This is a genomic window from Luteolibacter sp., from assembly GCF_039920825.1.
In the GTDB taxonomy this organism is placed as follows: Bacteria; Verrucomicrobiota; Verrucomicrobiia; order Verrucomicrobiales; family Akkermansiaceae; genus Luteolibacter.
This window is the reverse complement of record NZ_JBDSCX010000026.1, coordinates 1-49,771: the sequence shown is the minus strand read 5'-3', so window position 1 is coordinate 49,771 and position 49,771 is coordinate 1. Positions and strand designations below refer to the sequence as shown.

The window sequence follows — 49,771 nt, the reverse complement described above, 5'->3', positions numbered from 1 at the left end:
TCCCCCAGGGGAGGCGGGGGGAGATCCCTTGTCCCGCCTGTATCTCCAACCCAATGAACTCCAACGTCCCAAGAAACTCGTGTTGAAGTAAACTTCAATTTCTGTTTGACTGCCTTCTCATGGAAGTCTTCTCATGGAAGTCGTGACGCACCAACCGGCCATAAGCTTTTCAATTTCATGATCCTTCTCCTTCCATTTGCTGGCCGGTGGTAGCGCTTTTGACGTTCGCTCAAAAATGAAATCGCTCATCGCCGCTCTCTTCTTCGTCACTTGCGGTTCTGCTGCAGCTGACGAATATCGATACCATCTTAGTGTGACCACGGGATTGCAGGAATGTGTATTCGATCAGCGAGGCAAACAAACGACCATCGTTTTCTCCAAGGATTCGGACTCGGAAGCGAGGTTCATATTGGAGAAGATTCTCGAGCTGGGAGGAATCAACGGAACAAAGGGCATGGATGAGTGGCATGGGGCTCCCTTTGACCAAGCGCTTATACTGAAAGGGAGGCTTGAACCGAAGATTCGCAGAACGGCATCAGCTCCCAATTCGGCTCAGTCCGAGGACTACCAAGAGTTCAAACTTGAAGAAGTAATGGTCCGATTTCCACTCGTTCGGCATCGGCCCGGCAAGGTGTTCGACACTGCTTTTCTGGAGACACATTTTTCTTTCGACACGCTCTTTCCCGAAGGTCTCGTATTTAAGGGCACGAAAGTCAATTTCGACAAGCACACCGCTAGTGGTGCATGCGCTCATCGTTAGGCGTTGCTACGCGCACACAAATTCCACAGACATGATTAAGCCACTGACTATCTCACTCTGCCCCCTGTCTGCCCTCGTCATCGTCGCGGTGTCTCGTCTCGTGGCAACCCTGCGCCCGCTCCGGCGTCTGCTCGTGGTCATTGCGCTGGGGGCGTGGAGCCCGGTCGTGGCGCAGGAGCCCGCAGGACGATGCGAGCAGTGGGATGTGTTTGAACTGGTGCTGAAAGGGCCAACCGAAGGGAATCCCTTCACCACCGTAACGCTTTCCGCACGCTTCACCAGTGGCGGGCAGGCATTGACCGTGCCGGGTTTCTACGACGGCAGCGGCGTGTATCGCATTCGCTTTTCGCCTCCGGCGCAGGGAGAGTGGAAATACGTGACGAGGAGCAGCAGCGCGGCCTTGGAGGAAAAGGTTGGGACGGTGATCGCCGTCGCGCCGGGCGGAGCGAATCACGGCCCGATGCGGGTCCATGAGACCTTCCATTTCGCGTATGCGGATGGCACGCCGTGGTTTCAGGTCGGCACGACTTGTTACGCGTGGACGCACCAACCGGCGGCGCTGCAAGAGCAGACGCTCAAAACGCTCGCATCCGCGCCCTTCAATAAACTGCGAATGTGCATCTTCCCAAAGTCCTACACCTACAACGCGAACGAGCCGGCGAATTTCCCTTTCGTAAGAAACGCGGATAGCACCTTCGACCTAACGCGCTTCGACCCGGAGAACTGGCAAAATCTCGAGCGGCGGATCGGGGACTTGCGAAAGCTCGGGATCGAGGCGGACATTATTCTTTTCCATCCCTACGACCGTTGGGGTTTCAGCGAGATGGACGACGCGACGGACGACTTTTACTTGCGCTACGCCATCGCGCGGCTCGGCGCGTTTCGGAACGTCTGGTGGTCGCTGGCCAATGAATACGACTTCATGATCCCGCCGCTTCGCAAGGGGCAGAAGGGTAACAAGTCGGTCGAGGATTTCGACCGCTTCCTCGCGATCCTCGGGAAGGAGGACGTCTTTGGGCGGCTGCGCAGCATCCACCACGCGTCGAAGATGTATAACCACAGCAACCCGTTGATCACGCACGTGAGCATCCAGAATCGCGACCTGACACAGGTGCTTGCGTGGCGGGAGAAATATCTCAAGCCGATCGTGGTCGATGAATGCCGCTACGAGGGCAACATCTCGCCGAGCTGGGGAAAACTGACCGGGCTGGAAATGGTGCGTCAGTTTTGGGTCGGCACGGTGGCGGGCGGCTACGTGGGACACGGCGAGACGCTGAGGCATCCGGAGGACATTTTGTGGTGGTCGAAAGGCGGCGTGCTACACGGGGAAAGCCCGGCGCGGATCGCTTTTTTGCGGAAGATCATGGAGGCGTTGCCTTACACGGAAATGACCCCGTCGCGCCCCGAGGAGAATGTCCTGCTCCTGTCGAAACCGGGCACCGCGACCCTCGCTTACGCCCTTAAGGCAGGCCCAATGAAACTACAGCTTGCAGGGAAGAATGATTACATGGTCGAAGCCATCGACACTTGGAACATGACGGCCAAGCCGTTGCCGGTCGCGCCGCCCGGCGAGTTTACCTTCACCGCTCCGCAGGACGACTTTCTTCTGCGGATCACGGTGGCGAAGTAAGCTTCCGAGCGTGCCTAATTCCACATCGTCACCAAGCATGGGCGCAAAGGCGTTTTCACCGAGAGCCGCAACGCCTAACAAGACGCTCCATCCAACGGAGGGTAACGCTCCTCTCTGAATTCGGGCTTCCCTCCCCGCCGTGGATGCGCTAGACGTTCGGTCAAGAAATTGGACCATAAGCCAGCATCTATCCGGTTTCTTGACATCGATCCCTTTACACACATGAATAAATACCAGAAAGCGGCAGCTCTTACCATTCGATTGGCCTCGCTTGGTCTCATCCTATACACAGTCATCGGCTCCATATCTGCGGCCTTGATAATGCCACAAGCACTCTGGATTATGGTGCCGCCTTTGGTCGCGGGCGTAATTCTATTCATTCTTGCTATTCCCCTTGGTTGTCTCGCGGCGTCGGGAATCGAAGAATAAGCCAATCACGCCGATGACAATATGCCAAAGATGAGCAACCGGCCATAAGCATCTCAATCTCACGACTCAATCTCCTTTCCTTCGCTGGCCGGCGCCAGCGTTCTAACGTTCGGTAAAAAAATGTCAGGCATCCAAGATCTTCATTAAAGATTGCCAGCATTTCAGACATGATTTTTTTCTGGCTCGACTCGTGCCTTACGCGGTTATCGGAGAATATTGGGGAATGATTTGGTAATTCTTGGCAATGCCCTTTTCCGCTTGACTCAAAGTGGCTCTTTGGTCCAGTTCCGGCACCGGTCTTTATGTGCTGGTTTGCTCTGCCCTGTCGGCATTTTTGTGGGCAACAATCATTTACTTCTGCCTGAAGTGGTTTAGCGGAAGCAGAAAAAAGATGCCGAACAATACGAGGCTGGGCAACCCTCACAAGCCGCCCTGTTCTCAACCTCACCCGTAACATGAACCCCAACCCCGCGTTCAACGCTCGCCCCCGGTAGTGGTTGGCGGCTCTGGGACGGTCGCCAAAAAACAAAGAACTGATGAATACGACGTTTTTCGGCCTCTGCTCCGTTCTGCTGCTGGCATCAGCCATCGGCATCCCGATCTACTACGTGATTTTCCGGCGGCGATTCTGGTTCCCTGCCTTTGTCTCGTGGCTCTTGCTAGTCGGCTCTCAACAGTTCGCGGTTCTAAGCAGCACGCACGGTCTATCGCCTGACGGATCGATCTCAACCGACACCACCACGGTAGGACTAACCTTATTCACCGGATGGCTTCTTTCGATTCCGTTCTGTGGAATTCTATTGCTGATCAGAATCCTTTTGTGTCGATTTGGCCTGCTGCCAACCAAGGTTGACGAACGGGACGCCGTGGTGGTTAAGGGAAAAAGCCAACAATGCGACCAAGTCGAAATGTCTAACCGGCGATAAGGGCTTGTTGAAGTTCTGACTTCTCATTTAGCCGGCGAGGTGCTCTAAAACGGTGCTAAGAAATATGACACAGTTACCTACTTCCGCAGACTCCGTATTCTCTTTTATTAATGCAACAGCGGAGGCTGTCGATTGCGGGTTTCGCTGGAGGACATACGACTATGGAAATCGTCCTCAATACCACTACAGCATATTCAATGGAGTGGGTGGAATTCCGATATTTCTTTCGGCGTATTTCGAGGTCACGCGGAATCCCCGCGCTCTCGAACTTGCTCGTGGTGCCCTCACTTGGTCATTTCAGAATGAACCGGAAGAAGGTAGCTTCCAACGCGGCCTGCAAATGGGTAAGTTCGGGGTCGCCTATTCCGCGCTCTGCGTCTCGAGAGCCAGTGTTCGCGATGAATTTCCCGAATTCACCGAAGATCTAGCCAACCACGTCCTCAGCGAAGCTCCCGGACCTATCACGGACTTGATCAGTGGAGAGGCCTCCAACGGATGGCTGCTTTTGCAACTGTGGCAAAAGAAGCCCGAGGCAAAATATCTTGAAGGCGCGATCCGGTGCGGCCGCTGGCTGGAGAATCAACTTGTCACGGACGAGTTGGGAACCCACTGCCTGGTGGACCCGATCCAAAAAAGTTTTGGAACCAAACCCTACTCAGGCCTGTCTCACGGCATTTCCGGGGTGGCTCATTTTTTCGCCTGTCTCTACCGGGCCACTTCTGATGCTCACTGGAAAGGCCTGGCGATTGCGCTTCTGGAAACCCTAGTCCGTCACGCTCAGCCTGCCCGAGGTGGAATCAACTGGAGTCCCATTCTCGGGATGAACGAACTTACCCGTTGCCAATACAGTCATGGCGCGGCGGGTATAGGGCTTGTCTTTGCGAAAGCGGCGGGACTTCTCGATCAACCGGACTATCTGTCCATCGCGCTGCAGGCCGGTGAAGCCACGTATCAATACGGGGACTACCGGGAGAATCCAACTCTCTGCACGGGGCTGGCCGGGGGCGGCGAGCTTCTGGTGGAACTCTATCGAATCACCATGGAGGAGATTTGGCTGGAACGGGCCAGGGAGTTTGCTGAGAAGGCACTTGCTTACCGCTCTATCATCGACGGCCAGACTTTTTGGCCTACGGACGCTGTCGATTGCTTTTCAGCCGACTTCACTTACGGAGCGTCTGGGATTGGTTACTTTTTCCTGCGAGTGATGAATCCACTTCAATTCGAGCCCCCTCTGATGTGAGACGGGAATTGAATCCGCTATCCAAAGAGCCGAATCGGATCCTTGGGAGTGATTCGCTCCCATCGTGGCTCTCTTCCACCTCCCATCCATGAATTTCCTTGTTTTACTCCTCACAACCGCTACCAAGCAAAAGGCTTTTGTTGTTCCCTCGTGGAGGTTCCCGGAAGCTTCGGTTCTCAACGGTAACATGTCATGAAAGCCAACTATCGCGCGGCCGCTTCGGCCGGATTGCTATTATCCGCCTGCGCGAACGTGGGCCACGCTGCAACGACGGTGCAGACCGTGGTGGGGCCGCAGGCCGCGAGCAGCAATTTCGATGTTCTTTTTTCAACCCCGCTCACCAGTGTCACGCAGCTTGTTTCGATCAGTGACGGCTCGGTCAACACGGGTGAGGGTGCGGCCTTCAGCATCAGCGCGATTTTGACCAACAACCAGGTGGTGCAGATCTTTTCCGCATCCCCGCCACCCCCGTTTTTTCAGACCCCTTCACTCGCAGCTTTTACCGGAAACGTTTTCACTCCCTTCGGCACTCCGCAGGATGTCAAGGCGTTGCGCTTCACGTCCACCGGCTTTCCGGCCGGAACCTTCGCCTTGCCCGCCTTGACCGTCCTGACCTTTACGGTGGTTCCCGAACCGGCGGCCGCCCTGTTGATGGTGCTTGGATTTGTTTTTCTGGCGTTCCGCCACCGCCGGCAAATCGCCTGAATCCGCAGCTTCGGCGATCCGGCAGTGAAACTCAGAGGCTGTCTGAAAATTCCGATCCGGATGCGGTGGATGACATTCCTGCTACTTTTTTCCGCGTGAACCGCGGATAGGGGGCATGGACGTCTCGTCCATGCGTGGGGACAGACGTCCCCACTCCCTATTTTAAGACAGGCTCTCAATCATTGGAGGAATCAGAACGTCGCTCGAACTCGGCGAACTTTCCGTTAGGGCTGCGGAGGATTTCAACCACATACTCGATGCTGACGCCAAAAGCGCCGCCAAGCGCGTCAGTGGCGCTCTTGATGACATGGGCCTCTTCTTCAGAAGTGAGCGGCTGTGCTACGACCAGCCGGAAACATACATGGTCTCGCGATGTCTGGATGACCTGATGCTGGCGGATCGAGCGGACCTTCATGACGGCGCTGTGGCCATAGTAGGGCGGGCGCAGTTCGCCGGAAGGAAGCATGATCAGATCCCGCGCACGCCCTGGAATGGCGTCGAGAATGGGCAAGGTGCGGCCACAAGCGCAGGGACCTTCCCCCACCGTGGCGAGATCGCCGATTTCATAACGGATTAGGGGCATGGCGAAGTTATGGAGGGGTGTCACGATGACTCTACCCGTCTCGCCAGGAGCGCAGGGTTGCCCCTCCGCATCGAGCACCTCGATGATGGATTTTTCAGACTGGAGATGCCAGCGCCCACCTTCACGGCACTGATAGGCCATCGCTCCCGTTTCCGCAGCGGTATAGGTGCTGGCCAGCGGGGCGTCCCAGATTTCACGACAAAGTCCTGCCAGCTCCGGCGGACTCGCTTCGCCCACACCGATGGCTTCCATCAGGGGCGGCAGCTGGATCTCTTCGCCGCGTGCGTGGCGGAGAATCTCCAACAGCAGCGATGGAAACGTGCAGAGGTAGTCGGGCTTCAGCTCGCAGATCGTCTGAACCAGCGCGCGAATGGGCGTGCGGTAATCCAACAGAAAGCTCGGTCCGGTGGGCCAGACCACCGAGGCCGGAGGCCCCCAGTCGGCCGTCTGCCGCAGGTGGACGCTCTCATCCATCACTTCCCGGCGGTCATCCCGCAGGATGGAAAGAAATCTGCCCGATAGATCGCGGCCGCGCCAGACATGCTCGCGCAGTTGAAACGCCTGCCAATAGAAGTAATCGAGGGTGCTGCGGGCGATCCGCACCGGCCGTCCCGAAGAGCCGGAAGTGACACTTTCACCGATGTTGCCATGGCCGTCGGGGAGCTGGCTTACCCGCAGTTGATCGCCCAGCGATTGAACTTCGGCACGAGTTAGAATTGGCAGGGATGCCCAGCGCTCGTTCCATTCCCGCATGGTGAGCGCCGCTTGACTCCTGGTTTTCGGATCGAGCCCAGCGGCCCGCAGCCGGTCACGCCAGAAGGGCAGTTGCCCGGCTGCATGATCCATCAGCGCTTCAACCTGTGGACGTCGCGCCATGGCCAGTTGCTCGTGGGTCATGAACTGGCTTTCCGCAAGCTGCCCGAGGACGGCGAGCAGCGCGGCGGCGGGCGCCTGCGGGATCGCCGGCCAAACGGCACCGGGAAAAGCCGGGTGAGGCGTCGGCGAATTCATGCCTGATGCTATTTGCCACGCGCCGCACCCCAAGGATAAACCACACTTCTTGCGCGTGGATGGGATGGCATTTCAGTTTTCTCGATGGGACTGGTGAAGAAGCGGCTTTAAAATGAAATTCGACTAAGAATTTCAGCGCGAGGGTGTCTTACTGGAGGTATCCTTGCACCCTGCAAGCAATCACATCACCTCCGGGTAGCCTGAAACCGTATGAAAATCCCATCGTTCCTCTGCATTGCCGCATCGCTGTTTCTATCGATGCAAATACTAACGTCGCAAGAACTAACCTCGCAAGAAGCCCCCTCTGCGGCCGCCACGGACCAAGCGGTGGTGTTCCCCAATTTCCTCACCAAGAGCGGTATTCAAATCATCTCGTCCACCTATGGATCCGGCGTCAATTTTTCTGACGTGACGGATGAGACCGTCAAATTGCTCAACCAGCAGTCCAGATTTTACGCCTGTCCGGAATGGCTGCGAGCGGATCCAACCCCAGGTTGGAACAAGGCCCTGGTCATTATTTTCAAATACCAGGATCGCAGGTATCTCTTCTCATCCGGGGAGGGCGGCAAAGTGGACATCTCCCTCTTGAAACTGAAGGCGGCCGAGCAGGACGCTTCGGCGAATCCCTAGACTAAAACGTTACTTTCTCTGTTCCATCCTCGTTTTCGGATCGGCGGGGACGGGCTTGCCGGTTTCCCCGATGGGGCTGGTGAAGAGATAGCGCCAGACGTCTTCGTGGATGAATTTACCGGAGGCGTCCTTGACGGCGGCCCCGCCTGGCATGGCGGAGCTGTGGGCGCGGCCGTGATTGCCGCCGACATCGGCGTCCGAAATCAGGCGGCGGGTGTGGCCGTAGGGCGCGGGCGTCTTGTCGACGTTGACGACGGGACCGAACTGTTGGAGGCCCATCAGTTGCCAGGAGCGCGGGTAGTGGTCGCTGATCCAGCCGTCATCGAGGACATTGGAGAAGCCAAAGAAGCTGCTTTCCGGAGTGGCGGATGGGAGTTTCTGCCAGACCTCGTATTGGTCGCGGGGGCCGGAGAACATGACGACGCGATCCACCTTCACCGCCTTGGCCATGCGGGCGGCGGTGGTGGAGCCGTGGGAGATGCCGGAGAGGATGACCTTGTCCCACTGGAGTCCCTTGCCGTCGCGGGTGAGGAATTGTTTCCAATTTCCCTCAGGGTTCTTTTGATCGAGCCATTTCACGAACTGATAGGAGCGCTCCATGATGCTGTCCGGCTTGGGAATGTCCACGGCCTCGCTGGCATCCTCACCGGTGGCCGCCTCCAGCCGGATGTTTGATAGAAACAGATCATCCTTCGGCGGCGGGCCGGAGTAGAGTTTGTCGAACCACTCGCGGGCATAACAGACCTGGATGGAATTCATGCCGTAGCTGTCGAGGTGGTTGAACAGTTCCTTGTCATAGCCCATCAGCCAGATGACGAGCTTACCCTGCGACGGCACGCGGGTATCGACGCTGGCATGCTCGACATCCTGCGGCTTGCCGCCCTTTTCCAACAGGAAACCGATTTCCGGATGGGCCTTTGCCCGCGGGTCGATCTCGCTGGCGCGGGCGGTGAGGTCGTAGTGTTTTCCTTCCGTGGGAGCGGCGGATAGCTGGCTGACGAGGAGGGCGGTGAGGAGTAAGGCTTTCACGGTGATGATGAAATCGGGAAGGAAGAGTTTTTAACCGCGGATTTCGCGGATATATGGGATAGGGAAATAGGAAAACAAAAAGCTCTTCATGATCCGTCCCATCCGTGTAATCCGCGGTTAAAAAACTCTTCGATTAGTTCGCGTCCGCGGCGGGGATGAGCTTTTGTTTGGCGAGCCATTTGAGGCTGGCGGTTTTCCACTGTTCCCACATCGGGCCTTGGTAGCCGTTCAGACCGTGGCCGCCCGTGGGGAGCTTGAGGTATTCGGCGGGGACTTTGTTTTTTTCGAGCGCGTCGTAATACATCTGGCTGTTGGCCGGCACGACGAGAGTGTCATTTTCCGCATGGGCGATGAAGGTGGGCGGGGTGTCGCGAGTGACCTGCTTTTCATTGGAGAAAAGGTCGATGGCTTTGGCATCCGGCGACGGGCCTAACAGCGCCGCCTTGGAGCCGCCGTGGGTGAGCTCGCCCATGGTGATGACCGGATAGACGAGGATGGAGAAATCCGGACGGCAGCTTTGTTTGTCGATCGGGTTGTTGGCTTTCGGATCGCCCCTGTCGAAATGGGTGGCGGCGGTGGCGGCGAGGTGGCCGCCGGCGGAGAAGCCGATGTTGCCGACGTGCTTGAGTTTCCAATCGGTGGCATGCGAGCGGACGATGCGGGTGGCGCGTTCGGCATCGGCGAGCGGGAGGGATGAATCTCCGTTGGGCAGGCGGTATTCGACGACGATGCCGGTGACGCCGTGCTCGCCGAACCATTTCGCGATGCGCTGGCCTTCCGGTTCCACGACGAGCATCGTGTAACCGCCTCCCGGATAGATCATCACGGCGGTGCCGTTTGGTTTGGCCGGGTGATAGACGGTCATGACGGCTTCGCCGGGTGGCTTTTCGCCTTCGGCCAGAGGCTTGCCGGTGGTGACGGAGAAACGTTCCGGTGTTGGCTCCGCAGCGGGTGCGGCGGCGCCGGGCAGAATGGAGAGAAGTGAGGCGACGAGGAGTGCTGTGGTCCGGTAAGTCATGGTGTCCTTGGGTTTGAGCGGAAGATCGGTGGGTGATCTGTCCGGTGTAAGATTGCTCTACGGGGAAACTGGCGGGGTTTTTCCAGATCAAAATTTGAGAGAGGCGGAAATGTACCAGAGTGATCCGACCGCAGATGGACGAGTGAGATCATGATTCTGAAATCTTCCTGTTTCTCATCTCTTCTCAACAAACTCCAAGTCTCCTCTCTTATCCGCGTCCATCTGTGTTGATCCGCGGTTCAAAAATCTTCCTTTCGTTTCTCAATAGGGAATCACCACCGTACGCTTTCCAGCTTGTGGGGATTGCGGATCATGTAAATGGCCTTGAGCCTGCCGTCTTCGAAGGAGAAGGTGGTGACGTTGATCGAACCGTCCCGCCGCTTGGTGATGACGCCGGGTGAGCCGTTGATGGTAACGATGCGGTTCTGCCAACCGACGATGGAACGCTCGCGCAGACCGAGGAACATGCGACCTATCTTGTCGGGACCGTAGATGGGCCAGATGGCCGCGCGGACGACTCCGCCGCCGTCGGAGTAGAGGATGGCGTCATCGGTGAGCAGGGACATGAGGTCCTTGAGCTCGCCCGTCTCGCAGGCAGTTAGAAATTCCTTGACCAGCCGCTCGGCTTCTTCGGTGGAGGATGGACGCGGCTCATCCAACTTGCCGAGACGGGCTTTCGCGCGGCTGACCATCTGGCGGCAGTTCGCCTCGGACTTGCCGGTAATTTCCGCGATGGCGGCGTAGTCGTGACCGAATGCCTCGCGCAGAAGGAATGCCGCGCGTTCGACGGGTGTCAGTTCCTCCAGCATCATCATGAAGGCGGTGCTGAGAGAATCGGCGAGCTCCGCGGGAGCCGTTTCATTTTCGATGATCGGCTCCGGCAGCCAGACGCCGACGTATTCCTCGCGCTGGCGCCGGACCGACCGCATCTGGTCGATGCAGAGGCGGGTGATGGCGGTGGTCAGCCAGGCTTTGGGTTCGCGGATTTCAGAAACGTCCTGTTTGTGCCAGCGGAGGAATGTTTCCTGCACCATATCCTCGGCCTCCGTGACACGGCCTAACATGCGATAGGCGATGCTGAAAAGCAGCGAACGAAACTCGGAAACGTCACTCATGGGAAAGCGCGGGGCAGGGCATCATGCCTTGAAACCAACGGGCAGGCGGAAGCCTATGCCGAAACGATTCCAGCTGTTGATGGTGACGATGGCGAGGGTGATTTTCGCGATGTCCGCCTCGGAGAAATGCGCGCTAATGATGGCGAAGTCCTCGTCGGAAACATGGCCGCCGGGCAGGCGTGTTAATTTCTCCACCCAATGCAGCGCGGCTTTTTCCTGCGGAGTGAAAAGATCCACTTCCTGCCAGAAGGCGAGCAGGTTGAGCCGGTCGTCGGTCTCGCCGATTTTTTTCGCGTCCTTGAAATGCATGTCCGCGCAATAGGCGCAGCCGTTGATCTGGGAGACGCGGAGCTTGATGAGTTCCTGGAGGATGGGGGCGAGGCCGGAAGTCCGCACGGCGGTTTCCATGGCGAGCATCGCCTTGATGACTTCGGGGGCGGCTTTCCAGTATTCGAGGCGGGGCTTCTGCGGGTCGGTATTGGTTGGTGTGTTCATGTCACACTGGATGACGAAACGGGAGCGGGGTTTGTGACAGGGGCGTGAAATAATTTTTTCCGCGGTTCTCATCAGGGCGGCGGGAACCCGGATGGGGGGCTGGTTTTAGATTGCATCGGCGGAGGTTTCCGCTTGTTTGGAGGGCCATGAACCCATTCAGCCGCCGTCATTTCATCCAACTCGGGGCCGCCGCGACTCTCGCTCCTTTCATCAACGCCCGGGGGCAGGATGCTCCAGGGAAAAAGCTCGGTGTCGCGTTGCTGGGGCTGGGCGATTACGCGACCCATCAACTCGGGCCGGCCCTCAAGCAGACGACGAATGCGAAGCTGGTGGGCATCATCACCGGATCGCCGGCGAAGATCCCGGTCTGGCAGAAGGAGTATGAGATTCCCGACGGAAATATTTATAACTACGAGAACTTCGACACCATCGCGGACAACAAGGACATCGATGTTGTTTACGTTGTGACACCGACCGCGCTGCATCCGGAGTTTGCGATCCGCGCGGCGAAGGCGGGCAAGCATGTGATTTGCGAAAAGCCGATGGCTCCCACGGCAGCCGATTGCCAGCGGATGATCGATGCCTCGAAGGCGGTGGGCAAGACCTTGCAGATCGGCTATCGCCTGCATTGGGATCCCTATCACCTCCGGCTGATGGAGATCATGAAGAAGAAGGAGTTCGGCGATTGGAAATCGATTTCCACACGGAACGCCTCGGTGATGAAGACCTTCACCGACCTCAACGCCTGGCGGATCAGCAAGAAGCTCGGCGTCGCGGGATCGCTCTATGATCTCGGCGTCTATTGTGTGCAGGCATCGCTTTACACCGCCGGGATGAATCCGGTTAGCGTGACGGCGAAGCATTCCACCAAGCGCACGGAAGTTTTCACGGAAGTGCCTGAAACCTACGAGTGGGTGCTCGAATTTCCCGATGGCAGGAAGGCCGACGGCTTCTCCAGCTATGGCGACGAAGGGAACCATGTCCGCGCCGAAGTGGAGAAGGGCCGCGTCGAGCTAACACCCGCCTACTGGTATGCGGGCATCAAGGGCACGACGCCCGACGGACCGATGAATTTTCCCGCCGTCAACCAGCAGGCCAAGCAGATCGACGGCCAGTGCGCCGCAATCCTAGCAGGCACCCCGAGCATGGTTCCCGGAGAAATGGGCTGTCGCGATATCCAGGTCGTCAACGGCATCATCGAAGCTGCTGAGACCGGCAAGCCCTTCACCTTCGGAAAATTTCCCTACTAACCAAACCTAGGGAGTGTAAACCGTCAGGCCGCCCCATTCGGGCTGTTGACCCGTGTTGCCCCCGCCTTCAAAACACAGACCACTCATGAAAAAATCGTTGTTACTCCTCATCGCGGGCTCGCTCCTCGCGCAGGCGGCTCCGTCCAAGCAATGGACGCCGGAAGAAGCGAACGCCTGGTATGCCAAACAGCCGTGGCTGGTTGGCTCTAACTACGTGCCCGCCACCGCCATCAGCCAGTTGGAAATGTGGCAGGCGGAGACCTTCGATCCGAAGCGCATCGACCTCGAACTCGGATGGGCGGAAAGCCTCGGCTTCAACACGATGCGCGTCTTCCTCCACGACATCCCGTGGAAGACGGACTCGGCGGGTTTTCTCAAGCGCATCGACACGTTTCTCGACATCGCGAAGAAGCACAAGATCCGGCCGATGTTCGTATTCTTCGACAGCTGTTGGAACCCCGAGCCAAAGGCTGGGAAACAGCCCGATCCCAAACCGCATGTCCACAACTCCGGCTGGGTTCAGAGTCCCGGTTGGGAAATCCTGCAGGATCCCGCGAAACAGGATACGCTGAAACCTTATGTGGTCGGCGTGATCAGTCATTTCAAGGACGACAAGCGCATCCTCGCGTGGGACCTCTACAACGAGCCTAACAACGAGAACGGCGGCCGCTTCAAGGAGGATCCGAATCAGAAATTCCCAAAAGCGCTGATGCTGGTGAAAAAGGCCTTCGAATGGGCGCGTGAGGCGAATCCATCGCAGCCGCTGTCGTCCGGCATCTGGATCGGTGATTTCGCGAATCCCAACGAGTTCCAGAAGACCCAGTTGGAGAGCTCGGACATCATCAATTTCCACTGTTATAATGGACTGGTGGAAACGCAGAGTAAGGTCGATGCATTGAGAAAATACAACCGCCCGATCATGTGCAGCGAATACATGGCTCGGCCGGAAGGCAGCACGTTCCAAGCGGTTTTGCCGTATTTCAAGGAGCAGAAAGTCATCGCGATGAACTGGGGCTTCGTCGATGGCAAGAGCCAGACGATCTATCCGTGGGACTCGTGGACGAAGGAATACAAGAGCGAGCCGGATCCGTGGTTCCATGATATTTTCCGCGGCGACGGCACGCCTTACAAGGAGGACGAGGTGAAGCTCATCCGTTCGCTGACGGGCAAGAAATGATTTGTTGATTTGCGAGGGCGGGGCCGATTGCCGGTCCCGCCTTTTTCGTGCTCGGGCGACGCTAGAAACGCATTGTCATTTCTGGTCCGCCCGATAGCCTGCGGAACCATGACCCAAGACTCCCGCCAGGTTCTCATCGAGCTTCTTTTCCTGTCCCTTTACATGGACGACCACCTCTCGCTGGCCGAGGATGAGGTGTTGAACGATGCGCTCGAATCCCTCGGCTGGGACTCGCCGGCTCCGCGGGAAAAATTCATTTTCAAGGCGTTCTCATCCGCCCGCGAGGCGATGACGAGTCTGGACAAGATCCGTGAGTTTCTCGATGTCCGCACGGCGGTCATCAAGCGGGATGGCGAGGAGGCTGAATCGCTCACCTGGCTCTCCAAAGTTCTTGGCTCCGACGGGCTGACCTCGACGGAGAAGTATTTCCTCGACCAGTTGGAGGCCCGTTTATACCCGGGAAGTTGAGTTTTTCGCGGATTTTCGTGCGGACGTAGTTGTTTGGCGGACAACGATTTCGGGCATTGGCCGGGGCGGGGGATTCTATCTTTCCTTGAAAAATAGGGAAATGGAGGCGTAGTTGCCGCGCCCCTTCCCAGCCTTGGAAAGCCCATGCCCATGTTTTCATCCGCCTCCGCTTCATTGCGGAACACCCTTTTGACTTACTGCTCGCTCGCGCTTTCCGCGCACGCAGTCGTGTTGAACAGTCCGTCCCAGACGGCGGTCAATGCGGCAGTTTCCTGCTCGCTCATTGATTACGGCCGCGATTACACCAACGGTGCCTATACCAATGGCGCATGGTTCGGCGGTGCGTCCATCGTTCTCGCGACCGCCAGTTTTGCGGGAAATACTTCGGCTGACGCGAGGTTGCTGGAACAGCTCCGATTCAGCAGCACCGGCACCAACGAGATCTGCGCCAATGGCGGCTATCCCGCCCAGCACGAGCTGCAGGCGACCGGCATGTTCGCCATTGCGAAACTCACCCCGCGGATCTGGAACCAGCTCACCACGGCGGAGAAATCACGCATCGATCTCATCATGAAGGCGTCGCTCATCTCCTGCGCCTTCACCACCAGCAATAACAATCCCTTCGTCAATTCCCAGCGCACGCTCGACGGTGACACCAATCTCGGCCGTGACTGGAACCCGAACTATCGGGAGGGGATGTTGGGCAGCGTGCTCGTCGCCATGACCTACTTCGGCGGTCCCACGGCCACCCAGTCGATTCTCACCAGCTACGATCACGCGCAGTTTGTCTCGCAGCTTTATTCCGCCGGTCTCACCAACGCCGGCCTGACCTTCAATTATAAGGCGGCCACTGGTAACCAGAACGCTCCCACCGGCGCGAACATCGAGACCGCCGTTAGAAATTACATCTATTACAATTCCGGCATTAGCGACTACACGGGCATTTACAATTCACTGGCCACCGATACCTACGGCAAAAACGTCAACAGCGGACTGAACAACGGGGCCGGAATCAATGGATCCGGCAAGATCAACTCGGGAGCGGCGACCCTGCCGAACCCAGGAGTGGCGGGGATGCTCAAGGAATTCGACAGCAGCGATGGCGGCGGTTTCCGGAGCTCCCTCGAATACTGTTATTACGGCTATCGTTCCCATCAGACCAACCAACTCGTCCTCATCATCGGCGGCTACCTTCAGAAGGGCACCGCGGTGACTGACAATGCCGCCGCGAAGATGCGGATCGGCAACACGGATCTTTGGTATAAGATGGCGAATGGCTACCGCGATTACGACAAAGGAAATGACTACGGTTTAAAGAACGCTTTCTCGCCACAAATGCAGGCATTTCCTTATATCCGGTCGCTCTGGGAGGACGTGCTCTATCCCTATCACTTTTCCAGCACTGCAATCCCGACGGACAGCGACGGCGACGGCACGGATGACGCGACGGAAGTCCGTTTGGGGCTCAATCCTGCCAGCGGCGTATCTCGCTTCATGGTCTGGACGGAAGGCCGCGGTATCCGCTGGCCCTCGGCTCCCGGGCTGACCTTCGTCGTGCAGCGCAGCTCTGGAAGCAGCAGCGTGAACTGGGTGACGATCGCAACGGTCACGGGCGTCTACGGAACGACGGGTTTCACCGATCCCTCGCCACCGGCGGGAACCGTGCTCTATCGGGTGGGGCTCAAACCTTGAGTCATTAAACGCAACTTGATGCAATCGCCCGAAGATAGGCTGCGAACGCCGTTTTTTCGTGAATTCATGGCTGCGGGTTTTTGGTGTTTATTCGATTGAAAATCAATCGATTGTGTCAGTTTCTTGAAACGCTTTTTCGCTCCGCATCTTGACAAAATCTCCGCTGAAGGTAGACCTAAAGGTGCTATGAATATTAAGTCCCTTACATTATCAATTTCCGGCGCGTCCCTGGCGCTGGTATCATTCGCAACCACGGCTCAAGCCAAGCCGGACAAACCGAAAAAGCACCACCTCAGCTTCGAACAGGCCGATGCCGACAAGAGCGGCAGTCTGGATGTATTCGAATTCGCAAGTACCCAGGGTCCGGGTGTCCCGATGGTTGAAGATCGCAGACGCTTCCTGCCGATCGACGTCTCCGGAGCGTTCGAGGTGGTCATTGATCCGCTGACAGGGGAGCCCGCCGTTGATCCTCTAACCGGTGATCCTGTGCTCGGCGATCCGATTCCCGACGGTTTCGTCACCTTAGAAGAGCTGGAAGCCTATCGATCCGGCGAACGGACGAAATCCGATCTCACGCGTTTCGAATTGGCCGATTTCGATGGCGACGGCGTCCTCACTCCGGTGGAGTTCGGCTACCTCACCTCGCCCAAGGTTCCGCTCAAAAACGTCACCCGCAAGTTCAACCGGCTGGACACCGATGACGACGGTTTCCTGACCAAGGACGAGTTCAAGAAACCTGACGCCGATCCCGCCTGATCCGCAGGATCAATTACAACCAGCCAGCCAAGCCGGCGTTCAGTGATGAACGCCGGCTTTTTCGTTGGATGGCATCATCGCAAGAACTGGAGTTGATAGTTTCATAGTCGGGTGCCGCTCAGTGCGGTCAGTGGTGGTGGGATGGCGCAGACGGTTCTGCAATTTTATTGTTCGGTGCGCGCGAGTTCGCATGGACTGAAGTTGTTAATGGAATCTCCGCCCCTCCGCACGAATCGCGTCGTCCACCGCGCAGACGGATCGCCACCGAGAATAAGATATACCTCGAAAGCATTGCCGTGCTCACAGAAATGGAAGGCGTCAACCTCAACGCCGTCTTCGGCGATCTTCGGATTCACGAGAGCACGAAGGTGAAGCGTTGCCGACTTCGTGAACATATCAAAGTGCTCCATGATTCTCTTCGCGAGGTTCAGTGCGTCAGGGTTAGGCCGCAGCCGTCCCCCTTGAATGACAACAGCGTAAGGAAAGACTTTGTTGGGAACGACAATCCAGTTGGTCATTTCGACGCATTCGAGAGCTGACCAGTCGAGTTGCATATTTCAGTGAACGGCTTAATTCGTTCTGCACACGTCTACCAAAGGTGATCGATGACGGTCGATTGATTTAAATCCGGAAGCTTGTCACGTTTCGCCGGGTTTCCGATCGTGCCACTCACCGGGTGATGAGCTGCACGCCTTTCTTGCTACCCACGGCCACATCCGGCTTGCCGTTTCCATTCAGATCCACGGCCTGGACCTGGCAGCCGATGCCGGTATCCGAGTCGATGACCGATGCCTGCCAATGGACGCTTTTGCCATCCTTGCGGTTGTAGAAGATCACCGTTAGAGCGGGATCGAGGGAGCCGGGATCGTGCTCGTTGTGGGCAAAGTAGCGCTTGCCGGTGACGAAATCCATCCGCCCGTCCCCGTCGAAGTCGGCGCTGGCGAGTGAGTGGAGTTGGCTGAGCTGCAACCCGCCCTCGCCGGTCTTCGCGGGATCTTCCGGCAGGATGTCGTGACGGGTGAAGGTGACATTGCCGTCCTTTTTCACATTCTCATACCATGCCAATCCGTAGCCGTGGGCGTTCAGGCTGGTGATGACGTCGTTGTCACCGTCGCCATCCGCGTCGAACACCAACATCTGTGAACCTCCCTGACCGGCAAAGGGTTCCTTGTGCCAGGTCCAGCCGGTGTCTTTGGTGGCGAGCTGTTCGAACCAGCCGTCTTTTTCCAAAATGTCCATCCGGCCGTCGCCATTCAAGTCACCGACGCCAAGACCGTGAATATAGGGGGTATCCGTCCGTTTTTCGGAAATGGCGACGAAGTTCCACGGCTTTGTCACGTCCTTCCAGTCGGGCACCGCGTAGCCGAATTTTCCGCCCTGCATGCAGACGAATTCCTTTTTTCGATCGCCGTCGATATCGATCCAATACGGGCATTCCGTCGCGGCCTCGGTCATCACCACGTGGGCCGGCCAGATGCCGTCCTTGCCCGGATTCAAAAATAGCGTGAGGTTCTTCCCGGGATGACTGGCCATCAGGATGTCGTTGCGGCCGTCACCATTGAAATCCTCGACCCAGCTCAGGAACGAATCCTCCTGATAGACCGTGGGTGGTTGCGCCTTGCCCTCGGTAAACTGCTTCCGCTCCTTGAAGCTCGGCCCCTTGAACCAGAACGCACCGGCGACCAGATCCTTCACCCCGTCGCCGTCCAGATCTCCGACGGACAGTCCTTCCGTTAGAAAATCCGTCGTCACCACCTGCTTTTTCCACGGTGCATCCGCGGGAGCAGCGGAGGAGATGGCGATCAAACACAGGGAAACGACAGATACTCGGGTTTTCATCCGGTCTGAAACGTCCTGAGCCGGTGGCGTCTTTCTTCCAATGATGGGGTCCCCGAAACCCGTCGCAGGAACTTTCCAAGCGATCCGAAAAGAGTTCCTCTTGAATTTCGCCTTTCCGGTTCCACGGTGTCGCATGGAGCGCTCCCACCGCACGTGATTGTGTAAAGCGACGGTGCGTAGGCGAAGGGGGGTCATGGTCCTCCCGGCGTTCACCGCTCCACCTTTTTTTCCCGACGGTCTGCGCGATGGCGGAAGGACTGCGCGAGATTTCCGGAAAATTTCCGTTTGCCAAGTTGGCGCTTCGGGTTTACCGGAATGCAAGCAACCACTTGCATGCATTCATGAGCTCTCCCGTATCTCCACCTGCCGGTTCCGCTGCCGAGAAATTACTCGACGCGGCGACCGTCGTTTTCTCCCGCACCGGCATCGGCAGCGCGACGACCCGTGAGATTGCGAAGGAAGCCGGAGTGAACGAGGTGACCTTGTTCCGGAATTTTCAGAACAAGCAGGGCCTGCTTTCGGCGGTGCTGGAGCGGGCGTTCCTGCCATCCGCGGAGCAGCGGGCGCTGCCGGGAAAAACCGTCGGCACCGGGGCGACATTGGAGGAGGTGCTGATGGAATTCGCCGCCGCCGACTTCGAGCGGAAGCAGCGGAACATTGCGCTGATGCGGGTGCTGTTGGGAGAGGTGCATTGCTTGGGCGATCAGGAAACGGAAGTGCTGCGGCGGATCTTCAAACCGTGGAAAGAAGAACTCGCCGCCCGCCTTCGGGAAGCGCAGCAACTCGGACTCATGCGGGAGGAGGCGAATCCGGTGATCATCGTGGACCAACTGGTGGCGATGCTTTTCATGGGCGCGCTGAAGGCGGAGACGATGAAGTGCCCGGAGTACGACGCCCCGACCTATCTGAAATCCTGCGTGGAAACGATCCTGTTCGCCATCCAAACGCCGAAGGCTGCTAGAAGACGGAAGAAGCCATGAGCGCCGCTGTGTCCACACTCTATGGCTCCGATCCGGAGTTCCTCTCTCCGCTGGCGGCGAAGCTGCTGGAGAAGGGAATCCTGAAATGGGCGATCTCGCTGACGGCTTCGCTGGCCGCGATTCTTGAGGTGATCGATACAGTCATCACGAACGTGGCGTTGCCGGACATCCGTGGAAATCTTGGCGCGAGCTTGTCCGAAGCGGGCTGGATTTCCACGAGTTATGCCTGTGCGAACGTGGTGATCATTCCTCTATCAGCATGGCTGGGCTATCGCTTCGGCAAGAAGAACTATTTCATGTTTTCCTTGATCGGCTTCACGCTGGCGTCGCTATTGTGCGGGCTTTCGCCGAATCTTGGGATGCTCATCTTCGCCCGCATCCTGCAGGGCCTGACGGGTGGGGGACTGTTGGCAAAGGCGCAGTCGATCGTGTTCGAGGCGTTTCCCAGCGCGGATCGCGCGTTCGCACAGGCGATCTTCGGGATGGGCATCATCGTCGGCCCCGCGATCGGTCCGGTGATGGGCGGCTGGCTGACGGACAATCTCGGATGGCGCTGGATTTTCTACATCAACCTGCCGCTCGGGGCCCTCGCCGTGCTGATGGCTTGGACCTTTCTGCCGACGGATAACAAGAAGGAGATGAATCGTGCGGGCACGGTGGACTGGACCGGCATCGGCCTCCTCGCGGTGGGGCTGGCGTGTTTCCAAATCATGCTGGAGGAAGGGCAGCAGGAGGGATGGTTCGAGTCGGATTTCATTCTAACGACGGCCCTGCTCAGCCTCGTCGGCATCGCACTCTTCGTCTGGCGTGAGCTGACGACCCCGCATCCGGCGGTGGATTTGCGGGTGCTGCGCCATCGTTCGATGATCGGCGGCACGCTTTACTCCGCCATCCTCGGCATCGGCCTGTATGGCATCATGTTCGCGGTGCCGATCTTCGTGCAGGACTATCTGCACTACACCGCCTTGCAAAGCGGGATGCTGCTGGTGCCGGGCGCGATCGTTTCCGCGGTGACGATGATGCTCTTCGGCAAAATCGGCGGCAAGGTTTCGCCCAAGGTGCTGATCACCATCGGCGCGCTGCTCACCAGTCTAACCGGAATCAGCCTGATGAACATGAATCCTGACACTGGTTCCGGACAACTTTTCTGGCCGTTGGTCTTTCGCGGAGCGGGCAGCGTGATGATCTACATGCCGCTGAGCATCGCGACGCTCGGACCGCTGCCGAAGAAAGACATCGCCGCCGGCTCCGGACTCTACAGCCTTACGCGGCAGCTCGGCAGCAGCGTTGGCATCGCGCTGATCACCACCATTCTCGTCCGCCGCGAGGCCCAGCATCGGGCGGTGCTGGTGGAGCGCATCTCGGATTTCCGCCCGGCATTCCTCGACCGGCTGCACACGCTGACGGGATTTTTCTCCGGCCAAGGCGCGGATCCGGTGGCGGCGCACGACCAGGCGATGAAAGTCATCGACCGCATGGTCACCAGCCAGGCGACGATCCTTTCCTATGGCGAGCTTTTCCTCGGCGTGGCCGGGCTCTTCATTTTTACGCTGCCGATCATTCTACTGCTAGGTGGCAAGACGAACAGGGACGCCGAAGAGGCCGCGGCCGCCGCTCATTGAAAATTTAAAAACAAAATCATCATGTCCGAATCATCCATCAACGAGACCGATCCGCAGGAGCCGGTCGTTCCGAAAAAGAAGAACCCGTGGACCAAGCTGGTTCTGCTATCCCTGCTGTGTGCCGGACTGGCTTGGTCTTTCCACGCCGTGCGGCTGGCACTTGTCAGCGAGAAAACAGACGACGCCTACATTGAAGGGCACGTTCACCGCATCGGTGTCGGAGTGGCCGGCACGCTGATGGAGGTCATGGTGAACGAAAACCAGGAAGTGAAGAGCGGACAGCTGCTCGCGAAAATCGATCCGCAGGAATTCGAAATCATGGAACGGCGGGCGAGTGCTTCGTTAGAACAGGCGAAGGCCGGAGTGCTGCAAGCGGAGGCGAAGGCCGCTCAAGCGCGTGCCGCCGGATTTCAAGCCGATGCAGCGATCTCTCAGGCCGAGGCGGAAATCCAAGAGGGCGAATCCCGCAAGGAACTCGCCCGCACGACGATGAAGCGCAACGACTCGCTTTCCCAAAACAACATGCGCGCGGTCTCCAAGGCGGAAGCCGACCAATCCCAAAGTGACTTCGCCGCAGCCGAAGCCGTGGTAACTGCCGCGCAAGCGAAGCTCCAATCCGCCCGTGCCGGAAAAGAAGCCAGCCTCGCCGCGATCAAGGCGGCGGAGGCGGCGATCGTCGCTGCGCATGCCGATATCGATGCGAGCCAGAGCGAAGTTTGCGAAGCCCGCCGTCAGCAGGAACTCACCAACGTGACTGCTCCGACTTCGGGTCGTATCGGCAACAAGAACGCGGAGACCGGCAGCCGCGTGCAGGTGGGGCAATCGCTCTATGCGGTGGTCGAGGACGACTATTGGATCGTCGGCAATTTCAAGGAAACGCAGTTGGAGAATATGCGCGTCGGCCAGAGTGTGGACATCGCGGTGGATGCGTTAGGCGGGAAACATTTCAAGGGCAAGGTCGACAGCTTCTCGCCCTCGACCGGTGCCCGGTTCGCGCTGTTGCCGCCGGACAACGCGACGGGAAATTTCACCAAGGTCGTCCAGCGCGTGCCGGTGAAAATCACCTTCGACGCCGACTCCATCCGTGGCTCGGAAGACGCGCTGCGGCCCGGACTATCGACGGTGGTTCGGGTGATGCTGAATTGATCTACTGCTAGATGAAGCGGACGGGCTTCTCGTAAATGGCGAGGACGATGCAGCCTGCGTAGCCGGTGCCGCGGTGGAGCGTGCCGGGCGGGTGGATGCGCATCGTTCCGGACTCGATCAATCCGTCCGTGTCCTCCTGGGTGCCACAGAGCACGAGGATGTGTTCGTAGCCTTCGTGGATGTGAGTGGGAATCGGCGAGGTGACGCGATAGCGCAGCAGGGCCGCGGCCGGGCCTTCGATTCCATCGCCGTAGAGACGATGGATATCGACGCCGTCGCGGAAGTATTCCCACGTGTAGTCGTCCTGGTGACGGACGATTTCAAAGAGTTTGTTGAGTTCGATGACTGGCTCTGCGGCCGGGTTTTCGATGGGTTTTCCTTCCGTCATGCGGAAAGGGTTTTAACAACTTCCGCGGATTCCGCAACCGCGCCGAACACGCCGCCCTGCATTTTGATCATCTTGATCGCGGCGAGGTGGTTTCCATGGTCGGTGGCGGCAGTGCAATCCGATAGAAGCAGACATTCGAATCCCCGGTCGTTCGCTTCGCGCATGGTGGTGTGCACACAGACGTCGGTGGTGATCCCGGCGAGGAGGATGTTTTTGATGCCCTTCTGGCGGAGGAGCATATCGAGATCCGTGCCGTAGAAGGAGCCTTTTCCGGGCTTGTCGATGATCGCCTCGCCAGGGAGCGGCGCGAGTTCGTCGATGATGTTCCAGCCGGGTTCGCCACGGGTGAGAATGCGGCCGCAGGGGCCAACATCGCCGATGCCTGCTCCGATGCGCTGGCTTCTCCAGCGTTTGTTTTCCGGCAGATCCGATAGATCCGGGCGGTGTCCCTCACGGGTGTGCATCACATGATAGCCGAGCGCGCGGGTGGCGGCGAAGACCTTCTTGATCGGCTCGATCGGCGCGCGGGTCAGCGAGAGATCGTAGCCCATTTGATCGACATAGCCGCCGGGGCCGCAGAAATCGATCTGCATGTCGATGACGAGAAACGCGGTGTTTTCCGGGCGAAGGTCGCCGTTGTAAGGCCAGGGATAGGGATCGGCATCGACGTAAGGCATTTTTCTGAATGTTGAAATTGGTTGGATCTCTGAAACGGCTGATCCGAAACCGGCCTTGGGCGTCTTTGGGGGGAAACTCAAGGCCGGTCGGATTGCAGCAACCGTTTACCACAAAATTTGTCTGCCGGGTTTGGTCATGAGTTAGACCGCTCCCTCCAGTTCCACGTCCCCGCCGTGGGCGGGTTCCTTGGCGGCTTTCGGGACGACGCAGAGTTTGGCACAACCGAACAGGATGGCACCGACTGATAGATAGCTCAGCGCCACCATCGGTGTCTTGTTGATCCCGATCGCCTCGCCGTGCATGAGTCCGAAAAAGGTAAGCACGCCGCCCGCGAGGGCGAAGCCCGAGGCTTTCAGAAAATCGCGATCGACGATGTAAACGGTGACCGCGCCGAGGATCACTCCTGCCAGGATTGAACCGCCGCCGAGGATGGAAAGCCCTTTATAAAGCACCCCGGTCTGCGCCATGGCGGCGATCATGTCCGGAGTGATTTCATGGATGCCTGCGACGGAACCGAGCGAATTGTCGATCTGGAGTTTGCCCCAGGCGGCGAGTGACGGGATGATCGCCATGATCACGGCCGGCGCGTGGCGGTGCGGACTTTCCTGGAACGCCTGCGAGCCGATCAGCATGCCGATGTAGAGAAGGATGGGCGAAATGGCGACCACCGGAATGACCGCGGTCATCAGTGAAATGACGCCGAACCAGGAGAGCAGGATGACCATCACCCCAGTCGCGGCGGAGTATCCGATGCGACCTCCCATCGCCTTCCAGCCCGGGTGACCGATGTAAACGGCGTTGATGTATGGATTTCCCATCAGACAGCCGATCAAGCTGATGATGCCATCCGCCGTTAGAACTCGGGTCGTGGGATATTCATCACCCGCCGCGGAGGCGCTGACGACGTTGTCCATTGCTTCAACGAGATCGTAGATACCGAACGGAATCGCGGTGACCAGGATGACGCTGAGGAGTTGCCAGTTCAGGCCGCTGAAGACCAGGCCGAAGACCGGAGTCGGGGCGGAGAAGCTGAACGTCGAAAACGAATCTTTCAGGGCATCGAGTTTCATCCCGCCGAAATTCAGGCCGAACAAGTTGGATCCCCATGCGATGAGCGTGCCGGCGGCGATGGCCACCAGTCCCGCTGGAATGCCGCCGTATTTCACCCCGCCAAACCAGCTCACGATGATGATCGCGAAACAAACCACGCCGATGACCGGAGTCATGAACATGGAGAGCGCCGGGGCCATGGAAATGAAGCTGATCGAAACCCCGGCAAGCGCACCTAGCAGCGCCGCCTTGGGAGTGATCTTGCGGATGATCGGCGCGAGGAAACCGCCGCCCATCAGCACGAAACTCTGGATGAAGACCCACACCAGCCCCGCCTGCCAGGCTTTCGTGGGATCGCCGGTGGCGAGCTTGACCGGCAACATGATGACGAGCGTGACGATGAACATGTGCGGCACGCTGATGCCCGAAGGCAGCGCGCAGACATCGGTGCGACCGGTTTTCGCGGCCAGCTTGTAGCCGAGCCAGGCATAGTAAAACGTGCTCATGCACATCATCATGCCGGCGGCCGGCAGGATGTGCTTGAAGACCATGTCGGGCGGCATTTTCAGCACGTACAGCAGAAGACCGCTGAGCGTGAGCATGTTGACCAGGATGTTAGTCCCGAATCCGAAGAAGGCGTTCCAGTCTCCCGGAACCCAGATTTTTGGTTTGATGGTGTCCATTGAAGCGATGTGTTTGAATTTTCAGTTGTGATGCAATGTGTCAGGCGAGCGCGGGGAGGATCGCGGCCGAGTCGGTGACCCAGCCGAAAATTCCACCCTGCGCCTTGATCATCTTGAGCCCCCATTCCTGGAAATCCGGGAAATAGGAGCCGACGCAATCCGAGGGAACGAGGCAGTTGTAACCGCGGTCGTTCGCCTCGCGGACCGTGGTGTTCACACAGACTTCGGTCGTCACACCGGTGACGACGAGCTGGGTGATGCCACGATTCTGCAGGATGGCGTGGAGGTCGGTGGCGAAGAACGCTCCCTTGCCGGGCTTGTCGATCACAGGCTCGCCGGGCTCCGGATAGAGTTCGGGGATGATGTCATGACCGGCTTCGCCGCGGATGAGGATGCGGCCCATGGGACCCGGATCACCGATGGATTTCTCTGATTTTCCGCGGACCTTTTTTTCGGGGGGGAGGTCTGCTAGATCGGGGCGGTGACCCTCGCGGGTATGGATGACCTGCAGGCCCGCGGCCCGCCAGGCGGCGAGCAGCGCTTGATTGGGCCCGATGGTCCGACGGAGCTGGGAAACGTCATTGCCCAGCATCTCGCCGAAGCCGCCCGGTTCGAGGAAATCACGCTGCATGTCGATGATGAGCAGCGCGCATTTCGCGGGGAAGAACTCGAACGGGTAAGGCTCGGCGGAGATGGCTGTGACGGATGACGTGTCCATGCGCTTGCTGGGGGAGAGAGTCAGAAGAAAATCGAGAGACCGGCGCTGATTTGATAGAGATCCTCACGATCCCCACCGCCGATGGCCTGGTTGCCGTCAAGCAGTCCGTCGTTGCTGAGGTGGTAGTATTTGAACGCGGTGTAGGCGGTCCAGAATCCGTATTTTTCCGGGATGAACTTGAGTGGAAGGCTGGCCTTGACCCCGGTGCCGAAGACCGCGAGGCCGGCTCCACCGGGAGAACCATCGAATTGCTGATAGAATTCGTTGCCAACCAGGTTGATGTAGGTCGGGAAATCGAATTTAACGTCACCCGCCTTGAAGCCCGGATCAATGCCGAAGGTGAAGTAGAAGCTTTCCTCCGAGCTGGAGGAGTCGAAGACCACGGTGGCCTTGTTGTCGAGTTCCTGCCAGTAAGCGACGTAGGGATTCAGCGCGAACGCGCCGAGCCATTTCGAGTCGTCGAGCTTGAGTTTGAGCTCCATGTGATAGGACGTCGTGTAGGAATCCACCATTGAGTCAAAGGCGGTGAAATTGGTCTCGAATTTCACATAATCACCGAGACCGTAGCTGAGACCGAGGATCGGATCCCATTCGTTCCAGTGTCCGGGATCCGCGCCGGATTCATGGGTGTGGATGGAAGCCCAGACTCCGGCGGTGAGCGTGACGTCGTTGACGAACTGGCTCTTGTCGGAATACAGGCTCCAGAAGGAGAGCAGCAATGGTTGGAAAACCATGCCCTCATTTTCCACATTGAGTCCGCGAGGAGTGATGTAGTTGCTCGAGAAGTCGAGCTGGAGGAGGAAATGGACGATCGGTTGTGCGGCCGCCGGTTCCATTGCGGGTGCGGTCGTCGTTTCCGTGGTGCCCGCGAGGAGGGGAGAGGCAAGGGCTCCGGTCATGAATGCGGCGGCGAGGAGGCCGGGTGTTCGGCGGCTGGGAATCGTGATGTTCATGGTGTGCTGGTGATGTTGTTTTGGAGGCGCGCCATCTCTTTAGCAAAGGCGGTGCCAGCCGCTTCACGGAGTCACAAGCCGCAGACAATGAATGGAATGCAAATCACGGGGTGTTTCGGGTGGAGGTTGGTCAGTGTCGCGTTTGTTCCGGGCTGCAACACCCGCAACACATCACGGTTTCTCCTGCGGAAAGCGGCGGTAGATACGGCTGCGGTTCACACCTAACAAGCGGGCCGCTTCGGCGACATTTCCGCCGGTGGTCTCGAGGGCGCGCTGGATGAGCTCCTGTTCCGCGGCGTCGAGATTGAGTGGGAGCGGTTCGGTGGAAACCGTCGCTCTAACAGTGGTTTGCGCTGGCGGTGTGTGGCTTTGAAACAATTGCAGGTGATGAGCGGAGACGGGCTTCCCGCCGCTCAGAATCAGCGCGCGTTCCATGACGTTTTTCAACTCGCGGATGTTTCCGGGAAACGGATAGCTGCGGAGAACTTCGAGCGCCTCGGGCAGGACCGATGGAGCGGCCATTCCCATTTCCGTGGCGAAGACGTCGAGGAAATGCGCGGAAAGCAGCGGAATGTCCTCACGACGCTCCCGCAACGGCGGTGTCTCGACGGTGAAGCGCGCGAGGCGGAAGAACAGGTCCTGCCGGAAATCACCGGCCGCCATTTTATCCGGCAGGTCGGCATTGGTGGCGGACACCACCCGCACGTCCACTTGGCGAGGTTTGTTAGATCCCACTGGCGTGACTTCGCCGTCTTCGAGAACGCGCAGGAGTTTTCCCTGGAGCGTGGATGGCATGTCGCCGATCTCGTCGAGAAAAAGCGTGCCGCCATCGGCCAGTTCCAGAAAGCCCTTGCGATCCGAAGTTGCGCCGGTGAACGCCCCTTTCATGTGGCCGAAGAACAGCGACTCGGCGAGCTCGCCGGGGATTGCGACACAGTTGACGGGGATGAACGGACCGGTGGCGCGGGGGCTTTGGTGGTGAATCGCGCGGGCGACGAGTTCCTTGCCGGTTCCGCTCTCGCCGGTGATGAGGACGCTGGTTTTTCCGAACTGATGGAGCTTCCGGATATCGTCGAGCATGCGTTTCAAGTGCGCGCTGCTGCCGACGAATCCGCCGACGCCCCAGCGCTTCGCTTCATCCGCGGCGATCTTGGTTAGACGGGCGGCGGCTTTGTCGCGGGCTTGCTCGGCTTCCTGACGACGGAAAATTTCCTCCTCGAGCTCGGTGTTACGCTGGCGGAGTTCTCGCGTGACGCGGCTCAGCTTGAGGTGGGTGGTGACGCGGGTGACGACTTCCTCGGCATGAAACGGCTTGAGGATGTAATCCACCGCCCCTAACCGGAATCCGCGGACGATGTCGCCGGTTTCCTGGCGGCTGGTGATAAAGATGACCGGGATATCCGCAGTCTCCGGATCCGCTTTCAGAGCACGGCAGACGGAAAATCCGTCGTTGCCGGGCATCATCACGTCCAGCAGTACAAGATCGGGCTTCGCGCGATGCACCAGATTGATGGCGGAGCGACCGTCGGACACGGCGAGAATTTCGTGGCCCAGTGGTTCCAACAGATTGCTCAGGAGCGAAAGGCTGGCAGGAGTGTCGTCGGCGATGAGGATGCGGGCGTTCATGCGACGGGAAGTTGGGCGATGAGCCGCTGGATGGATTTCATGTCGTAGCTGGAGAGGAATCCGCGCAGGTGATGTGAAAGCCTTTCACCGGCAGGTCCGAGGTCCTCGACGTCGATGAGGCAGTTCTTCAGCACGGTAGCGCTGTGGAGTTCGGCGGCAACAGTTAGACGCGTGGCGAGTTCCTGTGGCAGGGTGATTTGGCCGAGGTCGAAAGTGATGTCCGGAGCCGTGACCGCCTCCGGAGGATCGTAGTCGAAACGGACATCAGGCACGTGGCGCAGGCATTCGTAAATGCGTTCCGCGCGGAAGGGCTTTGCGACGAAATCATCGCAACCCGCCTTGAGGCATTCCTCGCGATCCTGTGCGAGCGCCGATGCCGAGGTGGCGATCACTTTCAAACCGGCCGGCGCGAATTCCGCGATGAGTTTGCGAGTTGCTTCGATCCCGTCCAGAGCGGGCAGGCGGATGTCCATGAACACGATCTGCGGCCGGGAAATGCGGGTGACCTCCATCGCCTGGCTGCCATTTCCCGCAAGAACGACCTCGCAACCGATCTGCGACAGCATGGCTGATAGAGCACCGCGGTTTTCCGCGATGTCGTCCACGACCAGCGCGCGCAGACGGGTGCCTTCCGCGAGCTGGCGGACTTTTCCTCGGACGGTGCGCGCGGGAGTTGCCGGTGCCGTATCGGATGGCGCGAGGCGGACGGTGAGAGTGAAGGCGGAGCCGACTCCAAGCTCGGAGCGGACGGTCAAGTCGCCACCCATCAGTTCCGCCTGGCGGCGGGCGATGGCGAGTCCGAGACCGGTGCCACCCGAGGGAGGAGCGTCGGATCCTTGTTGGAATGGCTCGAAGATTTTATCCAGCGATCCCGCGTCGATTCCGGTTCCCGTGTCTTCCACCGTGAATCTCCACTCGTCGGCATCGCCACGTTCGATCCGCAGGGCGACGAGGCCGCGCGGGGTGAATTTCACCGCGTTTCCTAGCAGATTGATCAGGATCTGGCGCAGTTTCCCCTCGTCCCCGCGGACGACGGAAGGAACCTCTCCGGAGGGAAACACAATGCGTAGGCCGAGTTTCTTTTCCTCGCAGGGATGTTGGAACATCGCACCCATTTCCCTAACCAACGCAGCCGGGTCGAAGTCCGTGAGGGCGACTTCCATGCGGCCGGCGTCGATTTTCGAGAGGTCGAGGATTTCCTCGATCAGATGAAGCAGGTGGTCACCGCTGCTGATGATGGTGGCGACGGCATCGCGGTGGAACGGCGGCAGCGATTCGTCGCGGGAGAGAATCTGCGAGTAGCCGAGAATCGCGTTCATCGGAGTGCGGATCTCGTGGCTCATGTTTGCGAGAAATTCGGATTTCGCGAGGTTCGCGGATTCAGCGGCGAGCTCGGCGGCTTTTCTAACATCGACCTCGCGCTGCATGGCGTCGGTCTGGCTGGAGCTGCTCCGGAGATAAGCGGCGAGTAATCCGGTGATGACGAGGCCCGCGCCCAAGGAGAGCCAGGGAAGTAGGTCGGTGCCGGAACCTCGGAAAGCGGGAGTCGGCTCGTAAAGGAGGGTCCAATGACGCCCGGCGACATCCAGTGTTTCCCGCCAGACCGGAAGCCCCGCGCGGCGCTCGCCCGCCTGCCGATAGAGAAGCGACCCGTTGTCCTTGTCCGAAACCGTCAACGCCACCTGGGTGTCCGGCCGTTTTCCCAGTGCCAGATCGATGAGATCGCCGATGCGGAAAACAGCGGTGGCGAATCCGGTTAGAGCCGCCCGCCTCTCTTCCACCGTGACGGCGGCTTGGTTATAGACCGGTCTGAAGACGACGAATCCCAGCTGCGATCCGGATTCCTGCGCCAGACGAATGGGCGGCGTGGCGGTGGATTCTCCGCTATCGCAGGCTTGTTCCAAGGCGGCGCGGCGGCGCGACTCGGAGCCAACGTCGAAACCGAGCGCGGGAGCGTTTTTCTGCAAGCTCTCCAGATAGTAGACCGGATAATAAACCGGGCGGCTGGCGGCCGACTCCATCCCGCCGCCGGGTTTTTCCTGGGTGAATTGAAAGCCGGGAAAACCATCGTTGCGTGCTCCTCCTTCCCAGATGTTCCGTTTGTCTCCGGGCACTTTCGGATCCCAAGCGAGTGCCTGCAACTCCGGTTGTCGATTCAAGGATCCGGTGACAAACACGCTGAACTCCTCGCGGGTGACGTCGGAGCGGGATTGGAAAAACGCAGCCATCCCATGGAGAACCTCCAGCGAACGCATGATCTGCCCGCGGATGATGTCCGCCCGGTCCTGAGCCATCCGCTGGACTTCATCGAGCCTTGCCTTTTCGCGGGCTTGCCACAGTTCGACCGTCACCAGCCCGGTCAGCAACAACCCGGCCGCGAGCGCAATCAACGCGGGAGCTTTCACCGGGAAAAATTCCTCGGGCGGATTCGACATGTCGGCGACAGGAGCAAGCCCGCGGGGAAGCACTCCTTGTGCCAAGCGAAATGGCGAGGGGGAGGGGACGTCTCCGTCCGGTTCCCCGGATGAGCGATCACACGCTCACTTCACCGGTGGCTTTTCAACCGCCTTGGGCCTCTCCTCTTCCTTCGGTGCCGGTGGTGTGGTCGCAGGTTTTTCCGGTGCGGATTCCTTGGCGGGGATGGGAAGAACGAGAGTGGTGCCGCCCTGGCCGCGCGGATCACCATCCATGAATCGAGATGGATAAGGCATGTAGTTCCGGTAAGGCATCCGCGAGTAGTCGTATTCCGGAGTCGGGCGGGGTGTTAGGAATTCCATCATGCCCTGCTCGTATTCCTTCGGATGGTCCTTCTGGATGAGCGCGAGCATCTCGCCGGTCTTCGCCGCCGGGATCAGGTCGCTGCCGCTCTTGAGCGCGTTTTGCAGGGAAACGACGGCCAGCAGGTATTGGCCGGCGGCGAGTTGTTTTTTACCGGCTTCGTAGTCGCGAAGATTGTCCACTTCACGGCCGCTCACGTTGTTTGACTGTGCGATGAGCTGGCGGACTTCTTTGATTCGCTTGCACGCTGCCGTGTCCTCGCGGCTGTTAGCCTCTTTCATCGCCCGGTCGAGGAACAGGTCCACGTTTTCGCCCGGAGTCGGTTGAAATCCTTCGGGCAGATCCAGACAGCGGGGGAGAACCATCAGCAGCAGCGCGGCGCGCAGTTCGACGAATTCCATTTTCCCGGTTGTCTCGAAGGACGATGGTGTCGTCACGCACAGCACCTCGACATTCACGGGCAGGCCGGCGCGGAATTCGCGATAGCTCTTTTCCAGCCGACTCAGGGTTTGGATCGTTTCGCGGAGTTCCGCGTTGTCCGAACCCGATGAGCGGTTGGATCCCTGCATCTTGGAGAGCTTCAGAAGGGCCGGCTTCATGTCGTCGAGGGTTTTCACTCCTTCGATGATTTTTGCGATCTCGTCTCCGCTCGCCTTTTCAAATTCGAGCCGCGCGATGATTTGCGAGCGGGGAATGAGGGTGGTTTCCTGGCTGGCCAGATTGCGCAGCGACTGGGAGGCTTGGCTGGTGTTTCCGGAAATGCTGGCCTGCAGGTAGTCCTGCCAACTGGTGACAAACTGGCGCGCGTTGCCCAGCTCTGATAGAAGCGAGCGCAGCGCGGCGTCGTTGGAGTCGTAACCCTGGCTTTCCCCTATGTTGTTAAAGCGGTTGCGGGACAGCGAAACAATCACCTTGTCCAGCTCCTCCGGCTCCGTCGCCCGGGTGATTTTTTCGCGGGCCGAGTCGAGGATGCCCTGCAACTCGGTGATCATTTCCTGGGTCTTCTGCTGCTGTTCGTCCTTGATCGATTTCTTGAGAGCGGCCAATCCTTCCTGGGCTTTTTTCGAGGGCTCGTAGTTTCCGAAATTGTCCAGCGTCTGCTCGAGCACACGGCTGTTGTCCTGGGCGAGCCCTGCCTGGATCTGGCGGATAAATTGTTTCAAGGAACCGGCCTGATGCTCTTCGTCGTCGCCGACCGCGAGATTCTTCATTTCCTCCTGCAGCGTCGTCACCAATTCGTCGCCCGCCTTTTTTGCTTCCTCGGAAAGCGCGGAAGAACGCGCGGCCAGAGTCAGAATCAACAATGGGATGAGTTTTCCGGAGGTCATGTCCTATCAGGTATGAAATCCGTGAAGTCTTGGCAACGGGAGATTTGTGAAAATCCCGTGAAAGCGGCTGAGAACCTGTCTTAACACCGCCTCTTAGAATAAATCACCGGATCTGTCCTCAAACCCAAACTCCGTTCGTCATTCTTTTGAAACAAGCCTCCACGAAACCATGAAAAACGAAACCTGCTACGGCCCTGATGAAGCCCTTCCCGACCATTCAGTCGTCTCGCACGACGACTGGATCGCCGCGCGCAAGGAATTGCTTGTGAAGGAAAAGGAACTCACCCGCCTGAGCGATCAACTCAGCTCCGCCCGCCGCGCATTGCCTTGGGAAAAGGTGGAGAAGAACTACGTCTTCGAGAGTCCGGACGGGAAGGTGACGCTCGCCGAACTCTTCGGCAGCAAGCGCCAACTCATCGTCCATCATCTGATGTTCGCTCCGGGGTGGAGTGAGGCCTGCGTCGGTTGTTCGCATTCCGCCGATCATGCGGATTCCGCGCGGCAGCATTTTGAGAACGCGGACGTCTCCTACGTCGCCATTTCACGCGCTCCGGTCGAGGATCTTCTGCGTTTCAAAAAGCGCATGGGCTGGACCTTCCATTGGATTTCATCCGGCGACGGCGATTTCAACTACGACTACGGCGTCTCGTTCACGCCGGAGCAGGTGGCTTCCGGAAACGTTGGCTACAACTACGCCACCTCCACTTACACCTTCGACGAGCTTCCCGGCGTCAGCGTTTTCTACAAGGACGAGGAGGGAAATGTTTTCCACACCTACTCCACCTACGCCCGAGGGCTTGATATTCTGCTAGGCTCTCACAACTACCTCGACCTCACGCCCAAGGGCCGCGGAGCGAAAGGCACTCCTGACGATCCCGGCTGGCTCCGCTATCACGACCAATATCAAACCGCCGAAGCCAAGAGCTGCTGCGCCTGCAAATAAAACCGCCATGAACCCGCTGCGTCGTCCCTGTGGTGCCCATGTGAAAATCCCCCGACCACGCGCCGCGGGCTTCGCCGGTTGGATGGTGCCAAGCGTCTTGCTGGTCCTCATTCCCAAGTGCCCCGCGTGCTTCGCCGCCTATGTCGCGCTCGCCAGCGGCATCGGCCTCTCCATACCGGTGGCGGATGGACTCCGCACTGCGTTGATTCTCCTCTGCGCCGCATCGCTTGGATTTCTAGCAATCCGCAAGCTCCGCCGGGTTATACAAAACCACAGCAATCGTCAGTCGTCGGTTTTGAATAAGCGGTGATCAAACGCCCGCGTAGCTTCTGTCATCCGACCGCCGGGGATAACTTGGGGTGGATCCTTGCTAACAATTGCCGCAGATCCTCCGGTTTGACCGGCTTCACCAGATGTTCGTCGAAGCCTGCCTCAGCCGTCCTGCGCCGGTCTTCGTCCGCACCCCAGCCGCTCAGGGCGACGAGGTAGGTGTCGGGACGACTTTCCCTCACCCGGCGTGCCGCTTCGTAGCCATCCATGATCGGCATCCCCAGGTCGAAGCAGGCGAGCTGCGGTGATAGACGGAGCGCTTCCTCCACCGCTTTCTCACCGTCGTAAACCACGTCGCACTCCATTCCCTCCATGCGGAAGAACATCCCGAGGATGTCGGCGGTCGTCTTTCCGTCATCCGCCACGAGAACGCGGAATTTTTCCGAGGAATGAGTGGCGCGCTCAGGTTCCGGTTCATCAGGAAGCCCGGCCTGTTCCTCCGCAGGAAGCTCCACGACGAATTCGCTGCCACTTCCCTCGCCTTCGCTGGTTAGAGAAATGGAACCGCCGTGCATCTCTACCAGGGATCTCACCAGCGTCAGGCCGATTCCGAGACCGTCCTTTGATCCGGAGGCTCCCTGATCAAAAAGGTTGAAAATGGTGGCCTGGTCTTCCGGACTGATTCCCTTTCCATTATCCCTAACTGAAAATCTGGCGGATCCGCCGGAGGTGCTGAGTCCGAGAACGATCCTTCCGCCCGGCGGAGTGTATTTGGCGGCGTTCAACAGGAGATTGGAAACCACTTGTGTCAGCCGATGCCGATCAGCCGTCAGCATGAGATCCGGCGATGCGTTCTCCACCACCAGTTCGTGTCTTAAATCGTCTATCAGCGGCTGCACCGACTCGACCGCCTGGTGAATGACCTCTTCGATCCGCACGGAGCCCGTTTGGAGCTTGATCTTTCCGGTGCTGATCCTTGACGCGTCCAGAAGGTCATCGATGAGGTGGGCCATCTGGCCGACCTGGCGGTCGATCATATCGCCGATTTTTGCGACAAGCGCGGCATTTTCGGAATTCTCACGCAGGACCTCCATGCCGGTGAGGATGGGGGCCAGCGGATTCCGGAGTTCGTGCGCCAGCATGGCCAGGAACTCATCCTTGCTGCGGGACGCGCGCGCCAGCTCCGCGTTGCTCCATTCCAGCTTGTCATTCGCCTCCCGGAGTTTGCGTTCGCTCTCCAGCAATCCCTGCCGCTGGCGGGCGAGATCGAAAAACACCGCCGCCTTGTTCAGCAGGATCACCGGATTGATCGGTTTTGGCAGGAAATCGATGGCACCTGCCTCGAAGCCACGGATCCGCCGCTCCTGATCCACCGTGCCAGCAGTTAGGAAAATGATCGGCGTGCCGCGCGTCCGGTCGGTGCTGCGCATGATCTCCGCCAGCTCGAAGCCGCTCATCCCGGGCATCTGGATGTCCACGAAGGCGAGGGCGATCTCATGCACCAGCAGCAGCTCCAGCGCTTCCTGACCGGATCGGGCTTTCAACAGTTCCAGTCCATCTCGTTTCAACAACCCTTCAAGCGCGATGAGATTGGCCTCGAGGTCATCGACGAGCAGAAACTTGATGGGTGCGGATTCGGACATTTCAAAGGGCAGTGGAAAGGGCGTTTAAAGCTAAGGCAATTTCCCGCAGTGACAAGGGACTTGCGGAGGGGCAGGCCGCAAGAGCGGCTTTCGGCATCGCCGTTCCTTCCGCGGTTGCGGGCTGCTGGACGAGAGCCCGGCCGCCGGCATGGCAGACTGCCTTGAGGCCCATCTCTCCGTCGGTGCTGGCACCCGTTAGAATCACTCCGGTCAGCGAGTCCCCGTAGGCGTCGGCCGCGGATTGGAACAGAACGTCGATGGCCGGTCGGGAGTAAAGAACCGGCTCGTCGCTGGACAGGGAGAGCGTGAAATCCGGCTCGACCAGCAGGTGATAGTCCGCGGGCGCGAAATACACCGTCGCCGCGCGGATGGCCTCCTTGTCCTCCGCCTCTTTCACCGCGATGGCGCACCGCGTCGAGAAAAGATCCGCCAGCAGGCTCCTCTTGTCCGGCGGCACATGCACCACCACAAACACCGGAAGCGGATAGTCGGCAGGCAGTGCCGGCAGAATGGTGGACAGCGCTTCGATCGCGCCGACCGAAGCACCGATCACGACGGCCGCGGGAGGTGTGGCAGCGTATTTGTTCATGATTCGCCTCGTTTCTGGTAGATGCGGTCCTCGCGGTCGAACTCGGCAAATGCAGTCGAATGTGTGGAAAAGCGCAGGCTCTCCTTCGAGCCGATTCCGAGGAAGCCCTTGCGGACGAGCGAGTCGCTGAACAATCCGATGGCCCGGTCCTGCAGGTCGCGGTTGAAATAAATGAGAACATTGCGGCAGGAGATCAGCTGCGTTTCTCCGAAGACCGCGTCGGAGACCAGACTGTGATCGGAAAAGACGGCCCGCTTCCGCAGCGTCGGATCGAACTTGGCGCGGCCGTAGCCTGTCGAGTAATAATCCGATAGAGAGGATTTTCCGCCCGCGCGGCGGTGGTTCTCGGTGAACTGGGCGATCCGGTCTAGTTCGTAAACTCCTGCCCGTGCCTTCTCCAGCGCCTCGCCATTGATGTCCGTGGCGTAGAAAATCGTGCGGCTCTCCAGGCCTTCCTCACGGAAGAGGATGGCCATCGAGTAGAGCTCTTCGCCCGCGCTGCATCCGGCGATCCAGACTTTCAACGATGGATAGGTCCTCAAATGCGGGATCACCTTTTCGCGAAGCGCCCGGAAGTAGGAGGGATCCCGGAACATGTCACTCACTTGGACGGTTAGGAATGGCAGCAGCCGTCCGAGCGTCTCCGGTTCATGCAGCACGCGATGTTGGAGCTGGGAAAACGTTTCGCAGCCGAAGTGATCCTTCGCCTGAAGCAGGCGGCGCTTCATCGAGGCGGGCGAATAGCAGCGGAAATCGTGGTGATACTTCCGATAGATCCCCTCAAGCAGCAGTTGCAGCTCGATCTCCTCGGTTTCAGCGGCGGAGCTTTTCATCGGGGCATCCAGACGCGGATGAGCGATAACAGTTTTTCCACATCGAGCGGTTTTGAGAGATAGTCGTTTGCTCCGGCTTGGAGGCACTGTTCCTGATCGGTCCTCATCGCCTTGGCTGTCAGGGCGATGATCGGCAGCTTGCCCCATTCCCGCCGCTTGCGGATTTCCTTCATGGCGGTGATGCCGTCCATTTCGGGCATCATGATGTCCATGAGAACGAGATCGATCTGTTCCGCCGGATTTGCCAGTGTGGATTCCAGTGCCGCGATCGCTTCGAGACCGTTGCGGGCGATGCGGAGCGTGACTCCACGGCCTTCCAGCAGGCTGGTGAGCGCGAAGATGTTTCTAACGTCATCTTCGACGACCAGGATGCGTCGTCCCTCAAGGGCGGCGTCGCGGTTGTTGGATTTTTCGATCATCCGTTGCTTTTCGAGAGGCAGATCCGACACCACCTGATGGAGGAACAAGGAGACTTCATCCAGAAGCCGCTCGGGGGATTTCGCTCCCTTGATGATGATGGATTTGGAATAGCGGCGCAGGCGCTGTTCTTCCTCCGGAGCGAGCTCCCGTCCGGTATAGACGATCACCGGCGGGAAGGAATAGGAATCCTCGGTGCTGAGTGTTTCCAACAGCGAGAAGCCCGAGGCATCCGGCAGGCTCAGATCCAGCACCATGCAGTCGAAGGTGGAGGTGCTCAGTTTCTCAAGGCACTCCGCGGCGGTCTGGGCGCAGACGGCATCGACATCCCGCGAGCCGAGGAGATCGCGCATCGCCTCGACCTGCACGGGATCATCCTCGACCACCAGCACCCGCCGCATTTTTTGTGTTAGGCGGGTTTCGAGATTGCGGAAGGCCTCGGCGAGTTGTTCGCGTTTGACCGGCTTGAGCATGTATCCCACCGCCCCGAGCGCGATCGCGGTTTTTGAATAGTCACCGGCGGACACCACATGGACCGGAATGTGGCGGGTGCGCGAGTCCGCCTTGAGCCGCTCCAGCACAATGAGTCCGGAATTGTCCGGCAGACCCACGTCGAGCACGATCGCGCTTGGCACATACTGTTGGGACAAGGCCAGCGCCTCTTCCGCCGTGGTTGCGATGAGGCATTGGAAATTCAGTTCATGGGCGAGATCAAAAACGATCTGCGCGAAACGCTCGTCGTCCTCCACGGCCAGGATCACGCGTCCGGCTCCGGTAAGATGCTCGCGGTCGTCCGGGATTTGAGTGAGGGCCCTTCGCTGTTTGCGAGGCTCCTCGGCTGACGGAAGCGCGTGAGTGGAAATGGCCGGGGTGGGGGAGGCGGCTTCTTCTTTCGCCGAGGGTCCCTGATGGGTCGTCGGCAGCAGCACGGTAAATGTGCTTCCGTGTCCCGCCTCGCTGACAATCTGGATTTCGCCGCCTAGCAGCCGGGCGAGATTGCGGGAAATGGAGAGTCCCAGTCCCGTGCCGCCATATTTCCGGGCGGTCGTGCCATCCGCTTGGAAAAACGGATCGAAGATCGCCCGCTGCTTTTCCGGAGCGATGCCGATGCCCGTATCGCTTACCGCGAACGCCACCCGACCATCCGCCACGGAGCTGATCGTCAGTTTGACCAATCCCTCTTCCGTGAATTTCAGCGCATTTGATAGAAGGTTCTTCAGCACCTGTTCGAGCCGCTGCGGGTCGGTTTCGATGACCGCGGGAGCCGAGGCATCCGCTTCGATCACCAGTTCCACGGATTTCTGGGAAGCGACCGGGTCGAAGGTGTCGCGCAGGGAGGCCATCACCCTTTGGAGTTTCACCGGCTCGGGATTCACCTCCATGTGCCCGGCCTCGATCTTCGAGAGATCCAGCACGTCGTTGATGAGGGTGAGCAGGTCCTTGCCGGCGGATTCGATGGTGAGCGCGTATTTGATCTGCTCGGTCGTTAGATTGCCGCCGCGGTTTTCCGCCAGCAGCTTCGCGAGGATCAGGGAGGAGTTCAGCGGTGTCCGCAGTTCGTGGGACATGTTCGCCAGGAAGTCCGACTTGTAGCGGCTCGCCTGCTCCACCTCGCGTGCCTTGTTTTCCAGATTGATCTTGGCGATGGCGAGGCCGTCCTTCTGTTGTTCGAGCACCTTGGTCTGTGCTTCGAGCTGGGTGTTGATCTGTTCGAGCTCCGCCTGTTGGAGTTCCAGGCGTGATTGGGACTCCCGCAGCGCGCGGCCTTGCTCCTCCAGTTCTTCGTTGGACACCCGGAGTTCCTCGCTCTGGGCCTGCACCTCTTCGCTCTGCTGCTGCGTCTCCTCCAGAAGCTCCTGCAGCCGCATGCGGTATTTCACGGATCTCACCGCCACCGCCACCACCGGTTCCACCCGGCTCAGAAGTTCCACGTCTGGCTCGCGGATCGGGTTGAAAAATCCGAATTCCAACACCGAGTTCACGCCTCCGTCCAAGGTGAACGGAGCGATCAGCAAATGGCGCGGAAGCGATTTACCCAAACTTGAACCGATCGTTAGATAGCCCTCGGGGACATTGTGAATGGTCTGGACCCGGCCGCTCTTCGCCGCCTGTCCGAGCAATCCCTCGCCGGGAAAAAACCAATCGGGCACGCTGCCCGCCGAGGCCGCGTGGACGCCGGTGCGCCGGTAGCCGCCGTTGTCCTCCACGAACATGGCTCCGGCCTGGGCGTCGAGGTATTCCGCCAGAAACCCCACCACGTTGTCCGCCAGATCCGCCAGATTGAGTTCCCCCATCAGCTTTCCGGACAATTCCGCCTGGCCGTTCTGAAGCCACGTCTCACGCCGTGCCGCGAGGCGGATTCTGATGAAACGGCAGCCGATGCCCGCCATCATCCACAAGGTGACGACGGCGAGGGTCCGCCGGACTTCAGACAAATCCCTGCCGGGTCCATCCGGTGTCGTGAAGTAGGCGACGATGATCAGAATTGTTCCGACAAGGGCGACCCAAAGCGGAATCCGCTCGCGCCAGAAGAAGAAGGAAAGCGCCATCGGCACCATGTACACCATGTAGATGGCGACGCCGTAGGGGGTGAAATAATCCGCGGCGAACACCACCGCCATCGCAAGCCAGACGCTCCAGGAAATCACAGGGGAGGATTTTTCTTCGGACCGGGTCATTTGAGGTGCTTGGCGTGAATCAGACAGGAGGGGCGCTCCGAAGATCAGGGGTTTCCCCAAACCATTTGATCAGACACACGTTGGCCTTCTCTGTGCAAGATTCAGGTTCTCATCCCATTAGCAGATGGCGTTCCCTCATGATTCGTCGGGGAAAAGCGCCGATTCTGCACGATCCTGTTCGCGCATTTTGCATGGATTGATTGCAAAATACACTCAGCCCGATCCGCCATTTCCGACAGCCGAATGTGTTCCGGCTGTCTCAGTCGGTAGGTAATCCGGCTGAGAGGCGATCTGAAAAATCAGAAGGAGCGCGTTCATTCTGAACGCTATTTGCGGCGGACATCCTGTCTGCCGGCGCATCCCCGGATCGCCCGACAGGATGTCGGGCTCAAACAGTCGACAAAATATCGACGCTCCTCATTTTTCAGGCGTCCTCTGAGACAGCCGCGACACAATGTGCAGCGTCACCATTTCACTCGCGAACTTTCTCTGGAAAGGGCGAGCCCATCCGCGCGCGAGAACCGGTATCCGTAGAAGAGAGTTTCGCGCAGAGGCGCAGAGGGTGGATTGATGAGTTTTGAATTCATCTGAAAACCTCTGCGTCCCCTGCGGCTCTGCGCGAGAACCGGAAATTCTATCTGACGAAGGGGTTCTGCGCGGAGGAGGGGTAGCCCGTCTCGGTAAAATCGTGGGGACTGTTTTGAGGGCGTCCTATTTACCGCGTGCAAAGGCAGCACCGGTTCGATTAGCTTCGCCTCATGAGATTCGTGATGAAGCAGGAGTTCTGGTGCATGGGCGATGATTTCGTGATTCGGGATGGAGCGGGAAACGACTGTTACAAGGTCGATGGCCGGGCGTTCAGTTTCGGCGACAAGCTGAGCTTGCAGGACATGGCAGGAAACGAACTCGCGTTTATCAGCCAGCGGCTTCTATCGTGGGGGCCGAGCTATCAGATCCATCGTCCGGGGCATGGGGCCGCCGAGGTCAACAAGGAGCTCTTTACGTTTTTCCGCTGCAAGTTCGAGATCGATGGCCCGGGCAACGAGGACTATGAAGCCAGCGGGGATTTCATGGATCACGAATACGAGATCAACGGCCACAACGGGCAGGCCGCGGTCGTCACCAAGCGCTGGTTCTCGTGGACGGACAGCTACGGCATCGAAATCGCGGACGGCGAGGATCCGGTGCTGTTGCTCGCAACGGCGGTCGTGATCGATCTGGTCTGCCACGATGGCAAGAAGCAGCATTGAAATGGTGTAGAGGTTCTCGCGCGGAGCCGCTGAGCCGCAGGGGGAAGAGATCAGGGCTTTTCTAATAGGCTTTTGTCTCATCTGAAAAACTCTGCGTCCCTGCGCCTCTGCGCGAGTAAGGTTATTTCTATCGAAGTAGGAGGTTCTCGCGCAGTGACGCAGAGCCGCGGAGGGAGGAATTAGACGGGCCTCTCATCTGAAAAACTCCGCGCCTCTGCGTCCCTGCGCGAGAACAGGAATTCATTTCCAAGACCCGATCACGTCCCGCGCAAATGCTCCCCAAGGAGCGGCGGACTCCGATCCGCCGAAGCCTTTGAGCCGTTCCCGCGCGGCGCTAAGCTCCCCTCATGAACCGCGCGGAGACCCCGGAATCGCCCTCCGTTACTTGAATTCCGAGGGATCGAAATTCCTCCAATCCTTGAGGCTAGGTGGCATACGCGATTGCGTAATAGGAATTAATTAAAAAATCTGAATAATCAGCCACATCAGATAACCAACCCTTCGAGGTAAAAAGTTTTCCGACCCACCACCTGCCGATTCCGGCCCAACCAATTTCCGAGACAGCCCGCCGAATTTGAAGACCTCAGAATGCTGATCCTTCCAACGGCTCTCTCTATCAGACAAAAGACAACACACCCGAATAAAATACTAGAAACATACAACACTATGAAACTGACCAACACCCCAAGCATCAAAGCAAAGTCCGGTATGACCCTCCTCGAATTGACGGTCGTCATCCTCGTCTTGCTTTCCCTCATCTCCATCCTCTTCATCGGTGCCCGCGCCTGGAAGAAGGGTTCGGATCGTTCCGCCTCCATCCTCACCATCCGTAACGTCCAACAAGCCGTTCGCTCGTTTGCGAACATGAACGGCGTGGCCGAAGGCGGAGCGGTGGCTACCACCGATATCTTCGGAACAGGCAAGTTCATGCAGAACAACCCGACCGCCGGTCTCCATCCAGGTGGCGCCGGTCTGACCTACACGATCCTCGCACCAACGGTGGTGCCGGTTGTCGGCACCCTCTACCTCACGGTCGCCGGTTCCGCCACCTCGGACGCGACTCCTAACACGTATTACATGCCGACTGCCGGCAGCTACAGCGACTGGTAATTCCAACGGAATCCGATTCCAACTTCACGGCTCACCTGCTCATGGCGGGGGAGCCGTTTTTTTGTGATCCATTCCGATCTGTTTCCCTATCCTTGCCGGGCATTGCAGAAAGAAGAATGAACCACAGATGAACGCAGATGGGCACGGATTTGAAGATGCTTTCAAAACATCTCGCTCACTTCGCAGCCCCTGCTTGGCTCAATTTCCGCCCCCGATCGGACCCACCCGGCAGCTCCCAAGGTGGCTGCGGGCGTCTCGCCCCAGTCCGTTGAGGGAGCGTCTCGCTCCCTGTTCTGGAACCCCAACCGGGAAGAAACGCAAAGCCGAACCGATGGATGGTTTTCAAAGGCACCGCGAATCGAGCGAATCCTGCGAATCTTCCATGAGGAGCCCGGACGCCCTCGTCCGGCTTCTTCCCATAGGGGGCGGGAACGTCTCGTCCCAGCTTCCGCTTCTTTTTCCTCCCTGCGTTGTCCCCGGCCATTCCAGCCAGTGGTTTTGCCAGTTTTTCTCTTCCCTGAAAACTGAACACTGCCAGCTGGAAACCTCTTCCTTCAAGGGGCTCAGGGCGACTCCGTCATGTGGATCAGGTTCCATCCATGGCCGTCGGGATCGAGAAAGCTGTGCTGATACATGAACCCGTGATCTTCCGCTTCCTCGAAAACGGAGCCTCCGGCCTCCAACGCTTTCCGGATCATCTCATCCACCTCGGCCCGGCTGCTGCAGGTGAGACAAGTCAGCACCTCAAGAAACTTGGAAGTGTCACACAGGCCGCGGGGCGAAAAGGTGGAAAACACGGACTCCTCCGAGAACATGACACTGATGGTGTCACTCATGATGATGTAAACACACGACCCGCTGCTGACCGCTTCGTTCACCGTAAAACCCAGCGCGGTGTAAAACGCCCGTGCTCCCGGCACGTCTTTGGTGGAGAAATGAAGAATGATCTGGCGGCTCATGGGGTGGGTGGCGTGGGGTCGTTGGCCGGAAGCTTTCCGCTGGGGCGGTTGCCGGAGTATCAGAACGAGGATTGAAGGGAAATGGAAATTGGCATCTCCCCACTGCTCACTGTTCACTGCTCACTGCTCACTGCTCACTGCTCACTGCTCACTGCTCACTCGGCACTTATCCTAACTTTCTCCTTCCCGTCGCCCGTTAGTGTGGCGATGCGAAATGCCTTGGTGAAAAACCTGATGAGATCCAAATAAAGAGTCACCGACCGTGGGGAGGTATTCACCCCGGAGTGGATGGTCGAGGCGACGCTCCTCATTTTTCAGACGCCCTCTCAGAAAATACCGATGGCAGGGACGGCCCGGAGGTCCATCGCCGCCATCGGTTGTTTCAGACCGCATTACAGCACGCGGCCGCTCACCACGTTGCTCCAGTCCGAGTACCCGGTGGAGCCGCCCACGGCGCGGATGCGGAAGATATACATCGCACCCGGTGTTAGGCCGGAGACGGTGATTTCGCGGCTCTTGCGGCTGAGTCCGCTGATGCTCCATGGTTCGGGCTCACCCGTCGTGCCCAGCGCGGCGTATTGGTATTCATACGTCAGCGCGTTCACGATGCGTTTGGTCTTCAGGACCATCTCGCCGCTCATTCCCTGCACGGCCGAGACGCTTTCCGGCGCGGGCAGGGGATAGGATGCGGTGTTCGTGCTCGTCGCCAGGAAGCCGCTGGCTAACAAGGTTTCCATGTCGTTGCCGCAGTTGATCTGCACGTAGAGCGCCAGCTTCTTCATCATCTCGATGAGTTCAGCCATGCGGTTGTTTTTCGCCGCCGTGGCCGCGGGGCCCCCGTTTTTGCGGGCGATCCTCGATGCACGGAACGCGGTGAGGCCGGACTCCAGTTGCACCTGCGTCACCGGCGGATCGGCCGGCGGCGGGGTAGTGCCGAAGAATTTGTCGAGGACCGTGCCTCCCTGGACGTCCAGGTTGTCTTCAGTTCCGCTGGCAAAGGCCAGCGAGACGCGCGTTTGTTTGATGGTCATATTTCGGGTGTTGTTTGATGTTGGGGTGTGTCTCTTTTTCTTTTCCAGCGGAGCAACCGTTGCGGCCATCCGTCATCGGTATGGAGTTAGACTAACTGTTGAAATTTATCGATTGATTTTTTCGGCACTATTTTTGAAATTTCGACCTACGCGATAAATTCATTGATTTTTGCTAACGAGGTTTTTTCCGAGGCTCCATATGGATTCCATGTTAGGGGTTGGCCTGCTCCGGCAGCCCTCTTGGCTGATTTCTATCACGTTTTGGAAAAATAATTTTCCTCCGCTATGGCCGGATTCGGGACTAACTGGCCGGAATTGTTCCCTGATAGGCGGTCTTCAAAGATCAAAAAAGAACCGTCCATCCGCCGATAAGCAGGATGAATTCGGATGAAAACCGGGCAATTTCTATCCAGAGAAGATTATTTCGCGCAGAGCCGCTGAGGCGCAGAGGGGAGATTTGATGGGTTTTGATCTCATCTAAAAACCTCTGCGGCCCTGCGTCCCTGCGCGAGAACCTCTCTTCCTACCCAGAGAAGAGTGTCTCGCGCAGAGACGCTGAGGCGCAGGGGGGAGATTTGATGGGCTTTTCTCTCATCTAAAAAAACCTCCGCGGCCCTGCGCCCCTGCGCGAGAACTTCTATTTCTATCCCGAGAAGAGTGGTTCGCGCGGAGACGCTGAGGCGCAGAGGGAAGATTTGATGGCGTTTTCCGATGGGCTTTTCTCTCATCTGAAAAACCTCCGCGGCCCTGCGTCCCTGCGCGAGAACCTCTATTTCTACCCAGAGAAGAGTGTCTCGCGCAGAGCCGCTGAGGCGCAGAGGGAAGAGTTGATGGTGTTTTTCAATGTGCTTTGCTCTGATCTTTAAAACCTCTGCGGCCCTGCGCCCCTGCGCGAGAATAGGAATTCATCATCTTTCAGGCTGTTTCGGAAGCTTGGAGGTTTTGGCGCTGGAAACGTCGGTCGATTCTGTTATTTGTTATCAGATCATGACCGAAAATGAAATTGGAAGCATCGTTATTGCCGGCGCGATCGAAGTTCACCGGGAGCTGGGACCGGGCTTGCTTGAGTCCGTCTATGAGGCGGCGCTTGCCCACGAGTTGACGGAAAGAGGGTTGTCTGTCCGTCGCCAGGTGCCGGTAGCGATCCACTACAAAACAATTTTTTTGGAAGAAGGCTTCCGTGCGGATCTGGTCATCAACGACCAAGTGATTCTTGAACTGAAGTCAGTCGAGCAATTGTCGAAGGCCCATCGTAAACAAATCCAAACCTACCTCCGGCTCACTGACACCAAGCTCGGCTATCTCCTGAATTTTGGAGTCGCGCTTATGAAGGAAGGAATCGTCCGGGCGGTCAACGGCCTGCCCGAATAGAAATACCATGCATTTCTATCCGAGGAAGAGGACTCGCGCGTAGGCGCAGAGCGGGAGAATTGAAGGGCTTCGATCCCATCTGAAAAACTCAGCGCCTCAGCGGCTCTGCGCGAGAACCTCTCTTACTATCCAGAGAAGAGGACTCGCGCGGAGACGCGGAGGCGCAGAGGGAAGATTTGATGGGTTTTGATCTCATCTGAAAACCTCCGCGGCCCTGCGTCCCTGCGCGAGAACCTCTCTTACTATCCAGAGAAGAGGACTCGCGCAGAGACGCTGAGGCGCAGAGGGAAGATTTGATGGGCTTTTCTCTCATCTAAAAACCTCAGCGGCCCTGCGCCCCTGCGCGAGAACCTCTCTTACTATCCAGAGAAGAGGACTCGCGCGGAGGCGCTGAGGCGCAGAGGGAGAGTTGATGGTGTTTTTCAATGCGCTTTGCTCTGATCTTTAAAACCTCTGCGTCCCTGTGTCTCTGCGCGAGAACCTCTCTTACTATCCAGAGAAGAGTGTCTCGCGCAGAGACGCTGAGGCGCGGAGGGAAGAGTTGATGGCGTTTTCCGATGGGCTTTTCTCTCATCTGAAAAACTCTGCGGCCCTGCGCCCCTGCGCGAGAACCTCTATTTCTATCCAGAGAAGAGTGGTTCGCGCAGGGACGCTGAAGCGCAGCGGGAAGAGTTGATGGTGTTTTCCGATGGGCTTTTCTCTCATCTAAAAAAACTCCGCGGCCCTGCGTCCCTGCGCGAGAACCCGCATTCATCAGCTCCAGCCCAGGTTCAGCGCGGTGGATTCAGTCACGTCCGCTCCATCCTTAACCCAGCCCGGCCCGGAATGAACTCACGCAGCCCCTCGAAAGATGACCGCAGGCCCTGCGTTCATGAACGAAGCCGCTCCATCCATTCACCCCGCCTCTGCTTTGATGAAGGAGGGGCTGAAACAAACGAACGCAGCGCCTTCCTTAATGAAGGAAGCTCCGAAATGAAGGAACGCAGCCGCTTCCTTCATTAAGGAAGGACCGAAATGAATCAAGGCAGTCCCCGGCTTAACCACGCCAGCCGCTCCACGGATCACCGCAGCCTCTGCTTGGCTCAATTTTCCGCCTCCGATCGGACCCACCCGGCTGCTCCCAAGGTGGCTGCGGGCGTTCCGCCCCAGTCCGTTGAGAGAGCGTCTCGCTCCCCGTTCTGGAACCCCCAGCCGCGAAGCCGCGAAGAAACGCAAAGCCGAACCGATGGATGGTTTTCAAAGGCACCGCGAATCGAGCGAATCCTGCGAATCTTCCATGAGGAGCCCGGACGCCCTCGTCCGGCTTCTTCCCATAGGGGGCGGGGACGTCTCGTCCCAGCTTCTGCTGCTTTTTCCTGCCTGCGTTGCCCCCGGCCAATCCAGCCAGTGGTTTCGCCAGTCCTTTTCCCTCCTAAAAACTGAACACTGCCAGCTAGAAACGTCTTCCGGCACTTCCCCCAAGATTCTCCTTCCCGCCAAGCCTTTGATTGTTAGTCTGGCGATGCAAAATGCCCCCGTCCGATTCCCAGACCTTCCTCCGCGAGCTCGATATGAATGGAGCGGAGCGACATGGACGACCCTCAAACGTCGCCCGGAGGGTTCGCGCGGGGGCGCGAATCAAGCTCTGGACCGCCGCCGACCGGCTGCGCTCCAACCTAGACGCCGCTGTATATAAGCACACCGTCCCCGGCCTGACGGTCAAAGACCGGCGCTACAACGCGAAGGACATCCTCGGGCATGGGCGCCCCATGAACCCTCCAAGCTCTACCTCTGCGTTCCTTGGCGACCTTTGCGCCTTTGCGGTAAACTCTTCCGATTCTTCCAACTTCGCCTGGGGCCAGCACATGCTCCACCACCTCGCGCCGAATGGCGCGATGGCCCTGCTGCTGACCAATAGCTCCATGAGTTCGAATTCCGGCGGCGAGGGGGACATCCGCCGCGCCCTGATCGAGGCGGATCTAATTGACTGGCTGAACCGAAATAAAAATTAACCACGAAATCAGTCAAATAACATGGACTATCCTTATGAAAATCTGAACCCAGAAAAATTCCAACTTTTCTGCCAAGCCTTGCTTGTAAAGGAATACCCTGGAGTGCAGTGCTTCCCGGTTGCTCAACCTGACGGTGGGCGAGATGCGACTCAAATATATTTCGATATCGACAGGGGAAAAGAGTTCGCAATGTTTCAGGTGAAATACGTCCGCAATCCATTTTTGGAGACTGATCCGCACAAATGGCTTGCTGGAATAATTGCGAGTGAAGCACCAAAAGTGAAAATTCAGATTCGTGCAGGCGCTAAGTTTTTCGTGCTTATGACCAACATCCCGGGTACTGCGCATCTCGACTCTGGGAGCATTGACATCGTAAATAAGAAACTTACCGAAGAACTCGGGATAAAGTCTATTTGTTTATGGAGAAATGATTTGAGCCGCCGACTTGATTCGGCTTGGGATTTGAAGTGGGCTTATCCTGAATTGATGACAGGGCCAGACCTAATTAGGCTAATTATAGAGAGTAGTCTGTCAGAGTCAAAAGAGAGGCGTGCAAGCGCAGTTCATGCATTCGTAACCACACAGTATGGGATCGACCAATATGTAAAATTTAAGCAAGTCGATCTGGATAACAGACTGCTTGATCTTTTTATTGATGTTCCCATCAATTTCAGTCAAAGGTCTCCATGGCACACCTCTGAGCACTGGTCTCGGTTTGGCCATGAAATGCAAATGGAGTATTGGTCCCACAATATTACGGGTGGGGGAGAGGAGTCGATTTTGGTTTTGGATGAAAGAATGGCTTATGCTCGGAGGATGGGCGCAAATGGAACTGGTGCCGCGACATTCGCGCTATCCCAGGCCGCGGCCGATGATTTTCCATTTGCTGTTATTGAGGGTGCGCCCGGACAAGGAAAATCGACTATTACACAGTATATTTGCCAAGTGCACCGAATGCGACTTCTCAATAAGAGGTCCGATTTGAGTCAGATTCCGCAAGGCCACCAGACTGCACCTGTACGTTTGCCAATCAAGGTCGATCTGAGGGATTTCGCCGCATGGCTGATCCGGAGAAATCCCTTCACCCCTGAAGCGGAAGAAATCCCCATCGCAGTGTGGAATAAATCTCTGGAGAGCTTTCTCGCAGCCTTGATACGTTATCAATCGGGTGGGGCTCAGTTTGACGTGTCTGATCTTCAAGCGGTAATACGTCTCAGCGCTGTTCTTTTAGTAATGGACGGTCTTGATGAGGTTGCTGACATAAAACGCAGAGCCGATGTTGTCGCTGAAATTGTGAAGGGAGCCGAACGTCTTAAAGACCTTTCAGCATCCTTTCAAGTGATCGTTACGAGTCGGCCGGCGGCCTTTGAGAATTCCCCTGGTCTGCCTAGAAATATATTTCGCTACCTGAGCTTAAATTCGGTTACTCAAGAGCTAATTGATGAATACGCAACAAAATGGCTGAAAGCCAGGAGGCTTGTTGGTCGTGAAAGTTCAGATGTGAAGCGAATACTCAAGGATAAGTTGAGTCAGCCTCATATTCGCGATTTGGCACGCAACCCAATGCAGCTCGCGATATTATTAATTCTTATTCATACACGGGGCTTTTCTCTGCCGGATAAGCGTACCGCACTTTACGATAGCTACATCGATCTATTTTTTGATAGGGAATCCGAGAAAAGTGATATTGTCAGAGATAATAGAGAACTTTTGATCGATATTCATCGGTATTTAGCATGGAAGTTACACGTTGAATCGGAACAGTCAGGCGACGAGCGGCTAAGTTGTCCCGCCGGAGCAATCGAGGAAAATCGACTTAAATCAGTATTGCGAATTTATTTAGATTCTGAAGGTCGTGACCCGAATGGCACTGACTTAAGCGAAATTTCGGGGTTTACCGCGATGGGGGATTTCTTTGAAAATTGACCTGGCTGCGGTGAGGTAGCTGAAGTTCTTCGGCCGCTTTTTGATGGCCCGGGGTTC

The 49,771-nt window shown here is 58.1% G+C and carries 42 protein-coding genes and 1 pseudogene; 21 read left to right on the top strand and 22 right to left on the bottom strand.

From position 1 onward, the window contains the following. The first annotated feature begins 235 nt into the window (after positions 1-235). The 5 genes from ABIQ96_RS06660 (at position 236) to ABIQ96_RS06640 (ending at position 5,690) form a co-directional block, all read left to right on the top strand. Entirely contained in the window at positions 236-760 is a 525-nt protein-coding gene (locus ABIQ96_RS06660) for a hypothetical protein (protein WP_348213785.1), read from the top strand. A gap of 31 nt (positions 761-791) precedes the next feature. After that, positions 792-2,390, top strand: coding sequence for a DUF5060 domain-containing protein (locus ABIQ96_RS06655; RefSeq protein WP_348213784.1), 1,599 nt, complete (start codon positions 792-794; stop codon positions 2,388-2,390). 965 nt (positions 2,391-3,355) lie between these two features. After that, positions 3,356-3,745, top strand: coding sequence for a hypothetical protein (locus ABIQ96_RS06650; RefSeq protein WP_348213783.1), 390 nt, complete (start codon positions 3,356-3,358; stop codon positions 3,743-3,745). Between the two features lie 64 nt (positions 3,746-3,809). Next, a complete protein-coding gene (locus ABIQ96_RS06645; RefSeq protein WP_348213782.1) occupies positions 3,810-4,985 on the top strand; it encodes a lanthionine synthetase LanC family protein in 1,176 nt (391 codons plus the stop codon). Between the two features lie 192 nt (positions 4,986-5,177). After that, positions 5,178-5,690, top strand: a complete 513-nt coding sequence (locus ABIQ96_RS06640; RefSeq protein ID WP_348213781.1) for a PEP-CTERM sorting domain-containing protein — start codon at positions 5,178-5,180, stop codon at positions 5,688-5,690. Positions 5,691-5,865: 175 nt separating this feature from the next. On the opposite strand, the gene ABIQ96_RS06635 is transcribed toward ABIQ96_RS06640, so the two are convergent. Continuing rightward, on the bottom strand, positions 5,866-7,284 hold the full coding sequence (locus ABIQ96_RS06635; RefSeq protein WP_348213780.1) for an AMP-binding protein: 1,419 nt from the start codon (positions 7,282-7,284) through the stop codon (positions 5,866-5,868). Between the two features lie 210 nt (positions 7,285-7,494). Here ABIQ96_RS06635 and ABIQ96_RS06630 point away from each other — a divergent pair, with 210 nt between their 5' ends. Then, positions 7,495-7,914, top strand: coding sequence for a hypothetical protein (locus ABIQ96_RS06630; protein ID WP_348213779.1), 420 nt, complete (start codon positions 7,495-7,497; stop codon positions 7,912-7,914). Positions 7,915-7,923: 9 nt separating this feature from the next. On the opposite strand, the gene ABIQ96_RS06625 is transcribed toward ABIQ96_RS06630, so the two are convergent. The 4 genes from ABIQ96_RS06625 to ABIQ96_RS06610 form a co-directional block, all read right to left on the bottom strand. Next, positions 7,924-8,943: a hypothetical protein gene (locus ABIQ96_RS06625; RefSeq protein ID WP_348213778.1), complete on the bottom strand. Its 1,020-nt coding sequence runs from the start codon at positions 8,941-8,943 to the stop codon at positions 7,924-7,926. A gap of 133 nt (positions 8,944-9,076) precedes the next feature. Then, the gene (locus tag ABIQ96_RS06620; RefSeq protein WP_348213777.1) at positions 9,077-9,961 is read right to left on the bottom strand and encodes an alpha/beta hydrolase; all 885 of its coding nucleotides are present in this window, start codon (positions 9,959-9,961) and stop codon (positions 9,077-9,079) included. A 272-nt stretch (positions 9,962-10,233) separates the two neighbouring features. Beyond that, positions 10,234-11,076, bottom strand: a complete 843-nt coding sequence (locus ABIQ96_RS06615; RefSeq protein ID WP_348213776.1) for an RNA polymerase sigma-70 factor — start codon at positions 11,074-11,076, stop codon at positions 10,234-10,236. Between the two features lie 21 nt (positions 11,077-11,097). Beyond that, positions 11,098-11,571, bottom strand: coding sequence for a carboxymuconolactone decarboxylase family protein (locus ABIQ96_RS06610; RefSeq protein WP_348213775.1), 474 nt, complete (start codon positions 11,569-11,571; stop codon positions 11,098-11,100). Positions 11,572-11,717: 146 nt separating this feature from the next. Here ABIQ96_RS06610 and ABIQ96_RS06605 point away from each other — a divergent pair, with 146 nt between their 5' ends. From ABIQ96_RS06605 to ABIQ96_RS06585, 5 genes are all read left to right on the top strand, one after another. Further along, positions 11,718-12,821: a Gfo/Idh/MocA family oxidoreductase gene (locus ABIQ96_RS06605; protein ID WP_348213774.1), complete on the top strand. Its 1,104-nt coding sequence runs from the start codon at positions 11,718-11,720 to the stop codon at positions 12,819-12,821. An 85-nt stretch (positions 12,822-12,906) separates the two neighbouring features. Beyond that, positions 12,907-13,998, top strand: coding sequence for an endo-1,4-beta-xylanase (locus ABIQ96_RS06600; protein WP_348213773.1), 1,092 nt, complete (start codon positions 12,907-12,909; stop codon positions 13,996-13,998). A gap of 108 nt (positions 13,999-14,106) precedes the next feature. Beyond that, positions 14,107-14,466, top strand: coding sequence for a hypothetical protein (locus ABIQ96_RS06595; protein ID WP_348213772.1), 360 nt, complete (start codon positions 14,107-14,109; stop codon positions 14,464-14,466). Positions 14,467-14,616: 150 nt separating this feature from the next. Further along, complete coding sequence (locus tag ABIQ96_RS06590) at positions 14,617-16,158, top strand: lyase (protein WP_348213771.1); 1,542 nt, start codon at positions 14,617-14,619, stop codon at positions 16,156-16,158. Positions 16,159-16,344: 186 nt separating this feature from the next. Next, on the top strand, positions 16,345-16,914 hold the full coding sequence (locus tag ABIQ96_RS06585) for a hypothetical protein (protein ID WP_348213770.1): 570 nt from the start codon (positions 16,345-16,347) through the stop codon (positions 16,912-16,914). A 164-nt stretch (positions 16,915-17,078) separates the two neighbouring features. On the opposite strand, the gene ABIQ96_RS06580 is transcribed toward ABIQ96_RS06585, so the two are convergent. Both ABIQ96_RS06580 and ABIQ96_RS06575 read right to left on the bottom strand, forming a co-directional pair. Next, on the bottom strand, positions 17,079-17,468 hold the full coding sequence (locus ABIQ96_RS06580) for a hypothetical protein (RefSeq protein WP_348213769.1): 390 nt from the start codon (positions 17,466-17,468) through the stop codon (positions 17,079-17,081). 115 nt (positions 17,469-17,583) lie between these two features. Continuing rightward, a complete protein-coding gene (locus tag ABIQ96_RS06575) occupies positions 17,584-18,753 on the bottom strand; it encodes a VCBS repeat-containing protein (RefSeq protein WP_348213768.1) in 1,170 nt (389 codons plus the stop codon). A 341-nt stretch (positions 18,754-19,094) separates the two neighbouring features. On the opposite strand from ABIQ96_RS06575, the gene ABIQ96_RS06570 reads away from it, so the two are divergent. From ABIQ96_RS06570 to ABIQ96_RS06560, 3 genes are read left to right on the top strand one after another with little or no spacing between them, the layout of a single operon-like run. Continuing rightward, a complete protein-coding gene (locus ABIQ96_RS06570; RefSeq protein ID WP_348213767.1) occupies positions 19,095-19,733 on the top strand; it encodes a TetR/AcrR family transcriptional regulator in 639 nt (212 codons plus the stop codon). Then, positions 19,730-21,355, top strand: coding sequence for a DHA2 family efflux MFS transporter permease subunit (locus ABIQ96_RS06565; RefSeq protein ID WP_348213766.1), 1,626 nt, complete (start codon positions 19,730-19,732; stop codon positions 21,353-21,355). The genes ABIQ96_RS06570 and ABIQ96_RS06565 overlap by 4 nt, the downstream gene beginning before the upstream one ends. A gap of 21 nt (positions 21,356-21,376) precedes the next feature. Further along, entirely contained in the window at positions 21,377-22,501 is a 1,125-nt protein-coding gene (locus tag ABIQ96_RS06560; RefSeq protein ID WP_348213765.1) for an HlyD family secretion protein, read from the top strand. A gap of 7 nt (positions 22,502-22,508) precedes the next feature. On the opposite strand, the gene ABIQ96_RS06555 is transcribed toward ABIQ96_RS06560, so the two are convergent. The 8 genes from ABIQ96_RS06555 to ABIQ96_RS06520 form a co-directional block, all read right to left on the bottom strand. After that, positions 22,509-22,889 carry a cupin domain-containing protein gene (locus ABIQ96_RS06555; RefSeq protein ID WP_348213764.1) on the bottom strand — a complete coding sequence of 127 codons (381 nt, stop codon included), beginning with the start codon at positions 22,887-22,889 and terminating at the stop codon, positions 22,509-22,511. Beyond that, positions 22,886-23,566, bottom strand: a complete 681-nt coding sequence (locus tag ABIQ96_RS06550; RefSeq protein ID WP_348213763.1) for an isochorismatase family cysteine hydrolase — start codon at positions 23,564-23,566, stop codon at positions 22,886-22,888. Before ABIQ96_RS06550 ends, ABIQ96_RS06555 begins: the two co-directional genes overlap by 4 nt. Positions 23,567-23,707: 141 nt before the next feature. Next, positions 23,708-25,300 (bottom strand): regulator, encoded by a 1,593-nt coding sequence (locus ABIQ96_RS06545; protein ID WP_348213762.1) that lies wholly within the window; start codon positions 25,298-25,300, stop codon positions 23,708-23,710. Positions 25,301-25,340: 40 nt separating this feature from the next. After that, complete coding sequence (locus tag ABIQ96_RS06540) at positions 25,341-26,018, bottom strand: cysteine hydrolase (RefSeq protein ID WP_348213761.1); 678 nt, start codon at positions 26,016-26,018, stop codon at positions 25,341-25,343. A 20-nt stretch (positions 26,019-26,038) separates the two neighbouring features. Next, positions 26,039-26,971 (bottom strand): hypothetical protein, encoded by a 933-nt coding sequence (locus ABIQ96_RS06535; protein WP_348213760.1) that lies wholly within the window; start codon positions 26,969-26,971, stop codon positions 26,039-26,041. Between the two features lie 171 nt (positions 26,972-27,142). Then, positions 27,143-28,597 (bottom strand): sigma-54 dependent transcriptional regulator, encoded by a 1,455-nt coding sequence (locus tag ABIQ96_RS06530; RefSeq protein WP_348213759.1) that lies wholly within the window; start codon positions 28,595-28,597, stop codon positions 27,143-27,145. Continuing rightward, positions 28,594-31,032, bottom strand: a complete 2,439-nt coding sequence (locus ABIQ96_RS06525) for a CHASE domain-containing protein (protein ID WP_348213758.1) — start codon at positions 31,030-31,032, stop codon at positions 28,594-28,596. The genes ABIQ96_RS06530 and ABIQ96_RS06525 overlap by 4 nt, the downstream gene beginning before the upstream one ends. A 105-nt stretch (positions 31,033-31,137) precedes the next feature. After that, on the bottom strand, positions 31,138-32,703 hold the full coding sequence (locus tag ABIQ96_RS06520; protein ID WP_348213757.1) for a hypothetical protein: 1,566 nt from the start codon (positions 32,701-32,703) through the stop codon (positions 31,138-31,140). A gap of 169 nt (positions 32,704-32,872) precedes the next feature. Between ABIQ96_RS06520 and ABIQ96_RS06515 the strand changes: the two genes are divergently transcribed. Together ABIQ96_RS06515 and ABIQ96_RS06510 are read left to right on the top strand one after the other, a co-directional pair. Beyond that, positions 32,873-33,646 (top strand): thioredoxin family protein, encoded by a 774-nt coding sequence (locus ABIQ96_RS06515; protein ID WP_348213756.1) that lies wholly within the window; start codon positions 32,873-32,875, stop codon positions 33,644-33,646. Between the two features lie 7 nt (positions 33,647-33,653). Next, positions 33,654-33,956: a hypothetical protein gene (locus tag ABIQ96_RS06510; RefSeq protein WP_348213755.1), complete on the top strand. Its 303-nt coding sequence runs from the start codon at positions 33,654-33,656 to the stop codon at positions 33,954-33,956. Between the two features lie 22 nt (positions 33,957-33,978). Here the strand turns inward: ABIQ96_RS06510 and ABIQ96_RS06505 are convergent, their stop codons facing one another. From ABIQ96_RS06505 to ABIQ96_RS06490, 4 genes are read right to left on the bottom strand one after another with little or no spacing between them, the layout of a single operon-like run. Next, entirely contained in the window at positions 33,979-35,559 is a 1,581-nt protein-coding gene (locus ABIQ96_RS06505; RefSeq protein WP_348213754.1) for a response regulator, read from the bottom strand. A gap of 1 nt (position 35,560) precedes the next feature. Beyond that, on the bottom strand, positions 35,561-36,148 hold the full coding sequence (locus tag ABIQ96_RS06500; protein WP_348213753.1) for a chemotaxis protein CheB: 588 nt from the start codon (positions 36,146-36,148) through the stop codon (positions 35,561-35,563). Beyond that, positions 36,145-36,981 carry a CheR family methyltransferase gene (locus tag ABIQ96_RS06495; RefSeq protein WP_348213752.1) on the bottom strand — a complete coding sequence of 279 codons (837 nt, stop codon included), beginning with the start codon at positions 36,979-36,981 and terminating at the stop codon, positions 36,145-36,147. Before ABIQ96_RS06495 ends, ABIQ96_RS06500 begins: the two co-directional genes overlap by 4 nt. Next, positions 36,978-40,076, bottom strand: a complete 3,099-nt coding sequence (locus ABIQ96_RS06490; RefSeq protein WP_348213751.1) for a response regulator — start codon at positions 40,074-40,076, stop codon at positions 36,978-36,980. The genes ABIQ96_RS06495 and ABIQ96_RS06490 overlap by 4 nt, the downstream gene beginning before the upstream one ends. Positions 40,077-40,834: 758 nt before the next feature. On the opposite strand from ABIQ96_RS06490, the gene ABIQ96_RS06485 reads away from it, so the two are divergent. Together ABIQ96_RS06485 and ABIQ96_RS06480 are read left to right on the top strand one after the other, a co-directional pair. Further along, a complete protein-coding gene (locus ABIQ96_RS06485) occupies positions 40,835-41,326 on the top strand; it encodes an LURP-one-related family protein (RefSeq protein ID WP_348213750.1) in 492 nt (163 codons plus the stop codon). 666 nt (positions 41,327-41,992) lie between these two features. After that, complete coding sequence (locus ABIQ96_RS06480; RefSeq protein ID WP_348213749.1) at positions 41,993-42,436, top strand: prepilin-type N-terminal cleavage/methylation domain-containing protein; 444 nt, start codon at positions 41,993-41,995, stop codon at positions 42,434-42,436. Between the two features lie 563 nt (positions 42,437-42,999). Here the strand turns inward: ABIQ96_RS06480 and ABIQ96_RS06475 are convergent. The 3 genes from ABIQ96_RS06475 to ABIQ96_RS06465 form a co-directional block, all read right to left on the bottom strand. Beyond that, positions 43,000-43,395: a VOC family protein gene (locus tag ABIQ96_RS06475; protein WP_348213748.1), complete on the bottom strand. Its 396-nt coding sequence runs from the start codon at positions 43,393-43,395 to the stop codon at positions 43,000-43,002. Positions 43,396-43,550: 155 nt separating this feature from the next. Beyond that, complete coding sequence (locus ABIQ96_RS06470) at positions 43,551-43,673, bottom strand: hypothetical protein (protein ID WP_348213747.1); 123 nt, start codon at positions 43,671-43,673, stop codon at positions 43,551-43,553. A 114-nt stretch (positions 43,674-43,787) separates the two neighbouring features. After that, on the bottom strand, positions 43,788-44,426 hold the full coding sequence (locus ABIQ96_RS06465) for a fibronectin type III domain-containing protein (RefSeq protein WP_348213746.1): 639 nt from the start codon (positions 44,424-44,426) through the stop codon (positions 43,788-43,790). Between the two features lie 987 nt (positions 44,427-45,413). Between ABIQ96_RS06465 and ABIQ96_RS06460 the strand changes: the two genes are divergently transcribed. The 3 genes and pseudogenes from ABIQ96_RS06460 to ABIQ96_RS06450 all read left to right on the top strand — a co-directional run bounded on the left by ABIQ96_RS06460 (position 45,414) and on the right by ABIQ96_RS06450 (position 49,714). Then, a complete protein-coding gene (locus ABIQ96_RS06460; RefSeq protein ID WP_348213745.1) occupies positions 45,414-45,797 on the top strand; it encodes a GxxExxY protein in 384 nt (127 codons plus the stop codon). A gap of 1,811 nt (positions 45,798-47,608) precedes the next feature. Then, a pseudogene (locus tag ABIQ96_RS06455) lies at positions 47,609-47,770 on the top strand (N-6 DNA methylase); the annotation flags it as partial. A 39-nt stretch (positions 47,771-47,809) separates the two neighbouring features. After that, complete coding sequence (locus ABIQ96_RS06450; RefSeq protein ID WP_348213744.1) at positions 47,810-49,714, top strand: hypothetical protein; 1,905 nt, start codon at positions 47,810-47,812, stop codon at positions 49,712-49,714. Positions 49,715-49,771 lie beyond the last annotated feature (57 nt).

Excerpts from the sequence above, each read along its gene's own strand:
- ABIQ96_RS06500 (WP_348213753.1), bottom strand. The coding sequence starts at position 36,148 with ATGAACAAATACGCTGCCACACCTCCCGCGGCCGTCGTGATCGGTGCT.
- ABIQ96_RS06550 (WP_348213763.1), bottom strand. The coding sequence starts at position 23,566 with ATGCCTTACGTCGATGCCGATCCCTATCCCTGGCCTTACAACGGCGAC.
- ABIQ96_RS06535 (WP_348213760.1), bottom strand. The coding sequence starts at position 26,971 with ATGAACATCACGATTCCCAGCCGCCGAACACCCGGCCTCCTCGCCGCC.
- ABIQ96_RS06530 (WP_348213759.1), bottom strand. The coding sequence starts at position 28,597 with ATGAACGCCCGCATCCTCATCGCCGACGACACTCCTGCCAGCCTTTCG.
- ABIQ96_RS06590 (WP_348213771.1), top strand. The coding sequence starts at position 14,617 with ATGTTTTCATCCGCCTCCGCTTCATTGCGGAACACCCTTTTGACTTAC.
- ABIQ96_RS06520 (WP_348213757.1), bottom strand. The coding sequence starts at position 32,703 with ATGACCTCCGGAAAACTCATCCCATTGTTGATTCTGACTCTGGCCGCG.
- ABIQ96_RS06585 (WP_348213770.1), top strand. The coding sequence starts at position 16,345 with ATGAATATTAAGTCCCTTACATTATCAATTTCCGGCGCGTCCCTGGCG.
- ABIQ96_RS06495 (WP_348213752.1), bottom strand. The coding sequence starts at position 36,981 with ATGAAAAGCTCCGCCGCTGAAACCGAGGAGATCGAGCTGCAACTGCTG.
- ABIQ96_RS06525 (WP_348213758.1), bottom strand. The coding sequence starts at position 31,032 with ATGTCGAATCCGCCCGAGGAATTTTTCCCGGTGAAAGCTCCCGCGTTG.
- ABIQ96_RS06630 (WP_348213779.1), top strand. The coding sequence starts at position 7,495 with ATGAAAATCCCATCGTTCCTCTGCATTGCCGCATCGCTGTTTCTATCG.
- ABIQ96_RS06635 (WP_348213780.1), bottom strand. The coding sequence starts at position 7,284 with ATGAATTCGCCGACGCCTCACCCGGCTTTTCCCGGTGCCGTTTGGCCG.
- ABIQ96_RS06610 (WP_348213775.1), bottom strand. The coding sequence starts at position 11,571 with ATGAACACACCAACCAATACCGACCCGCAGAAGCCCCGCCTCGAATAC.
- ABIQ96_RS06515 (WP_348213756.1), top strand. The coding sequence starts at position 32,873 with ATGAAAAACGAAACCTGCTACGGCCCTGATGAAGCCCTTCCCGACCAT.
- ABIQ96_RS06475 (WP_348213748.1), bottom strand. The coding sequence starts at position 43,395 with ATGAGCCGCCAGATCATTCTTCATTTCTCCACCAAAGACGTGCCGGGA.
- ABIQ96_RS06640 (WP_348213781.1), top strand. The coding sequence starts at position 5,178 with ATGAAAGCCAACTATCGCGCGGCCGCTTCGGCCGGATTGCTATTATCC.
- ABIQ96_RS06605 (WP_348213774.1), top strand. The coding sequence starts at position 11,718 with ATGAACCCATTCAGCCGCCGTCATTTCATCCAACTCGGGGCCGCCGCG.
- ABIQ96_RS06560 (WP_348213765.1), top strand. The coding sequence starts at position 21,377 with ATGTCCGAATCATCCATCAACGAGACCGATCCGCAGGAGCCGGTCGTT.
- ABIQ96_RS06620 (WP_348213777.1), bottom strand. The coding sequence starts at position 9,961 with ATGACTTACCGGACCACAGCACTCCTCGTCGCCTCACTTCTCTCCATT.
- ABIQ96_RS06505 (WP_348213754.1), bottom strand. The coding sequence starts at position 35,559 with ATGTCCGAATCCGCACCCATCAAGTTTCTGCTCGTCGATGACCTCGAG.
- ABIQ96_RS06575 (WP_348213768.1), bottom strand. The coding sequence starts at position 18,753 with ATGAAAACCCGAGTATCTGTCGTTTCCCTGTGTTTGATCGCCATCTCC.
- ABIQ96_RS06510 (WP_348213755.1), top strand. The coding sequence starts at position 33,654 with ATGAACCCGCTGCGTCGTCCCTGTGGTGCCCATGTGAAAATCCCCCGA.
- ABIQ96_RS06660 (WP_348213785.1), top strand. The coding sequence starts at position 236 with ATGAAATCGCTCATCGCCGCTCTCTTCTTCGTCACTTGCGGTTCTGCT.
- ABIQ96_RS06460 (WP_348213745.1), top strand. The coding sequence starts at position 45,414 with ATGACCGAAAATGAAATTGGAAGCATCGTTATTGCCGGCGCGATCGAA.
- ABIQ96_RS06450 (WP_348213744.1), top strand. The coding sequence starts at position 47,810 with ATGGACTATCCTTATGAAAATCTGAACCCAGAAAAATTCCAACTTTTC.
- ABIQ96_RS06615 (WP_348213776.1), bottom strand. The coding sequence starts at position 11,076 with ATGAGTGACGTTTCCGAGTTTCGTTCGCTGCTTTTCAGCATCGCCTAT.
- ABIQ96_RS06655 (WP_348213784.1), top strand. The coding sequence starts at position 792 with ATGATTAAGCCACTGACTATCTCACTCTGCCCCCTGTCTGCCCTCGTC.
- ABIQ96_RS06595 (WP_348213772.1), top strand. The coding sequence starts at position 14,107 with ATGACCCAAGACTCCCGCCAGGTTCTCATCGAGCTTCTTTTCCTGTCC.
- ABIQ96_RS06570 (WP_348213767.1), top strand. The coding sequence starts at position 19,095 with ATGAGCTCTCCCGTATCTCCACCTGCCGGTTCCGCTGCCGAGAAATTA.
- ABIQ96_RS06645 (WP_348213782.1), top strand. The coding sequence starts at position 3,810 with ATGACACAGTTACCTACTTCCGCAGACTCCGTATTCTCTTTTATTAAT.
- ABIQ96_RS06490 (WP_348213751.1), bottom strand. The coding sequence starts at position 40,076 with ATGACCCGGTCCGAAGAAAAATCCTCCCCTGTGATTTCCTGGAGCGTC.
- ABIQ96_RS06555 (WP_348213764.1), bottom strand. The coding sequence starts at position 22,889 with ATGACGGAAGGAAAACCCATCGAAAACCCGGCCGCAGAGCCAGTCATC.
- ABIQ96_RS06565 (WP_348213766.1), top strand. The coding sequence starts at position 19,730 with ATGAGCGCCGCTGTGTCCACACTCTATGGCTCCGATCCGGAGTTCCTC.
- ABIQ96_RS06485 (WP_348213750.1), top strand. The coding sequence starts at position 40,835 with ATGAGATTCGTGATGAAGCAGGAGTTCTGGTGCATGGGCGATGATTTC.
- ABIQ96_RS06540 (WP_348213761.1), bottom strand. The coding sequence starts at position 26,018 with ATGGACACGTCATCCGTCACAGCCATCTCCGCCGAGCCTTACCCGTTC.
- ABIQ96_RS06545 (WP_348213762.1), bottom strand. The coding sequence starts at position 25,300 with ATGGACACCATCAAACCAAAAATCTGGGTTCCGGGAGACTGGAACGCC.
- ABIQ96_RS06480 (WP_348213749.1), top strand. The coding sequence starts at position 41,993 with ATGAAACTGACCAACACCCCAAGCATCAAAGCAAAGTCCGGTATGACC.
- ABIQ96_RS06650 (WP_348213783.1), top strand. The coding sequence starts at position 3,356 with ATGAATACGACGTTTTTCGGCCTCTGCTCCGTTCTGCTGCTGGCATCA.
- ABIQ96_RS06600 (WP_348213773.1), top strand. The coding sequence starts at position 12,907 with ATGAAAAAATCGTTGTTACTCCTCATCGCGGGCTCGCTCCTCGCGCAG.
- ABIQ96_RS06580 (WP_348213769.1), bottom strand. The coding sequence starts at position 17,468 with ATGCAACTCGACTGGTCAGCTCTCGAATGCGTCGAAATGACCAACTGG.
- ABIQ96_RS06465 (WP_348213746.1), bottom strand. The coding sequence starts at position 44,426 with ATGACCATCAAACAAACGCGCGTCTCGCTGGCCTTTGCCAGCGGAACT.